50 protein-coding genes and 1 pseudogene (1 of these 51 running past the window's edge) are annotated in these 52,991 nt (G+C 60.1%); 20 read left to right on the forward strand and 31 right to left on the reverse strand.

Translation table 11 applies throughout. The features are described from left to right. Window positions 1-1,254, reverse strand: the 5' portion of a protein-coding gene (locus tag ACM6I5_RS19560; protein ID WP_017338178.1) for a pyridoxal-phosphate dependent enzyme. It extends 123 nt beyond the left edge of the window; 1,254 of the gene's 1,377 nt are visible here — the first part of the coding sequence; the start codon lies at window positions 1,252-1,254; its stop codon lies off the left edge, out of view. A 207-nt stretch (window positions 1,255-1,461) separates the two neighbouring features. Here ACM6I5_RS19560 and ACM6I5_RS19565 point away from each other — a divergent pair, with 207 nt between their 5' ends. Then, on the forward strand, window positions 1,462-1,848 hold the full coding sequence (locus ACM6I5_RS19565) for a DUF1801 domain-containing protein (RefSeq protein ID WP_414884455.1): 387 nt from the start codon (window positions 1,462-1,464) through the stop codon (window positions 1,846-1,848). A 137-nt stretch (window positions 1,849-1,985) separates the two neighbouring features. Continuing rightward, window positions 1,986-2,435, forward strand: coding sequence for a cupin domain-containing protein (locus ACM6I5_RS19570; protein ID WP_414884456.1), 450 nt, complete (start codon window positions 1,986-1,988; stop codon window positions 2,433-2,435). Window positions 2,436-2,494: 59 nt separating this feature from the next. Here the strand turns inward: ACM6I5_RS19570 and ACM6I5_RS19575 are convergent, their stop codons facing one another. Beyond that, window positions 2,495-3,940, reverse strand: a complete 1,446-nt coding sequence (locus ACM6I5_RS19575; RefSeq protein ID WP_414884457.1) for an MFS transporter — start codon at window positions 3,938-3,940, stop codon at window positions 2,495-2,497. Between the two features lie 134 nt (window positions 3,941-4,074). Between ACM6I5_RS19575 and ACM6I5_RS19580 the strand changes: the two genes are divergently transcribed. After that, complete coding sequence (locus tag ACM6I5_RS19580; RefSeq protein ID WP_414879027.1) at window positions 4,075-4,965, forward strand: LysR family transcriptional regulator; 891 nt, start codon at window positions 4,075-4,077, stop codon at window positions 4,963-4,965. Between the two features lie 126 nt (window positions 4,966-5,091). On the opposite strand, the gene ACM6I5_RS19585 is transcribed toward ACM6I5_RS19580, so the two are convergent. Continuing rightward, window positions 5,092-5,352: a hypothetical protein gene (locus ACM6I5_RS19585; protein WP_084322841.1), complete on the reverse strand. Its 261-nt coding sequence runs from the start codon at window positions 5,350-5,352 to the stop codon at window positions 5,092-5,094. Between the two features lie 366 nt (window positions 5,353-5,718). Between ACM6I5_RS19585 and ACM6I5_RS19590 the strand changes: the two genes are divergently transcribed. Beyond that, window positions 5,719-6,786 carry a hypothetical protein gene (locus ACM6I5_RS19590; protein ID WP_414879026.1) on the forward strand — a complete coding sequence of 356 codons (1,068 nt, stop codon included), beginning with the start codon at window positions 5,719-5,721 and terminating at the stop codon, window positions 6,784-6,786. 16 nt (window positions 6,787-6,802) lie between these two features. After that, window positions 6,803-7,156 (forward strand): DUF1428 domain-containing protein, encoded by a 354-nt coding sequence (locus ACM6I5_RS19595; protein WP_017338185.1) that lies wholly within the window; start codon window positions 6,803-6,805, stop codon window positions 7,154-7,156. 15 nt (window positions 7,157-7,171) lie between these two features. Here the strand turns inward: ACM6I5_RS19595 and ACM6I5_RS19600 are convergent, their stop codons facing one another. Next, window positions 7,172-7,366 carry a hypothetical protein gene (locus tag ACM6I5_RS19600; RefSeq protein WP_017338186.1) on the reverse strand — a complete coding sequence of 65 codons (195 nt, stop codon included), beginning with the start codon at window positions 7,364-7,366 and terminating at the stop codon, window positions 7,172-7,174. Window positions 7,367-7,426: 60 nt separating this feature from the next. Between ACM6I5_RS19600 and thpR the strand changes: the two genes are divergently transcribed. Further along, window positions 7,427-7,966: an RNA 2',3'-cyclic phosphodiesterase gene (thpR, locus tag ACM6I5_RS19605; RefSeq protein WP_414879025.1), complete on the forward strand. Its 540-nt coding sequence runs from the start codon at window positions 7,427-7,429 to the stop codon at window positions 7,964-7,966. 170 nt (window positions 7,967-8,136) lie between these two features. On the opposite strand, the gene ACM6I5_RS19610 is transcribed toward thpR, so the two are convergent. From ACM6I5_RS19610 to ACM6I5_RS19630, 5 genes are all read right to left on the reverse strand, one after another. Further along, complete coding sequence (locus tag ACM6I5_RS19610; RefSeq protein ID WP_017338188.1) at window positions 8,137-9,234, reverse strand: polyamine ABC transporter substrate-binding protein; 1,098 nt, start codon at window positions 9,232-9,234, stop codon at window positions 8,137-8,139. Between the two features lie 270 nt (window positions 9,235-9,504). Beyond that, a complete protein-coding gene (locus tag ACM6I5_RS19615) occupies window positions 9,505-10,389 on the reverse strand; it encodes an ABC transporter permease subunit (RefSeq protein WP_017338189.1) in 885 nt (294 codons plus the stop codon). Further along, window positions 10,386-11,267, reverse strand: coding sequence for an ABC transporter permease subunit (locus ACM6I5_RS19620; RefSeq protein WP_162491080.1), 882 nt, complete (start codon window positions 11,265-11,267; stop codon window positions 10,386-10,388). Before ACM6I5_RS19620 ends, ACM6I5_RS19615 begins: the two co-directional genes overlap by 4 nt. A 29-nt stretch (window positions 11,268-11,296) precedes the next feature. Then, window positions 11,297-12,439 carry an ABC transporter ATP-binding protein gene (locus ACM6I5_RS19625; protein WP_017338191.1) on the reverse strand — a complete coding sequence of 381 codons (1,143 nt, stop codon included), beginning with the start codon at window positions 12,437-12,439 and terminating at the stop codon, window positions 11,297-11,299. A gap of 209 nt (window positions 12,440-12,648) precedes the next feature. Next, entirely contained in the window at window positions 12,649-13,410 is a 762-nt protein-coding gene (locus tag ACM6I5_RS19630; RefSeq protein ID WP_414884458.1) for a gamma-glutamyl-gamma-aminobutyrate hydrolase family protein, read from the reverse strand. A 280-nt stretch (window positions 13,411-13,690) separates the two neighbouring features. On the opposite strand from ACM6I5_RS19630, the gene ACM6I5_RS19635 reads away from it, so the two are divergent. From ACM6I5_RS19635 to ACM6I5_RS19660, 6 genes are all read left to right on the forward strand, one after another. Continuing rightward, entirely contained in the window at window positions 13,691-15,067 is a 1,377-nt protein-coding gene (locus tag ACM6I5_RS19635) for a glutamine synthetase family protein (protein WP_017338193.1), read from the forward strand. A gap of 171 nt (window positions 15,068-15,238) precedes the next feature. Then, on the forward strand, window positions 15,239-16,729 hold the full coding sequence (locus ACM6I5_RS19640; RefSeq protein WP_414884459.1) for an aldehyde dehydrogenase: 1,491 nt from the start codon (window positions 15,239-15,241) through the stop codon (window positions 16,727-16,729). 52 nt (window positions 16,730-16,781) lie between these two features. After that, window positions 16,782-18,068, forward strand: a complete 1,287-nt coding sequence (locus ACM6I5_RS19645; RefSeq protein WP_017338195.1) for an NAD(P)/FAD-dependent oxidoreductase — start codon at window positions 16,782-16,784, stop codon at window positions 18,066-18,068. A 246-nt stretch (window positions 18,069-18,314) separates the two neighbouring features. Further along, entirely contained in the window at window positions 18,315-18,863 is a 549-nt protein-coding gene (locus ACM6I5_RS19650; RefSeq protein WP_095136571.1) for a cupin domain-containing protein, read from the forward strand. Window positions 18,864-18,908: 45 nt separating this feature from the next. After that, on the forward strand, window positions 18,909-19,334 hold the full coding sequence (locus tag ACM6I5_RS19655; protein ID WP_017338197.1) for a hypothetical protein: 426 nt from the start codon (window positions 18,909-18,911) through the stop codon (window positions 19,332-19,334). A 49-nt stretch (window positions 19,335-19,383) separates the two neighbouring features. Next, entirely contained in the window at window positions 19,384-19,830 is a 447-nt protein-coding gene (locus ACM6I5_RS19660; RefSeq protein ID WP_414884460.1) for an NUDIX hydrolase, read from the forward strand. Between the two features lie 16 nt (window positions 19,831-19,846). Here ACM6I5_RS19660 and ACM6I5_RS19665 read toward each other — a convergent pair whose 3' ends face one another. From ACM6I5_RS19665 to ACM6I5_RS19725, 13 genes are all read right to left on the reverse strand, one after another. Beyond that, entirely contained in the window at window positions 19,847-20,302 is a 456-nt protein-coding gene (locus ACM6I5_RS19665; protein WP_414884461.1) for an addiction module antidote protein, read from the reverse strand. 1 nt (window position 20,303) lies between these two features. Beyond that, window positions 20,304-20,618 carry a type II toxin-antitoxin system RelE/ParE family toxin gene (locus ACM6I5_RS19670; RefSeq protein ID WP_414884462.1) on the reverse strand — a complete coding sequence of 105 codons (315 nt, stop codon included), beginning with the start codon at window positions 20,616-20,618 and terminating at the stop codon, window positions 20,304-20,306. A 352-nt stretch (window positions 20,619-20,970) separates the two neighbouring features. Beyond that, window positions 20,971-21,264, reverse strand: coding sequence for a fructose-bisphosphate aldolase (locus ACM6I5_RS19675; RefSeq protein ID WP_414884463.1), 294 nt, complete (start codon window positions 21,262-21,264; stop codon window positions 20,971-20,973). A 452-nt stretch (window positions 21,265-21,716) separates the two neighbouring features. Further along, window positions 21,717-21,935, reverse strand: coding sequence for a PLD nuclease N-terminal domain-containing protein (locus ACM6I5_RS19680; protein ID WP_017338202.1), 219 nt, complete (start codon window positions 21,933-21,935; stop codon window positions 21,717-21,719). Between the two features lie 263 nt (window positions 21,936-22,198). Continuing rightward, window positions 22,199-23,620, reverse strand: coding sequence for a mannose-1-phosphate guanylyltransferase/mannose-6-phosphate isomerase (locus ACM6I5_RS19685; protein WP_414884464.1), 1,422 nt, complete (start codon window positions 23,618-23,620; stop codon window positions 22,199-22,201). 116 nt (window positions 23,621-23,736) lie between these two features. Continuing rightward, window positions 23,737-24,825 (reverse strand): mannuronate-specific alginate lyase, encoded by a 1,089-nt coding sequence (locus ACM6I5_RS19690; RefSeq protein ID WP_414884465.1) that lies wholly within the window; start codon window positions 24,823-24,825, stop codon window positions 23,737-23,739. Beyond that, entirely contained in the window at window positions 24,825-26,222 is a 1,398-nt protein-coding gene (locus ACM6I5_RS19695) for an alginate O-acetyltransferase AlgX-related protein (RefSeq protein WP_414884466.1), read from the reverse strand. The genes ACM6I5_RS19690 and ACM6I5_RS19695 overlap by 1 nt, the downstream gene beginning before the upstream one ends. Before the next feature lie 11 nt (window positions 26,223-26,233). Beyond that, entirely contained in the window at window positions 26,234-27,751 is a 1,518-nt protein-coding gene (gene algG / locus ACM6I5_RS19700) for a mannuronan 5-epimerase AlgG (RefSeq protein ID WP_414879010.1), read from the reverse strand. Window positions 27,752-27,836: 85 nt separating this feature from the next. Further along, on the reverse strand, window positions 27,837-29,225 hold the full coding sequence (locus ACM6I5_RS19705; RefSeq protein WP_414879065.1) for an alginate export family protein: 1,389 nt from the start codon (window positions 29,223-29,225) through the stop codon (window positions 27,837-27,839). Window positions 29,226-29,266: 41 nt separating this feature from the next. Further along, window positions 29,267-30,667 carry an alginate biosynthesis protein AlgK gene (locus tag ACM6I5_RS19710; protein ID WP_414884467.1) on the reverse strand — a complete coding sequence of 467 codons (1,401 nt, stop codon included), beginning with the start codon at window positions 30,665-30,667 and terminating at the stop codon, window positions 29,267-29,269. After that, a complete protein-coding gene (locus tag ACM6I5_RS19715; protein ID WP_414879008.1) occupies window positions 30,664-31,878 on the reverse strand; it encodes an HlyD family efflux transporter periplasmic adaptor subunit in 1,215 nt (404 codons plus the stop codon). Before ACM6I5_RS19715 ends, ACM6I5_RS19710 begins: the two co-directional genes overlap by 4 nt. A 65-nt stretch (window positions 31,879-31,943) precedes the next feature. Then, window positions 31,944-33,425 carry a glycosyltransferase family 2 protein gene (locus ACM6I5_RS19720; RefSeq protein ID WP_414884468.1) on the reverse strand — a complete coding sequence of 494 codons (1,482 nt, stop codon included), beginning with the start codon at window positions 33,423-33,425 and terminating at the stop codon, window positions 31,944-31,946. A 63-nt stretch (window positions 33,426-33,488) separates the two neighbouring features. Beyond that, complete coding sequence (locus tag ACM6I5_RS19725; RefSeq protein WP_414884469.1) at window positions 33,489-34,799, reverse strand: nucleotide sugar dehydrogenase; 1,311 nt, start codon at window positions 34,797-34,799, stop codon at window positions 33,489-33,491. Window positions 34,800-35,109: 310 nt separating this feature from the next. Between ACM6I5_RS19725 and ACM6I5_RS19730 the strand changes: the two genes are divergently transcribed. Continuing rightward, entirely contained in the window at window positions 35,110-35,397 is a 288-nt protein-coding gene (locus ACM6I5_RS19730; protein ID WP_414884470.1) for a hypothetical protein, read from the forward strand. On the opposite strand, the gene ACM6I5_RS19735 is transcribed toward ACM6I5_RS19730, so the two are convergent. The 5 genes from ACM6I5_RS19735 to ACM6I5_RS19755 form a co-directional block, all read right to left on the reverse strand. Continuing rightward, window positions 35,394-36,809, reverse strand: coding sequence for a purine-cytosine permease family protein (locus tag ACM6I5_RS19735; protein ID WP_017338212.1), 1,416 nt, complete (start codon window positions 36,807-36,809; stop codon window positions 35,394-35,396). The two genes, ACM6I5_RS19730 and ACM6I5_RS19735, sit on opposite strands and share 4 nt — an antisense overlap. A 286-nt stretch (window positions 36,810-37,095) precedes the next feature. Continuing rightward, entirely contained in the window at window positions 37,096-38,247 is a 1,152-nt protein-coding gene (argE, locus tag ACM6I5_RS19740) for an acetylornithine deacetylase (protein ID WP_414884471.1), read from the reverse strand. Then, window positions 38,244-38,921, reverse strand: a complete 678-nt coding sequence (locus tag ACM6I5_RS19745; RefSeq protein WP_017338214.1) for a DUF1028 domain-containing protein — start codon at window positions 38,919-38,921, stop codon at window positions 38,244-38,246. Before ACM6I5_RS19745 ends, argE begins: the two co-directional genes overlap by 4 nt. 93 nt (window positions 38,922-39,014) lie before the next feature. Continuing rightward, complete coding sequence (locus ACM6I5_RS19750) at window positions 39,015-39,431, reverse strand: RidA family protein (RefSeq protein WP_017338215.1); 417 nt, start codon at window positions 39,429-39,431, stop codon at window positions 39,015-39,017. A gap of 24 nt (window positions 39,432-39,455) precedes the next feature. After that, complete coding sequence (locus ACM6I5_RS19755) at window positions 39,456-40,766, reverse strand: flavin-containing monooxygenase (RefSeq protein WP_414884472.1); 1,311 nt, start codon at window positions 40,764-40,766, stop codon at window positions 39,456-39,458. A 192-nt stretch (window positions 40,767-40,958) separates the two neighbouring features. On the opposite strand from ACM6I5_RS19755, the gene ACM6I5_RS19760 reads away from it, so the two are divergent. After that, the gene (locus tag ACM6I5_RS19760) at window positions 40,959-41,339 is read left to right on the forward strand and encodes a RidA family protein (RefSeq protein ID WP_008027160.1); all 381 of its coding nucleotides are present in this window, start codon (window positions 40,959-40,961) and stop codon (window positions 41,337-41,339) included. Between the two features lie 140 nt (window positions 41,340-41,479). Here ACM6I5_RS19760 and ACM6I5_RS19765 read toward each other — a convergent pair whose 3' ends face one another. Further along, window positions 41,480-42,352: a LysR substrate-binding domain-containing protein gene (locus ACM6I5_RS19765; RefSeq protein ID WP_414884473.1), complete on the reverse strand. Its 873-nt coding sequence runs from the start codon at window positions 42,350-42,352 to the stop codon at window positions 41,480-41,482. 134 nt (window positions 42,353-42,486) lie between these two features. On the opposite strand from ACM6I5_RS19765, the gene ACM6I5_RS19770 reads away from it, so the two are divergent. From ACM6I5_RS19770 to ACM6I5_RS19790, 5 genes are read left to right on the forward strand one after another with little or no spacing between them, the layout of a single operon-like run. Next, entirely contained in the window at window positions 42,487-43,539 is a 1,053-nt protein-coding gene (locus tag ACM6I5_RS19770) for an agmatine deiminase family protein (protein WP_414884474.1), read from the forward strand. A gap of 4 nt (window positions 43,540-43,543) precedes the next feature. Beyond that, on the forward strand, window positions 43,544-44,452 hold the full coding sequence (aguB, locus tag ACM6I5_RS19775; protein ID WP_414879000.1) for an N-carbamoylputrescine amidase: 909 nt from the start codon (window positions 43,544-43,546) through the stop codon (window positions 44,450-44,452). A 1-nt stretch (window position 44,453) separates the two neighbouring features. After that, window positions 44,454-45,551 carry an extracellular solute-binding protein gene (locus ACM6I5_RS19780; RefSeq protein ID WP_414884475.1) on the forward strand — a complete coding sequence of 366 codons (1,098 nt, stop codon included), beginning with the start codon at window positions 44,454-44,456 and terminating at the stop codon, window positions 45,549-45,551. Between the two features lie 23 nt (window positions 45,552-45,574). Beyond that, complete coding sequence (locus tag ACM6I5_RS19785; protein ID WP_414884476.1) at window positions 45,575-46,699, forward strand: agmatine deiminase family protein; 1,125 nt, start codon at window positions 45,575-45,577, stop codon at window positions 46,697-46,699. A 40-nt stretch (window positions 46,700-46,739) separates the two neighbouring features. Beyond that, the gene (locus ACM6I5_RS19790) at window positions 46,740-47,198 is read left to right on the forward strand and encodes a metallophosphoesterase family protein (protein WP_017338224.1); all 459 of its coding nucleotides are present in this window, start codon (window positions 46,740-46,742) and stop codon (window positions 47,196-47,198) included. Between the two features lie 75 nt (window positions 47,199-47,273). On the opposite strand, the gene ACM6I5_RS19795 is transcribed toward ACM6I5_RS19790, so the two are convergent. Next, on the reverse strand, window positions 47,274-48,338 hold the full coding sequence (locus ACM6I5_RS19795; protein ID WP_414884477.1) for an alpha/beta fold hydrolase: 1,065 nt from the start codon (window positions 48,336-48,338) through the stop codon (window positions 47,274-47,276). Window positions 48,339-48,519: 181 nt separating this feature from the next. Then, window positions 48,520-49,404, reverse strand: a complete 885-nt coding sequence (locus tag ACM6I5_RS19800; RefSeq protein WP_414878996.1) for a LysR substrate-binding domain-containing protein — start codon at window positions 49,402-49,404, stop codon at window positions 48,520-48,522. A gap of 157 nt (window positions 49,405-49,561) precedes the next feature. Between ACM6I5_RS19800 and ACM6I5_RS19805 the strand changes: the two genes are divergently transcribed. Next, the gene (locus ACM6I5_RS19805) at window positions 49,562-52,585 is read left to right on the forward strand and encodes an FAD-binding and (Fe-S)-binding domain-containing protein (protein WP_414884478.1); all 3,024 of its coding nucleotides are present in this window, start codon (window positions 49,562-49,564) and stop codon (window positions 52,583-52,585) included. Window positions 52,586-52,611: 26 nt separating this feature from the next. Here ACM6I5_RS19805 and ACM6I5_RS19810 read toward each other — a convergent pair. Continuing rightward, window positions 52,612-52,752 (reverse strand): annotated as a pseudogene (locus ACM6I5_RS19810) (TetR/AcrR family transcriptional regulator); the annotation flags it as partial. Between the last annotated feature and the right edge of the window lie 239 nt (window positions 52,753-52,991).

A 52,991-nucleotide genomic window follows, 5' to 3' on the forward strand; every position in this document is an offset into this window, starting at 1 on the left:
GCTGGCGCTGGCTGGCAGGGTTTCCACTTTGTCGGTCATTGCGCTGGCCACGGTCAAGCGGAAGTGTGAAGGATCTTCCGCCATGCCCAGCAGAATGTCGGATTCGTCGATCACACCGACCAGTTGCTTGCCGTCCACCAGCACCGGCAGTTGCGACACATCCGCCAGGCGCATGCGCTGGAATGCCGTGAGCAAGGTGTCGTCCGGGCCGACGCTGATCACCCGGCCATCCTCGAACCGCCGCGCGATCACGTCGCGCAGATCGCCATAAGGTTTGCGTGCCAGCAGCCCTTGATCGTTCATCCACTGGTCGTTGTAGACCTTCGACAGGTAGCGGGTGCCGGTGTCGCAGACGAAACTGACCACGCGCTTCGGCTCGGTTTGCTCGCGGCAATAACGCAGCGCCGCGGCCAGCAAGGTGCCGGTCGAAGAACCGCCGAGAATGCCTTCGGCGCGCAATAACTGGCGGGCGTGGTCGAAGCTTTCCTCGTCGCTGATCGAATAGGCGTGGCGCACGCTGGACAGGTCGGCAATCGACGGAATGAAGTCTTCACCGATACCTTCCACGGCCCACGAACCGGGTGTGGTCATGGTGCCACTGCGGCTGTATTCGGCCATTACCGAACCGACCGGATCGGCCAGCACCATTTCCAGATCCGGCTGCACGCGCTTGAAGAATCGGGTCAACCCGGTCAGCGTGCCGGCCGAACCGACACCAACGACGATGGCATCCACGTCATGCTGGGTCTGCGCCCAGATCTCCGGCGCGGTGCTGCACTCATGGGCGAGCGGGTTGGCGGGGTTGTTGAACTGGTCGGCGAAGAATGCGTCGGGAATGTCCAGCGCCAGCCGCGCCGCGACGTCCTGGTAATAATCGGGATGGCCCTTGCCGACGTCGGAGCGGGTGATGTGCACCTCGGCGCCCATGGCCTTGAGGTGGAGGACTTTCTCGGTGGACATCTTGTCCGGCACCACCAACACCACTCGATAACCCTTGGCGCGGCCGACCAGCGCCAGGCCGAGCCCGGTGTTGCCGGCCGTGGCTTCGACGATCGTGCCACCGGGCTTGAGCCGACCATCGCGCTCGGCGGTGTCAATCATCGCCAGGCCGATGCGGTCCTTGATCGAGCCGCCGGGGTTCTGCGATTCGAGCTTGAGAAACAGCGTGCACGGGCCGGTATCAAAACGGCTGACGCGCACCAGCGGCGTGTTGCCAATCAGTTCAAGCACGGCAGGGCGGGAATCGTTCAGCATGTTGTCACCTCTTCGCGGGTATTCGCACTGAAGGACGGCAACCGGCAGCACGTCCTCGCGCCTCCGTTGCCAACAATGCATCGCTTGGACCATAGGCCGCGATTGCCTCACTCGCAACCTTGTGCGGCCAGCCGGTCACGTTGCGCCTGGAGAGATTGCGCAAGTCGGCAATACTGATTCGACCCTTGTTGCACAGGAGCGAGCACCATGAAGAAGGAAAGCAGCGGCGGCGAATCGGCCTCTGCGCTGATCGACACCCGAATCAAGGAATTGGATGACTGGCGGGGCGAGACGCTCGCGCGCATCCGGGCGATCATCAAGCAGGCAGACCCCGACGTGGTCGAGGAATGGAAGTGGCGAGGCGTGCCGGTGTGGTCGCATGCCGGGATCATCTGCACGGGAGAGACGTACAAGACCGCCGTGAAGATGACCTTCGCCAAGGGCGCCTCGCTGGACGATCCCTCGGGCCTCTTCAACGCCAGCCTTGAGGGAAACACCCGACGGGCGATTGATCTGCATGAGGGCGATGCGATTGATGAGCAGGCGCTCAAGGCGCTGATTCGTGCGGCAGTGGTGCTCAACACCTCCAGATGAGTTGGCCGTTTGTATCCCTAAGTATCCGCCGCGCCCACAGCTATCTTCGCTTACAAATCCATGGCGTCCACGACACGTACGGGATACACGGCGGCGGCCTAATGAGGGCACCACAACGGTATAACCGGAGAAACGCCATGTACCGCATCAATGCTCGTCACGCTGTCAAAATGCTCGGTGTCGCTGTTGTCACCACCGCCGCACTCGCTGCGTTCTCCGGCGTGTCTCAGGCCGAAGAAGTGAAAGCCCCTGCAAAAAGCTGGCAGACAGGGATTCATCGCACCGATCTTCTGAAAAAGGATCTCGACGTCGACGGTCGCGAAGTGATCCAGGTTCGGGTTGATATTGATCCGGGCGTCTCGTCACCCAACCACTCCCATCCAGGCGTGGAAGTGGCTTATGTCATCGACGGCACGTTCGAATATCAACTGGAAGGGCAGCCTCCGGTCACGCTGAAGGCCGGTGACTCGCTGTACATCCCGGCTGGCGTCGCGCATATCGCGAAGAACGTCGGGACAAAAACCGGCTCCGAACTGGCGACGTACATCGTGAAGAAAGGCGAACCGCTGGTTGTGATCAAACAGTAAGACCCGCTGAATCCGCAAGAGCCAACACATCCCTCTGTAGGAGCAGCCTGCGGCAGCTCCTACAGAGGTTTTGTGGTGGGTTGAGGAGGGCGGTCGATTGCTGGTGGTCGAGTCGGCGCTACACAAAGCGCAACCACGATCAGCCCCAGCGCTACCGCGAAGGTGACCCGCATTCCGTGGGCTACGGCTTCGGGTTGCGCGGTGGCGATGTCGGCTGCCTGCGAGACAAGGGCGAACACGGCGCCCAGCGCGGAGGCTCCGGTGATGAGTCCGAGATTGCGCGACAGGTTGAGCATGCCCGAGACAACACCGCGCTGGTCTGGCGCAACATCGGTCATGACCGTGGTGTTGTTGGCCGTCTGGAAGACCGCATAGCCGAGTGTGATGACCACCATAGGCACAACGTAACCGCCGATGCCGATTGTCCGTGGCAACACCGACAGTGCAAGGCAGCCGACGGCCATCGCGATCAGCCCGGCGACCGTCATCCGTTGTGCGCCGAAACGGTCGGCGATCCGGCCAGCGGGCACCCCCGTCAACGCCGCGACACACGGCCCGACCGCCAGCACCAGTCCCACCACAACCGCTTCCAGTCCAAGTCCATGGGCGAGGTAAAACGGCCCGACCACGAGCGTCGCCATCATCACCGTCGCCACCAGCGTGCTCATCGCCAGGCTGCCGCTCAGCACCGGGTTGCGAAACATCGCCAGTCGAATCAACGGCGAAGCGACTCGTGTCTCGACGAACGCGAAGAGCCCCACGCCGACCCCCGCGGCCAACAGCAAACCCATATTGAACAGCCCGAAATGGCCGCGGCCGAGGGTCATGGCCAGCGCATACGCCGCCAACGTCAGCGCCAACACCAGGGTGCCCCACATGTCGAAACGGGCACGCCCGGTGGCTGGCCTCTGGCTGTCGGCGGGTAGATAAAGACGTGCGAGCAGCAACGTCATCAGGCCCAAGGGCACGGTGACAAGGAAGAGCGCCCGCCAGCCGAAACCGGCAATCAGCAGACCGCCGAGCGACGGTCCCATCGCGGTGCCAATCGCCGACATCGTTCCGAGCAAACCCATGGCACTGCCGGTTTTGTCCTTCGCTACCGTTTCGCCGACGAAGGCCATGGTCAGCGCCATCATGATCGCCGCGCTGAGCCCTTGCAGGGCCCTGGCGCCAATCAACATGCCCAGTGTCGGAGCACAAGCGCACAGTGCCGAGGCCAGGGTGAACACGCCGATGCCGCCGAGCAGCAAGCGTCGACGCCCGATCAGGTCACCGAGCCGACCGACGCTGACGATCAGCGTGGTGATCGCCAGCAGATAAGCAATGACGATCCACTGCACTTCCTGGAACGTCGCGTTGAACACCTGCGCCAGCGTCGGCAACCCCACATTGGCGATGCTGGTGCCGAGCGACGACAGCAGCATCGACAGCGACAGGCTGATCAGCGCCCAACGCACGGAGGGTGTCTGTGGTGCGTTGTCTACGAGGGCAATAGTCGGCTTCATTCTGTCTCTCTTGATCTGGCACTCCCAAAGCGGAGCTGTCAGAAATCTACGCCAGCACCTAACATGGCGGAAGGCGCATGCTTTGCACTTTATTCGTGCGTTCAACGCCATCTCACTTTGTCGCGGGGCGAGCCATGTCCAATCCTGATTTCAATCTGCTGATCACCCTTGATGTGCTGCTCGCCGAGGGCAGCGTGGCGCGTGCGGCGAAACGCTTGCGGTTGAGCCCTTCGGCGATGAGTCGGGCGTTGGCGCGCTTGCGTGAAACCACGGGCGATCCGTTGCTGGTCAGGGCCGGGCGAGGGCTCGTCGCCACGCCGCGGGCGCTGGAACTGCGCGAGCGGGTCAGCCAGCTAGTGCAGGACGCCGAGGCGGTGTTGCGTCCGGCGCAGCAGCCTGACTTGAAACAACTGGTGCGCACTTTCACGTTGCGCACCAGCGAGGGGTTTGTGGAGAACTTCGGCGCGCCGCTCATTGAACGCCTCGTCGAACAAGCGCCTGGCGTGCGTCTGTGCTTCATGCACAAACCTGACAAGGACAGCACGTCGCTGCGTGACGGGAGCGTTGATCTGGAAACCGGTGTGGTGGGGAGGGCCGCCGGGCCCGAGCTGCGTACGCAGGGTTTGTTTCGCGACCGTTTTATCGCCGTGGTGCGTACGGGGCACCCGCTAAGCCAGGGCGAGATCACCCCGGAACGCTACGCGGCGGGCGGCCACATCAGTGTTTCGCGGCGTGGGCTCGACAAGGGGCCGGTCGATGAAGCGCTGGTGACGTTGCAACTGGAGCGGCAGATCGTGACCATCGTTGCCGGTTTCTCCACTGCGTTGGCGCTCGCCCGCGCCACTGACTTGATCGCTACCGTTCCTGAGCGGCACACCGAAAACCTGCGGGCGGGCATGCACAGCTTTGCGCTGCCGTTTTCCTTGGCGGAATTCACCGTCGCCATGCTTTGGCACCCCCGGCTGGATGCCGATCCGGTGCACCGATGGTTACGCGGGTGTGTTCGTGAGGTTTGTGCGCAATAGCGCGTTCTTCAAATGGAAAATGGACTCAAGTGGCGCTGATGAGGAAGCCATGTGTTCCCTATGGAGCCTGAACTTCCCTCAGGCCGACGTGCCGGCCGATGCACGGATGGCACTGATGGGCCGTACTCAAAAAGTGAACGAACGGGAGGAATGTTGGGCCAGTTCGGCATCCAGCAGGTGCTCGGCCAGCACATCATTCAAAAAGCGGAACTGATCGTTGAGCCCGACTACTTCGTTGCTGAAGTGGTTGGCGGCGGCCGGCATCAGCAGCGCTTCGAAATTCTTGTCGAACACCAGCGACAGCACTTTGCGCGAAACGACCTGCTGCGAGTAGTAGTTGTTGCCGAACACCGGAAAGCTCACGGCGAGGGTGACGGTGTGGATCATGATGTGCGCTCCTCGGTCAGGACGTACCACGAAAAAACGGTCAGCGTGAAGGCTGTCAGGGCCAGGCAGGTCAGCAGATGGATCAACATGATTTTGCCCCTCCGGTTCGGGGTTCTGTGTCGGGTTGAGGTTGATCCTACGCTGACGGTTCACGAGCGGAAGGCATTCGCGGCGATGGTGAATATCGACGGAAGTGATGGTCGGTTTTTGTGGTGTTCTTGAGTGCCTCATGGCGGACTTGCCAGCGATGAGGCACTCAGCAACACCATCAACCGCAGAGCAGGCCCTCACCGACGCCTATACTCAAATCAGGGTGCCTTAACCCCCGAATAACCTGTTCACGGGAAGACTGTAGGACATGCGATCTTGAACCTGCGTTCGCTGATCGTCGCCGTGCTGCTGGTGTTGGCGGGATGCGCCATGCCTGCGCGCGCCCCGGCACCAGCGCCGCCGGTGATCATTTCCCAGAGCACCTGGCAGCAGGTAGATCGGGACATCATCGCCGCGTCCCGGTCCGCCACCGAACAGGCAAGAATCTACTCCCGTGGCGCCATGGATTACTGGCGCACCCGCGTCTATCAACTCACCGAAGAAAATTTCATTCCCTGGTTCAGCAGCTACTGGACCCAGGAATGGCTGTCGATGAAGGTCAGCTGGTACTCCCTCAGCGCAAAGGGCGAGCAGGATGCTTCGTCCAAGCGCCTGGCAGCCTATCTGCTGGAGCAATACCAGAAACGTGTGCTGGCCCCGGTCGCGGTCGAGATTGATCCCGACCAGATCCTCGGCCTGGCCACGGTGTTCTACGTGGATATTCTTCAGGAAGAACTGCAAAAAATCTCCCAGCGCCACGGCGTCCCCATGGCCCAGCTCAATGGCCGTATCCAGAAAATCCCGGCCATCGCCCTGGGTCCGCCGCCCGCACGGGATGCGACGCTGTACCAGGTCGTGCACACCCAGCCGCTGAACACGTTGCCGGCTTACGCGGCGCTGATCGACAAGATCCACAAGGCCGGCGGTAGCAAGGGCGTTGATTCGACCGACACCGCCATGGCACCCGTGGCCAAGCGCGCGAGCCAGCGGATGGAAGCCGAAATGGCCCCGCGCGGTGCCGCCAGCGCGGTGTCCGCAGCGGCGGGCAAGCTCGCAGGAGGCTTGATTACTCTGGGCGTGGCGGGGATTCGCGCGTTGATTCAGGCCAGCGACCGGCCGGACAGCGAGGCGCTGATTCGCAGCAGTCTGGGCAATACGTTCGACAAAGCCTGGATAAAAATGGTGCAGAACCCGACCACTGGTGTGATGGCGGGGACGTTGTACATGGCCAGTCAGATCGAGGGCAATCTGGCGGGGAGTGCCGAAGTACCGTCGGTCGGTTCGGACGGCGACACGGTCGATTGGAGTCCGCCCCAACCGACTAACCCGCAGAACGACCCATAACCCAAGGAGAACGACCATGTCCTACGTTGATGGCTTCCTCGCCGCCGTACCCACCGCCAACCGCGAAAAATTCAAGAAACACGCCGAAACCGCTGCGGCCATTTTCAAGGAAAGCGGCGCGCTGAGCCTCGCCGAATGCTGGGGTGACGATGTGCCCGACGGCAAGGTGACGTCGTTTCCGCTGGCGGTGAAACTCAAGGAAGACGAAACCGTCGTGTTTTCCTGGATCATCTGGCCGGACAAGGCAACCCGAGACGCCGGGATGGAAAAACTCATGAACGATCCGCGCATGCAGCCGGACGTCAATCCGATGCCGTTCGATGGGCAGCGCCTGGTGTTCGGTGGTTTTGAAATGATCGTGAAGGCTTGAGCATCAATCACGGGATCACTCCGACGCGGGGGTGATCCTGCAACTTTTTCGATTTTGGATCTCGCTGTCCGTCGGTCGCTCCCTGACGAATTCGAAACGCGGTTCACCTTCGCTATAGTGAACCAGCCAGCCCCATTCCAGTTCTGACTCATCCTGACCCGGTTGCGGTGGCATGGCCCACCATGGCTCTTTGCTGATGATTTCTCGCATGGCCCCGTCCCGTAGATTCGGTTGGTTCAACTATAACGTGCATGTCAGGAGGTGCCAGGTGTGAGCGACGAAACCCCGGAGCCGGTCAAACGGCTGTTTTTCGCGTTGAGCTGCCCGCCCGAGCAACGCAAGGCCATCGCCCAGTGGCGCAGTGCGCTGCAATTGCGCCTTGGGCGCCCGGTGCCGGCGGAAAACTTTCACCTGACGTTGCTGTTTCTGGGCGCGGTTGGCGTAGCGCAGATTGCCGAGATCTGCGTGGCGGCGGCGAAGGTGCGTGTTCCCGGTGTGGCGTTGCGAGTGGCGCTGGATCGGCTGGATGTCTGGCGCAGGGCAGGGGTGCTGGTTCTCGCGCCGGAGCAAGCGCCGCCGGAGTTGTTGCGGCTGGTGTATGCGCTGGAGCAGGCGATGTTGCCGTTCGGTTTTGAGGAGACGCCGAAGGAGTTCCGGCCACACCTGACGTTGATGCGCGACTATCGGGCGCCGGTGCCTGAATCGGCTACGCCGCCGGAGTTTTTTCTGCGGGCGGACCGGTTCGTCTTGTTTGAATCCCACAAGGGCCGCTATCGGGCGCTGGCCGAATGGCCGTTGGTTCCGGCATAAAAAAGGCGCCCGAGGAGGGCGCCAAATTCACCTGAACCGAGGAAGCCAGGTGAGGCCGTTCGTCAGAGAGGAGTGCAGCGGTGGTAAGGCGCTGCGTGAACGGAAAACGAGTGATCATCCCGGATCAAACTGTGGGAGCGGGCTTGCTCCGGGGTGATCACAAATATTTTTTACTTCCCGAGCTTCACCCGCGTCCAGCCCCGGGTCATCACCCGCTGAACCCCGATCGGCATGTCAGGAATCGCATACAACGTCGCCATCACGGCCAGCGGTGGATACGAGCCCGGATCATTGCGAATCGCTTCATCCACCAACGGCGTCGCCGCTGCGTTGGCGTTGCTGTAGCCGATGTTGTTGGTGATCTCGGCGATGATGTCCGGGCGCATCAGGAAGTTCATGAACAGGTAGGCGTTCTCGACGTTCGCCGCATCCCGCGGGATCGCGACCATGTCGTAGAAACTGCCGGCGCCTTCTTTCGGAATGCTGTAGTCGATCTTCACCTTGTCGCCCGCTTCCTGCGCGCGGGCCTTGGCTTGCAACACGTCGCCGGAGTAACCGACCGCCACGCAAATGTTGCCGTTGGCCAGGTCGGAGATGTACTTCGACGAATGGAAGTACGCCACCGACGGCCGGATCTTCATGAACAGCGCTTCCGCTTCGGCGATCTGCGCCTTGTCCTGCGAGTTCACCGGGTAACCCAGATAGTGCAAAGCCGCGGGCAGCATCTCGGTCGGCGAATCGAGGAAACTGATGCCGCAGGCTTTCAGTTTTTCCGCGTTTTCCGGTTTGAACAGCAAGTCCCAGGAGTTGGTCGGGGCGTTGGCGCCGAGCACTTCCTTGACCTTCTGCGGGTTGAAACCAATGCCGATCGAGCCCCACATGTACGGGAAGGCGTGAGCGTTATCCGGGTCGCTGGCAGATGCGTTTTTCAGCAGGACCGGGTTGAGGTTTTTCCAGTTCGGCAGCTTCGACTTGTCCAGTTCCTGATAGACGCCGGCCTTGACCTGCTTGGCCAGGAAGCTGTTGGACGGCACGACGATGTCGTAGCCGGATTTGCCCGCGAGCAGGCGTGCCTCAAGGGTTTCATTGCTGTCGAATACATCGTAGGTCACGCGGATGCCGGTCTCGTCTTCGAATTTCTTGACGGTGTCCGGGGCGATGTAATCGGACCAGTTGTAGACGCGCAGAACCTTGTCATTGGCCTGGGCGCCAGTGGCCATTGCGCCCATTAAGGACAGTGTCAGCAGAGTCCTGCCAAACATTTTCATCGGTACAACTCCAATTCTCTTTTTATTCAAAATCACACAGCAAAAATGCAGTGAACATAAAACCTTTGCAGCAAACCCAAAACCCGTGGAGTCAACACAAAACCTGTGGAGTAAACAAAACTCCTGTGCGAGGGAGCTTGCTCCCGCTTGAGTGCGTAGCACTCACAAAATTGGCAGGGTTTCCGGATTTTTCGGGGTCGCTTTGCAACCCAGCGCGAGCAAGCTCGCTCGCCACAGGTTTGGTGTTCACTGACCGCTTCAGCAACGGCACTAAACCGTCGCTTCTACCATTTGCTTTTTCGGTTGCTGCCACGATTCGTTGGCGGTCTGGTCCATCGCTTCCTGGATCGCCCGTTTACGGCTGGCTTCGGCGCGGCGGCTGAAGTACCAGACCATGAACGTCACGATCGAAACGGCGAGCAGAATCAGGCTGGCCACGGCGTTGATCTCAGGCTTCACACCCAGGCGCACCGCCGAGAACACTTCCATTGGCAGGGTCGTCGACCCCGGCCCCGACACGAAGCTCGCCAACACCAAATCGTCGAGCGACAGGGCAAACGACATCATGCCGCCGGCCGCCAGTGACGGCGCGATCATGGGGATGGTGATCAGGAAAAACACCTTGAACGGCTTCGCCCCGAGGTCCATGGCGGCTTCTTCGATGGACAGGTCCAGCTCGCGAAGGCGGGCGGACACGACCACCGCGACGTAGGCGGCACAGAAGGTGGTGTGGGCGATCCAGATAGTGACGATGCCGCGTTCCTGTGGCCAGCCGATCAGCTGCGCCATGGCCACGAACAGCAGCAACAGCGACAGACCGGTGATCACTTCCGGCATCACCAACGGCGCGGTGACCAGGCCACCAAACAACGTCCTGCCCTTGAAGCGCGTCACGCGAGTCAGCACAAACGCCGCCAACGTCCCCAGTGCCACTGCGGCAATCGCGGTGTAGCAGGCGATTTCCAGCGAGCGCACCACCGAGCCCATCAATTGGGTGTTGTCGAGCAGGCCGGCATACCACTTGAACGACCAGCCGCCCCACACCGTCACCAGTTTCGAAGCGTTGAACGAGTAGATGACCAGGATCAGCATCGGCAGGTAGATAAACGACAGGCCGAAAATCAGCATGAACTTTGAAAATCCGAAGCGTTTCATCCCCGTGCCTCCATCTCTTTGGCCTGGCTGCGGTTGAACAGCAGAATCGGCACAATCAGGATCAACAGCATCACCACCGCCAGGGCAGACGCCACCGGCCAGTCGCGGTTGTTGAAGAACTCTTGCCACAGCACGCGACCGATCATCAGGGTTTCCGGGCCGCCCAGCAGTTCCGGAATCACGAACTCACCGACCACCGGAATGAACACCAGCATGCAACCGGCGATGATTCCGTTCTTGGCCAGCGGCACGGTGATTTTCCAGAAGTTGTTGAAGTTGCTCGAACCCAGGTCGGAACCCGCTTCCAGCAAGCTCTGATCGTGCTTGACCAGGTTGGCGTACAGCGGCAACACCATGAACGGCAAGTAGGCATACACCACCCCGATGTACACGGCCGTGTTGGTGTTGAGGATCTCGATCGGGTGATCGGTCAGCCCGGTCCACATCAGAAACGCGTTGAGCAAACCGTTGTTGCTGAGGATGCCCATCCACGCGTAAACGCGGATCAGGATCGCGGTCCAGGTCGGCATCATGATCAACAGCAGCAAGACGTTCTGCGCTTCCTTGCTCGCTTTAGTGATCGCGTAGGCCATCGGGAAGCCGATCACCAGGCACATCAGCGTGCTGAAAAACGCGACCTTCAATGAGCCGAAGTAAGCCGAGATGTACAACTCATCCTCGGTCAGCAGCAAGTAGTTGCCGACGTTGAGGAACAGCTGGAATTTCTGTTCGGCGAAGGTGTAGATCTCGGAGTAAGGAGGAATGGCCAGCGCCGCTTCCGAGAAGCTGATCTTCATCACCAGGAAGAACGGCAACAGGAAAAACAGGCACAGCCACAGGAAAGGAATCCCGATGACGAGCTTTCGACCACTCGGCATCAGCCGCATGAACTGCTGATTGAGTGTTTTCATGAGCGCAGTACCACGCCGCTGTCGTCTTCCCACCACACGTAGACCTTGTCGTCCCAGGTCGGACGCGCGCCACGGCGTTCGGCGTTGGCCATGAACGACTGCACGACTTTGCCGCCGGGCAATTCGACGTAGAACACCGAGTGACCGCCGAGGTAGGCGATGTCATGCACCTTGCCCTGGGACCAGTTGTAGCGGCTTTCGGGCTGGGTGGTGCTGACCAGCATTTTCTCCGGACGGATCGCATAGGTGATCGATTTGTCCTGCACCGACGTGCTGACGCCGTGACCGACGTAGATCTTCTGTTCCAGATCCTTGCTGTGAATGATCGCGTGCCCTTCAAGGTCTTCCACGACCGTGCCTTCGAAGGCGTTCACGTTGCCGATGAACTCGCAGACCATTCGGCTGACCGGGGCTTCATAGATGTCGACCGGGCTGCCGATCTGGGCGATCCAGCCCAGGTGCATGATCGCGATGCGCTGGGCCATGGTCATGGCCTCTTCCTGATCGTGAGTCACCATCACGCAGGTCACGCCGACGCGCTCGATGATTTCCACCAGCTCGAGCTGCATTTGCGAACGCAGTTTTTTATCCAGTGCGCCCATCGGCTCATCGAGCAGCAACAACTTTGGACGCTTGGCCAGGGAGCGGGCGAGGGCCACACGTTGACGCTGGCCGCCGGACAGTTGATGCGGCTTGCGTTTGGCGTATTGGGTCATGTGCACCAGGCGCAGCATTTCTTCCACGCGGGCGTCGATTTCACTGGCGGGCAAACGGTCCTGCTTCAGGCCGAAGGCGATGTTTTGCGCCACAGTCATGTGCGGGAACAGGGCGTACGACTGGAACATCATATTGATCGGCCGTTCGTACGGCGGCATGTCGGTGATGTCCACGCCATCGAGCAGAATCCGCCCTTCGGTCGGGCGCTCGAAGCCGGCGAGCATGCGCAGCAGCGTCGATTTGCCGGAACCGGAACCGCCGAGCAGGGCGAAGATTTCCCCTTGATGAATCTCAAGCGAGACATCGTCCACTGCGGTGGTTTCGTCGAATTTCTTGGTGACGCGGTCGACTTTCACCAGCACCTTTTTCGGTGACGGGTGACCTTCAAGAGCCTTCCTGTAAATGCTGGAGGCGTTTGCCATGTGAAACTCCCAACAGGTTTCAGTCGTCGGGCCAACGCGGCCTGACTTAATAGTTGATTGCAAGCCAGCACTGGGCGGGCTTATTCGGCGCCGCCGTCCTGGCTGCCTGGGTCGTACTTGTTGTTATTGCAGTGTGTTGTTTTCGCGAGTCACGGACGTGCAAAGGCACGCCCGCCAAACTCGCGGGGGCAGTAAATGGGTTTTTTGGGTCAGCGGGTTTTACGCAGCGCGGCCCGTCGCCGGCATGCATCGCCGAACGCCTGGAAAATACTCAAATAGGGCGGATTCGAAAGTACCTGCCATTCCGGGTGCCATTGCACGCCGACGGCGAAGGCCGGGCTGTGGTCCACCGAAATCGCCTCGATCAGGCCGTCCGGCGCAATCGCTTCGGCGCGCAGGCCGGGCGCGAGGCGGTCGATGCCCTGGCTGTGAATCGAATTGACCATGAACTCGGCCGGCAACTCCAGCGCTTGGAACACGCCACCCGGTTGCACTGTCACCGCATGTGCCGGAGCGTATTGCACCGCCAGCTCGGGGCTGTCCGCTTCTCGGTGATCGAGCATGCCCGGCAGTTCATGCACCTTCTGATGCAGGCTGCCGCCAAACGCCACGTTCATTTCCTGGAAGCCGCGGCAGATGCCGAGCACCGGAACGCCCGCCGCAATGGCTGCACGCAATAAGGGAAGGGTGGTGGCGTCCCGCGCTGGATCGTGATCCGTGCCGGGAGCGCTGGCCTGGCCTTGATAGTGGAAGGGTTCCACATTCGACGGCGAGCCGGTGAGCAACAGGCCGTCGAGCTGCGATAGCAGGTCATCGATTTCGGTCAGTTCGCCCAAGGAAGGAATGACGACGGGCAGCCCCAAAGCCGCGACGCTGACAGCACGCAAGTACTTGTCGCCGCTGACATGGTAGGGGTGCAGGCCACTCTGTTTGACGCACGCTGTAACGCCGATCAATGGCTTGAATGCCATTTTTATCACCTCGAAGTTTCACACTTGAACGAGCTTTTCCGGAGCTTAGCCTTGTTGATTTTAATTAACAACTCTCATGTAAAAAATTCTAAACGCCGCACGTCCGATCGCTAGTCTTTGCGCGGCGTTCAAGGTTCATCTGGCACTCTCGTGCCCGAAAAAGGCCCGAAAATAACGGATGAGAGGCCGGGTGTTCGCTATTGACTTCACTTTGCCGTTCGGGTTGACTGGGCTCGCAACAAGGTAGTGAACATAATAATTAACAGCTAATAGGTGCATCATGTCGGTCCCTCTGCGTACCGTTCAACTCAACGAAGCAAACGCATTCCTTAAGAAATATCCTGAGGTTTTGTACGTCGACCTTCTGATTGCGGATATGAACGGTGTGGTGCGCGGCAAGCGCATCGAACGCACCAGTCTTCATAAGGTTTACGAAAAAGGCATCAACCTCCCGGCGTCGCTGTTTGCCCTGGACATCAACGGTTCTACGGTGGAAAGCACCGGCCTGGGTCTGGACATCGGTGACTCGGATCGGATCTGCTACCCCATCCCTGGCACCCTGAGCATCGAGCCATGGCAGAAGCGCCCGACCGCTCAGTTGCTGATGACCATGCACGAACTGGAGGGCGAGGCGTTCTTCGCTGACCCGCGTGAAGTGCTGGCCAATGTGGTGCGCAAGTTCGACGAACTTGGCCTGACCATCTGCGCCGCGTTCGAACTCGAGTTCTACCTGATCGACCAGGACAACGTGAACGGTCGTCCGCAGTCGCCGCGTTCGCCGGTATCGGGCAAGCGTCCGGTGTCGACTCAGGTGTACCTGATCGACGACCTCGACGAATACGTCGATTGCCTGCAAGACATCCTCGAAGGCGCGAAAGAGCAGGGCATTCCTGCCGACGCCATCGTCAAGGAAAGCGCCCCGGCGCAATTCGAAGTGAACCTGCATCACGTCAATGACCCGATCAAGGCCTGCGACTACGCGGTGTTGCTCAAGCGTCTGGTGAAGAACATCGCCTACGACCACGAGATGGACACCACGTTTATGGCCAAGCCGTACCCGGGCCAGGCGGGCAACGGTTTGCACGTGCACATTTCGATTCTCGACAAAGAAGGCAACAACATCTTCGCCAGCGAGGATCCCGAGCAGAACGCCGCGCTGCGACACGCGATCGGCGGTGTGCTCGAGACCCTGCCGGCGCAGATGGCGTTCCTCTGCCCGAACGTCAACTCGTACCGCCGTTTCGGCGCGCAGTTCTACGTGCCGAACTCGCCGAGCTGGGGCATCGACAACCGCACCGTCGCGGTCCGTGTGCCGACCGGTTCGCCGGACTCGGTGCGCATCGAACACCGCGTTGCCGGTGCGGATGCCAACCCGTACTTGCTGATGGCCTCGGTGCTGGCCGGTATTCACCACGGCCTGACCAACCAGATCGAGCCGGGTGCTCCGGTGGAAGGCAACAGTTACGAGCAAAACGAACAAAGCCTGCCGAACAACCTGCGCGATGCGCTGCGCGAACTGGACGACAGCGAAGTCATGGCCAAATACATCGACCCGCTGTACATCGACGTATTCGTGGCGTGCAAGGAAAGCGAGCTGGCCGAGTTCGAGAACTCCATCTCGGACCTTGAGTACAACTGGTATCTGCACACCGTTTGATGGGCTGACATTCAACCTGTGGCGAGGGAGCTTGCTCCCGCTGGAGGCCGAAGGACTCCCTTTTGGGGTCGCTTCGCAACCCAGCGGGAGCAAGCTCCCTCGCCACAGGGTACTTATCGCTCATCCCATCGGTTAACACGACCCCCTATTCCTCTGCGTCGAGTCACAACAATGACAAACACTCGCAGCGACTGGGAACAACGCTTCCAGTCCCTGACCATCGAAAGCCGCGCCTTCATCGATGGCCAATACCGCGCCGCCCTCAGCGGTGACACCTTCGAATGCATCAGCCCGGTCGACGGCCGTTTCCTGGCCAACGTTGCCAGCACCGACGAAACCGACGCCAACGAAGCCGTGGCCGTCGCGCGCCGCACCTTCGAATCCGGCATCTGGGCGCGTTTGGCGCCCGCAGAGCGAAAGCGCATTTTGATTCGCTTCGCGGATTTGATCCTGGCCAACCAGGAAGAACTCGCCCTGCTCGAAACCCTCGACATGGGCAAACCGATCAACGATTCGATGAACATCGACATCCCGGCGACCGCCAACGCGATCCGCTGGAGCGCCGAAGCCATCGACAAGATCTACGACGAAGTCGCCGCCACGCCGCACGATCAACTCGGCCTCATCACCCGCGAACCCGCCGGTGTGGTCGCCGCCATCGTGCCGTGGAACTTCCCGTTGATCATGGCCAGCTGGAAGTTCGCCCCGGCCCTGGCGGCGGGCAACTCGTTTATCTTGAAGCCTTCGGAAAAGTCGCCACTGACCGCGATCCGCATCGCTCAGCTGGCGCTGGACGCCGGCATTCCGAAAGGGGTGTTCAACGTCTTGCCGGGCTACGGCCACACCGTCGGCAAGGCGCTGGCGTTGCACATGGACGTCGACGTACTGGCCTTCACCGGCTCGACCGCGATTGCCAAGCAACTGCTGATCTACGCCGGCCAAAGCAACATGAAACGCGTCTGGCTCGAAGCCGGGGGGAAGAGCCCGAACGTGGTGTTCGCCGACGCGCCGGACCTGCGCGCGGCAGCACAAGCAGCGGCCAGCGGGATCGCCTTCAACCAGGGCGAAGTCTGCACCGCCGGTTCGCGGTTGCTGGTCGAGCGTTCGATTCGCGAGCAGTTCATTCCGCTACTGGTGGAAGCGCTGCAAGCCTGGAAACCGGGGCATGCTCTCGATCCGCAAACCACCGTCGGCGCGGTCGTCGATCAGCGTCAACTGGAAAACGTGCTGCGCTATATCCAGGTCGGCAAAGACCAGGGCGCGCAACTGATCGCGGGCGGCAGCCGCACCCTTGAGGCCACCGGTGGCCTGTACGTGGAACCGGCGATTTTCGACGGCGTGACCAACGCCATGACCATCGCCCGTGAAGAAATCTTCGGTCCGGTGCTGTCGCTGATCACCTTCGACACCGAGGAAGAAGCCTTGGCCATCGCCAACGACAGCATCTTCGGCCTGGCTGCAGGCGTCTGGACCAGCAACTTGAGCAAGGCCCACACCTTCGCCCGCGGCTTGCGCGCCGGCAGCGTCTGGGTCAACCAATACGACGGCGGCGACATGACCGCGCCGTTCGGCGGGTACAAGCAGTCGGGTAACGGTCGGGACAAATCGCTGCACGCGTTCGACAAATACACCGAACTCAAAGCGACCTGGATCAAGCTTTAACACTTCTACAACGGCGGTCGCCGGCACATGACGGTGGCCATCGGAGAAACCTATGAAACAAACAACACATGTAAACAGCTACTACGCCGCCACCCGCAACTTCACCGGCGACTTCCCGGTGCTGGAGCAAGCGGTGGACTGCGACGTCTGCATCATCGGCGCCGGCTACACCGGTTTGTCCTCGGCGCTGTTCCTTGCCGAAGCCGGCTACAGCGTGACCGTGCTCGAAGCCGCCAAAGTCGGGTTCGGTGCCAGCGGTCGCAACGGCGGCCAACTGGTCAATTCCTACAGCCGCGACGTCGATGTCATCGAAGAACGCTATGGTGACAAGACCGCCGAAGTGCTCGGCAGCATGATCTTCGAAGGCGCCGACATCATCCGTCAGCGCATACAGCACTACGACATCCAGTGCGACTACAAGCCGGGTGGCATCTTCGCCGCGCTGAACAAAAAGCAGCTCAAAGGCCTGGCCGAACAAAAAAGCAGCTGGGAACGCTACGGCAACAAGAACCTGAAAATGCTCGACGCGGCTGACATCAAGCGCGAAGTCGGTTGCGACAACTACGTCGGCGGCCTGCTCGACATGCAGGGCGGCCACATCCACCCGCTGAACCTGGCCCTCGGCGAAGCCTCGGCCATCATCGGCCTGGGCGGCAAAATCTACGAACAATCGGCGGCGGTGGAAATCACCTACGGCGAACCGATCACCGTGCGCACCGCCAAAGGCCTGGTCCGTGCCAAATACCTGTTGATCGCCGGTAACGCCTACCTGCCGCAGGGTCTCGACAATCGTGTGACCAGCAAAAGCATGCCGTGCGGCTCGCAAATTGTCGTCACCGAACCGTTGTCGGAAAAGGTTGCGCGCAGCCTGATCAAAAACAACTACTGCGTTGAAGACTGCAATTACCTGCTCGACTACTACCGCCTCACCGCCGACAACCGCCTGCTGTACGGCGGCGGCGTGGTCTACGGCGCCCGTGAACCGGACGACATCGAGCAACTGATCAAACCGAAAATCCTCAAGACCTTCCCGCAACTGAAGGACGTGAAGATCGATTACCGCTGGACCGGCAACTTCCTGCTGACCATGTCGCGCATGCCGCAATTCGGCCGCATCGAGAAAAACGCCTACTACATGCAAGGCTACAGCGGCCACGGCGTCACCTGCTCGCACTTGGCCGGCAAACTGATCTCGGAAATGATCCGCGGCGACGCCGAACGCTTCGACGCCTTCGCATCCTTGCCGCATATGCCGATGATCGGCGGCCGCACCTTCCAGGCCCCGCTCACCGCCATGGGCGCCGCTTATTACGCGCTGCGCGATCGGTTCGGCATCTAAGCCTGGCTCCCTCGCCACACGATCTAAATGTCCCTGTGGCGAGGGAGCTTGCTCACGCTGGGGCGCGAAGTGTCCCGCGCTTTGGCTTTTTATTCGGCCATTCATCGAACCTGCTGAGCAACACCAGCAAACGTGATTTAATACCCGCCTTTCACAATCCTGGGACAGGGAAGCGGTACTTTCGCGGCCAAAAGTCGCCCGCCATCCACCCCCATAACCCTTAAGTTTTCCTCGCATAAGGCTGTCATGGACACGGGCTCACGACTCAAATTAGTACGCGAAAGCTACAAACTCTCCCAGCGCGAGCTGGCCCGGCGTAGCGGCGTCACCAATGCCACCATCTCCCTGATCGAACAGAATCGCGTCAGTCCCTCCGTCAGCTCCCTGAAAAAACTGCTCGAAGGCATACCGATGTCTTTGGCGGATTTCTTTACCTTCGATCAGCCGCCGCGTGAGCACCAATACGTGTTCCGCGCCAATGAACAACCGGATCTTGGGCGTCATGGGCTGCGGTTGTTGCTGATTGGCGCTTCGGTGCCGAGTCGGCAGATGCGGCTTTTGCGGGAGCAGTACGCGCCGGGGGCGAGTTCGGGGGAAGAGCCGATTGTGCACTCGGAAGGGGAGGAGTGTGGGTTGGTTACGAGGGGCACTGTCGAGCTGACAGTTGATGGGCAGGTCAGTGTGCTCAACGCGGGTGACGGCTACTACTTTCCGACGACGTTGCCGCACAAGTTTCGCAATATTGGGGCGGACGAAGCGGAAATCATTAGCGCGAATACACCGGCTAACTTCTGATTTCACCAGGGCTTGATTGCTGTACCCCTAATGGATCGTGTGCGTATGGATGCTCGAACGTTGCGCTACTACCTCCGGGCATGGCCGATGGTCTTTGCCAGTTCAGGTTTTTACTCTGTGATATTGGTGGCGGGGCTGAAGCAAATTTTTGGTGTGGGTGACGCGTATCTCAAGACGGTGGGACTTGCCTCTTTCGTGGTCTTTTGCATTTTCGGCGTGTATTACCTTGCGCCGAGGTTGAAACGGATTGAGTTCGGCGAAGAGGAGCGGTACACGAGTGTGTGGGGGGCGAGGGTAGGGGTTATCGTCGGGGCTTCGATTGGGACCGTTCTCAGTGTTCCGTTCATTGATAAAATCGGGTTTTTGAGTGAGCTGCCGCGGTGGCTTGCGGTAAGTATGCTGTTTGTTGTCTTCGCAATGGCGGTCTTTGTTTTTAGCCACTATGTCTGGAAACCCGGTCGCAGACATTGATTAGCATCGTGACCGTTACACACTCTGCCAGATAAAAGGACTTAACCTCGTGACCACGCCACGCATCCGCGCCCTCGCACTTTGCGTCTTCCACCACGATGGCAAGATACTCGTCAACGAAAGTCGCGACCCCATCACTGAAAAGCCATTTTTCCGTCCGATCGGTGGCGGAATCGAATTCGGTGAAACCAGTGCACAAGCCATTGTGCGAGAAGTTCAGGAAGAACTCGGTTTTCCCATCACCGATGTTCACTTGCTTGGCACTCTTGAAAGCCTCTTTACGTATAACGGCATACCAGGGCACGAAATCGTGCAGGTCTACGATGCGAAGTTCGTGGATGCCAGCGTCTATGCGTTGCCGCACTTGGACGCTCAAGAAAGCGATGGCGCAGTTTTCGTCGCGAAGTGGCTCCCGTGGGCAAGTTTTACTGAGGACGGGCCGCTGGTTCCTGATGGGCTTTATGAGCTGCTGAAGAAAGTCGCACTGTCGAATTGAGCCACAACCAGCCGCTTTAGGCTGGAACAGGCTTGCTCACATCTTTGGCTGCCGCAACGTTGGACTTCGGTTTACCGGCAGCAGGCCGAGCAGCGGATTTTCCGGGCACAGGTCTGGGCTTGCTGGGGGCTACGGCTGGCGCCGCTATCGGGCGTACGGTGAGTTCCAGACCAATCGCTGTCATCAGCTTCCTGATTGTCTCAAAGCGCATTTTCGTTCCGCCTTTAAGCACCTTATAAAGGCTTTCGCGGTTGACCCCTGCTTCCTGAGCGACTTTGTTTACGCCAATAGCTTTTGCAACTTCACTCAGCGCATGAACCAGCGCCGTGTCACCCGCCTTCATGCTTTCAGCAATGTAAGCAGCCATTACTTCCGGGCTGTCGAGGAAGCGGGAAGCTTCGTGACGACTTGTGCCAGAAGTATCGAGATTGAGGATGGGCATATCCTCGGGATTGAATGTCGTTTCGCTCATGTCATTTACCTTTCATGGCATCGAGTATCTGTTTAGCTCGTTTGATGCCTCGCGCCTGATCCGTTTTATCGCTTCCAGTAAGCATCGTGTAGTCGGTCATCCCGGTGCGCACAAAGTAGATTCTGTAGCCAGGACCCACAAAAACACGCATTTCGCTCATACCGCCGCCCACCGCTTCGCAATCTCCAAAATGGCCGTCTTTGGCGCGGTCCAAGCGGCTCAAGATAGCCGCCTTTCCGAGGGCGTCCGTCACATCACCCAGCCATTTATCAAATTCGGGCGTGTTGTGAATGTTGATTTCTCTCTTTTCGATCATAGTCCTGGTTGTAGCCTGCTGGCTACTCCTTGCTGATGAAAAGCTCTGTGCAGGTCGAAATGACCTCTTGCACAACGCCCAGTTGAGGATTTATGAGGCAAGAAAAACCCGCCTTAACGCGCAATGTTGTTCACTTAAGAGTGTCTTGAATCAAAGGAAACTTGTGGCGAGGGAGCTTGCTCCCGCTTGAGTGCGTAGCACTCACAAAACTCGGCAATAGTTGTCAGATTTTTGGGGCCGCTACGCAGCCCAGCGCGAGCAAGCTCGCTCGCCACAGAGGTATGCACGATCCAAGAGCGCGCTTAAGTGAACAGCATTGCGCCTTAACGCGGGTTTTTTGTATGAAATTCGTTCATTGATCTTTGGATGCTTCAAACCCACGCTGCTCAATCACCCGAAACACATCACCGACATCCCGGAGCAGGATCAAAGCGATGTTGGTGACGGTGTTGATGTCGTTTTCGGCGTAGTCCGGCAGGCTGGTGCAGGCCATGAGGTTGAGGTATTTGAGGACGGCGTTGAGGCGTTCGCTGACGCAGTTGTGCAGTTCGCGGATGGGGGCGTCGCTGTCGATGAGGAGGACGGGGTAGTCGGTGGCGAATTGGGACATGGGGCTGAAGCGGTGCGGCGGATGCTGAGTGTTCATGGATGTAGTCCGGAAAAGATGAATCAAAATTGCCATTACTGGTTAACCGACGGAGGTCGGCTACGCGGGCCTGGCGGTCTTTGGTGTCTCCTCTTTTGGGCTGCGAATCCCGGTCACCGACAATGGCGGCGACGAAGGAAACTATAAGCTGCGATTTTGGCGCTCTCAACCGGGCTGTAGGACGCTTTCGCGTTTGTTGTGACAAGGCTGAATGCCACTTTTTAGGGCTTGTCGTGGTGATTCGGGCTGTGTGGAGTGTCGTGGGAAATGGGGTGCAGGGTTTGGGGCCGCTTCGCAGCCCAACGGGGATAAATCCCCTCACCACAAAGGGTGAATTCCTACGAGATTTTCGGACTTCCGTTTTGAAGTTGAGTGGCCAGAAATGACAAAGCCCCAATCATTGGGGCTTTGTCATTTCAAACTGTGGCATCGCTATTGCGGATCCCCCGACATCATTGTCTAGCCTGCGGCGAATGCGGATTGGGATTGGTGTGTTTCGGGCCGGCCAATGCCCACGCGATCAGCCCGAACAGCGGTACAAACACAATCACCACCATCCATACGAGTTTGTTGCTCGATTTGCCTTCGGCTTTGCGCACTTTGTTGATTGCCCAAAGCTCGACCAGCACAAGAACGGCGGCGAGTACGATCCAGATGGTTTCGGTTTGCATAAGTTGCCCTCCTGATGGTCTTTCAGTTAGGTGGGCAGGGGGCAGTGGGGTTCATTAAATTTTGAGGTTTTGTGGGGGAGGGAGGTGGGCGCACTTTTGCGCCCGCCTGCGATTCCTCTATACCGCGTCGCCAATCATTTCGATGATCCGCGTCCGGGTAGCGTTTGAGGTTGCTCGCGTAGTCCAGGAACAGGTCGAGCTGGATGTCCTTGTTGCCCGGACGCTCCATTAGTGGAGATCTTCGGTGTGGTTGCTAAGCGGGCTCAACTCTTGACCTCCTGGTTCCTGCCGTAGACATCTTCCAGACGCTTGATATCGTCCTCGCCCAGGTAGCTGCCGGTCTGCACTTCGATCACTTCCAACGGGATTTTTCCGGGGTTGGCCAGGCGATGTACCGATGCGATCGGGAGGTAGGTGGACTGGTTTTCAGTGAGCAGGAAGACCTTGTCGTTGCACGTTACCTGGGCGGTGCCGGAGACCACGATCCAGTGTTCGGCACGGTGGTGATGCATTTGCAGGGACAGTTGCGCGCCAGGTTTGACGGTGATGTGCTTGACCTGGTGGCGGATGCCGTTGTCCACCGAGTGGTAACTGCCCCAGGGGCGATACACCGCGCAGTTGTTCTGGGTTTCCGAGCGGTGTTGGGCGTCGAGCGCATTCACCAGTTTTTTCACGTCTTGCACGGTGTCGCGGTGCGCGACCATCAGTGCGTCCTCGGTTTCTATCACGACCAGATTTTCCACCCCGAGCAGGGTTACCAGCTTGCTGTTGCCATGCACATAGCAACTGCGGCTGTTGTAGCTGACGACATCGCCCTTGAGCACATTTCCATCGGCGTCCTTGTCGTGCACATCCCATAGCGAGGACCAGCAACCGACATCACTCCAGCCAGCGCTGAGCGGGACAACCCAGGCACGATTGGTGCGTTCCATCACCGCGTAGTCGATGGAGTTGTCCGGGCAGCATTCGAAGGTGGCCCGATCGATGCTGGTCACGCCTTCGCTGCTCGGGCTGCGCTCCAGGGCGAGCACGCAGTTCTCGTAAATGTCCGGTTCGTGAGTGCGCAGTTCGTCGAGGTAGCGGCTGGCACGGAACAGGAACATGCCGCTGTTCCAGAAGTATTCGCCGGAGCGAACAAATTCGGCGGCGGTCTGCGCGTCGGGTTTCTCGATAAATTGCTCGACCTTGAAAGCACTGGCGCCGGCATCACTGCAGTCGGCCTTGATATAGCCGAAGCCGGTCTCCGGGCGCGTCGCCGGAATGCCGAAAAGCACGAGGTTGCCTTTGAGCGCTTCTTCCTGTGCGTTTGCCAGTGTGGCGCGCAGGGCGGGGACGTCGCTGATCACATGGTCGGCAGGCAGTACCAGCATGAGCTCGTCGCGGCCTTCGGCAATCAGCTTGAGGGCCGCCAGCGCCACCGCCGGTGCAGTGTTGCGGCCGAAGGGCTCGAGCAGGATCGCTTGCGGCGTGCAGCCGATGGCGGCGAGTTGTTCATTGACGATAAAGCGGTGTTCCACATTGCAGACCACGATCGGCTTGCCGATGCCATCGAACGACAGGCGCTGCAAGGTTTGCTGAAACAGTGATCCTTCGCCGGCCAGGCTCAGGAATTGTTTGGGGTACAACTTGCGCGACAGTGGCCACAACCGCGAACCACTGCCGCCGGACAGAATGACTGGAATCATTTTTTTACCTCCCGCACCTTCATCACTCGGTATGAAGGCGCTTCGCAGAGCGAAGGACTGCCTTCCATTATTTGAAACACAAGCTCAATTCAGAGTGGCCGCATCGGCAGATGCCTTTATTCTTTCTGGTCGGCAAACAGCTGGGTGATGTCGCCACCCAGGCGGTAGTTTTTCATCGGTTCGACCGATTGGCGCCAGCGGTTGGTTGCCGCCGAGCAGGCGTACAGCGCGCAGTAGGGTTCCAGCCAGGCAAACTTGCCATCCTCGTTAAGGTCTTCAAGTTCCTGTTTGTGGCCGGTCTTGCGTTCAAACACGCCTGGATCCTTGATGCCTTCTTCCACCCGCGCCGCCAGACGCCGCATGGCGCCTTGGTTTTCTTCGCGCAGGTCGACGCCGTTGGCTTGGGCGAAGGAGGCGATCATCATCAGCGGTCCCATCGCGTAGTTGTGGTAAGCCAGTGCGCGGGTGTCGCGGCCCAGTTCGTTGGGCAGATAGCCGTCTGCATCAACCTGGGAAGCGCCGATGCGAAATTGCGCAACCGACCAGTCGAACAGATCGCGTCGATCGACCACCACCGAGGCCGCCATGACGGACCATGCCGCCCAATACTGGTGGTTGTTGAGCCGGTCCAGCGGCTGGTCGCGCCAGTCGCGCACCACCTGTTCGGCAACCTTGCCGATCCAGGCTTCGATCGGCCGGGTCTGCGCTTCGCGGCCTCTCAGTGGCTGGGAGCGCGAGTATTTGAGCCGCAGATAAGCCGAGGAAACACTGCCCACCGCCCATTTGCGCATCGACTTGCCGGTGTGGGTGTAAGTGGTGCTCAGCAGCGCCTGCGCCTTGGCCCAGTCGCCGAGCCAGCTCAGGGTGCAGTCCACATGGCCGGCGCGGCCTTGCCGCAAATAGGCGGCGACCTGTTTGTTGACGCCTTTTTCCAGATCGTTGATATCGCCCGACATCTCTTTGTAGCGTTTGTTGGATTCGGCGTTGAGCTGATCCCGTGCCTTGCCCGAGCCTTCGTATTTGCTGGGGATCAACAGGTCACCGGTATAGGGTTTGGGCGTCGCCGGACAGTCCGGCGCGTCGCCTTTTTTTTCTATGGCCTGCGCGTAATAGCCCTGCGGCGGGCGTAGTTGCGCGCACGCCTGCACGATCGGCCCCATCAGAATGAGGGCCATGCCAACGGCGGCCCAGCGTGCCTGACGCATCAGTTTTCCTCCCTCTGCGCGGTGCGCAGGGACGGTGCCGCGGTGATGGCGGGTTTGACACACAGGCGGGTCGACAGCGACGTGGCGTTCATTCCCGGCGGTGGCTGTACGTCCATGGACAGAAACGTCTGGTCGTCCCAGTCGCCGTCGCCACGCAGCTCGAAGGCGAAGCGGCCCTGGGTATTGACCGTCGGCGAGCGGCTCAAGCTGATGTTTTCCTGGCGACCGTTCATGTAGGTCAGGGTCGCGTTCATCATGTGCACGCCGGGATCGGCGAACCTGAGGTCGACCTGATAACGATTGCCCTTGATCGGATACACATTGCCGCCACCGCCGTTGAACAACACCTGATTGCGCCCGCTGTGCAGGTTCGCCTGGCTTCTGAGCAGCGGCGTCTGGTTTTCGCAGCCATCGCTCAGCGCCGCCATCGCCTGCCGGTAGAAGCTGGGTTTGCCGAGGCTGTCGAGGTTGTCGGTTTCCCATACCAGCACCGCCGGCGGGTCTTTCTGGAAGTCGTCGCCGAGCAGGTAGGCGATCAACGAATCATCGTAGCCACCGCCCGGGACGCTGAAGTTGCGGACTGGTGTCTCCAGGTACTGTTCGAGGAAACCGGCGAAGTTGAACAGCTCGCCGCTGGCGCTGGTGCCGATCAAGGCGACCTTGGCGGGGCCTTTGGCGGTGCCTTCGGCCCGGGTTTGATAACGGGTGACATACTGCGCCGCATAGCCGTTGCCGCAGATTTGCGCGGCGGCTTTTTGCAACGTACCCGAGCGCCCCAGAAGCCCCGCCGTCTGGCTGGTGAAGGTCTGGTGCGGCAGCGCCTTGAGCACATCGTTGCCCTTGAGCGTCTGGGCCACCAACCGGGCACTGCGTTCGGCGCCATAGGGCGTCCAGTTGTGGTCGCCCTTGAAGTAGAAGGGCTGACCGGCTGGCTGGGGCGCACCCAGCAGGTTGCTGAAGTCGGCGACCTGAATGCCCAGCTCGCGCACGCGGTCCAGCGTCAGCACGTAGTTCTGCCGGGCCCGTGCCTGATCGAAGCTGGCCAGTTCCAGCGGCGTCAGGCGGTCGGCGTGCAGCAAGCCGCGGCTGGGTGGCATCACCAGCACCAGTTCGACTCCGCGTTGGGCGAGCCCGTCGCGCAGGCGCTTGAGGGCTCTGTAACCATTTTCATCGAGGCCGAAGTCAGTGCGGAAATCGCTACGGGTGCGAAAGAGCCATTGGTCCTTGGCCTCCACCAGGGTCGCGTAGTTTTTCAGCTCCGGTTGCTCGTAAAAGGTCGCCTGTGCCGCTTGCGGGCACAGCTGGCAGCAAGCCTCGGCCGTGTACTGCGGCTGCGCCTGTGCCCCCATCGACATGGACAGCAAGGTCACAGCGGCAAATCCATGAAGGGTGTTCATCGGCAGGCTCCTCACAGGGTGGCGGGCAGAATCAGTGCGGCGGCATGGCGGCGCAGGAGGATGTCCATCAGGTCGCCCTGGACCTCTCCCAGCAAACCGGTGAAGGCCAGGCCGTCCTGTTTCTGTGGCGCCAGAAAGGTCAAGTCATAGAGTTCCAGGCGCGAGGGTGAAAACACGGCGATGGGGCTGGAACCGTTGCCGATCAGCTTGCCGCCGACCACGGTGAGCGACAGCTTTTCTTCGTAGGGGTCTTCCTTCAGGTCGCGGTCGCTGCCACGCAAATCCTTGATGTGGCCGTAGATCCCGGTCAGGGCATTGGCCATCAGCTCGTTTTCATAAAGCCGCACGCCGGTGCTGTTGCGCACCCGAATGCCGTGCCGGTCATTGTCAGCCGCGCGGTTACGCCACATCAGGTTATTGCCGCTCTCATACACGGTGATGCCGTCGGAGCGATTTTTGTAGGTCTCGTTGTAGGCCAGCAGGTTATTGACGCTGGAACGGTCCAGGACAATGCCGGACAGCTGATTGTTGTAGGTGCGGTTGTAGATGATCCAGCTATCGTTGACCTCGCGCGAGAGGATGATGCCGTGCTTCTTGTGGGTATCGAAGACATCGTTATGGGCAATGATCAGCCGACGCGAACGGTCGTGCGGGTCGATGCCATACACGATGTTTGCGCGATAGGTGTTGCGCAGAATCACCACGTCGTCGGCTTCGTAGCAGTAGAAGCCGAAATAGTTGTCGACGAACTGTGAATTGATCAGCCAGCCGGTCGGCTTTTTGCGCTTCATCTTCGGCGCCATGCTCGGGCTGTACTGGGAAATACTCACCCCATAGCTCTTGCTTTCGGTGTAGCCGAAGCTGGTGATGGTGCTGTTGACGATGTAGGTCTCGGTGCCGCCCCAAGAGATGAGAAACGGCCGAAACGCGTCGTCTTTTTTGAACCAGGCCGGGCTGTCGTCTTTCTCGCTCCAGGCGCTGACCTTGGTATCGGTAATAAACAGCTTGCCGTCATTGACCAGGAAGGAACCGCCGTCCTGGGACAAGCGCAGCTCCTTGACCGACTTGTCGATATGCAGTGTTGCGCCGGGACGAATGACGATCGGCAGGCGCGCCAGAAACACCCCCGGCGCGGTTTCGCGCAAGGCGGTCTGTGGCAGGCTGCGCGCCAGTTGCGTCAGGCTCATGTAGCCACGGTCGATGAAGATTGCCACGGGCATTTGCTTCTGGCGCACCACCCATTCCTTGAAGCGATCTTCTCCGCCGATGAACTCGTCGAGCGCGTTTTCCTTGAGCATTGGCTGGATCAAGGCGCGGCCGGCGGGCTTGTAAGCAATCTTCGCCGCGACGGCCTCGGCCGTGTAACCGGACAGGTCGGGCATTTTCGGCTCCTTGATCAGCAACGACGTTCCAGGCGCCTCGCTGATGGTGTAGCGCGGTATCAGGATGTCACCCGCCGCGTTGGCGCCTGCCGTCTGCATCAACAGCATGGCGGCGAGCAACAGTCCTATCTTGACGACACGGTCCATAAGTCTCACTCATCAAAAAGCGCAACCGGGTGTGATTCAGTGCGTGGTTGCCCACGGTGGCATCACCGTGGGCAACGACCTGTTCCTAGATTTTCCAGACAAAATCAATGAACGCCCGATGCATGCTCGAATCGGTGTCATTGGCGTAGGCGTCACCGGGGAAGAACACGCCCAGGCGCAAGCGGATCAGTGCCGACGGCTCGTCGACCCAATCCACCATGCTCGCGGGCAACAGGCCTTGCTTGAAGTACTTGGTCATGACCAGATCGACTTCCTGGCCCAGGTCCTTCTCGCCGTCCACCAGCGCTGCATTGACGATCCCGTCGTCGCCGGTTTGCTGTTCGTCGTCGACCCGCCAGAAGCGGTGGTAGACGAGGCTGGCGTCGTAGTCCTCGCGCATCTGCCAGGAGCCGAACAGCGTCGCCGTCTGAAGGTTGCTCAGTTCACCGCGAAAGGCTTCACCGAAGCGGTGTACGCGCGAACGCGTGCCGGTGAAGTTCGAGCGGTTGCTCTGCAGGCCGGTTTGCTGGTACTGGTTTTCCTGATCGTTGCCACCGCCGTCGCCGCGAGCGGCGGCAGCACCGACACGCCAGCTTTCATCGATGTTCCAGCGCAGGCCCAGGTCCGCCGCCCAGGCGTTGACATCGCCACTGGTGTGCCCCGTCGCGATTCGATCGCCGACGGGGTCGATCACGCTGGTGAGGTTGTCGCGATCACCGGTCAGCCAGGTCGCGGAGGCCCAGTAATTGAGCGGCATCGTCGAGCGGTAGTTGTAGCCGTCACCGTTCGCCTCGAGACCGACCCAGGTCAGGCTGCCGGTGTTGGTCTTGTCGAGCGTATCGACCTGCTCGCCGGGATCGGGCAGGCTGCCGCTGTCCTCTGAGTGATGGACACGCAGGCCTACCCAGTTATTGGGCGTCCATTGTGTGGAGATGTCGGCGAAGACGTGGGAACGGTCTTCATCTTCGGGCGCCAGGTCGTCGAAATCGGTGCGATAGTCGGAAAAGCGTTGGGCGGCGCCGATGTGGGTACGCAGCAGTGTGGTTTCGAAGGTCCAGTTGAGCGCTTCGATGTTGGTGTCCATCCACTGGCCACTTTCCTCACGCAGACGCTGGCGGCCCAAGCGCAGATGCTCGCCCGGATAGGCAGTGATGCCCGAATAATCAACCCAGAATTCGCGCAGCGCCAGATAGCTGTCATCCGCCTCACGGGTGTTGTTCTGGTCGGCGCCGTTGTTCACCGTATCGGTGTCGATGGTATCCGTCGCGGCCACCGCCTGCGCCATCGTATAGGCACTCCAGTTACCCCATTGGCCAAAGGCCCAGGGGCGCAAATCGATGCCTATATCGTTGAGGGTGCCACCGGATGCCGTGCCAAGGTCCCGGTCGTCTTGCGACTCACCGGTAATCTTCACATCCAGGCCGAAATTCTTCGGCGCCACTTCCGCCGCCAGCACCAGACCGGCGCTGCACATCAGCGAAACTCCCAGACCATAACTAGCCAACAATGCTTGCTTCATAGTAAGTCCTGTCCATTTTCCGGAGTTTGCAGCCTGGCTAAAGCCGCGCCCGTCAAACGGGCCTGGGCTTCTTCCTCAAGCAAGGGCTGCGCGATTTTCTTTTCTGCCGGGGTCATACCCGACTGCAGGGCCGATAGCACAGGTCCTGCGTTGACCACGCCCTGGCGTTGCGCAAGCTGCGCAAAGACAAAAGCGTTAATCCGATTGACCTTGACCCCGCGGGAGTCGGAAAACATGTGGGCCAGGGCCAGATCGGCGTTGGGCGAACCATTGCGGGCCGCCAGCAACAAATGTAGCAGCGCTTTCTGTGGGTCAACCTGGCCGAGATAACCACGACGGTACAATTGGCCCAGGTAGTAGTTCGCCCCGACTTCACCGGCTGCGGCCGCCTTGAGCAAGTGCTGTTCAGCCAGGCGCGGATCCTGAGGTAACCATTTGCCGAGGTAATACAGCCGTCCGGTCAGCAGTTCCGCCCGCGGGTCGCCCGCTTCGCGCCCGCGCTGCAGCGCCGAGAGCAATTGCGGCGCGTCGCCTTGGGCGGGGTAGTCGTCGATCAACCGTGCCAGGCTGGTCCAGGCCGGCGGATAGACCGGTGCCAGTTCTTCGAGCAGGCGCTGGGCGCTTTGCGGATCGGCCGGGCCTTCGAGGGCGGGCGAAGACAGCACGCGCGCCACTGACTCGACCCGCAAGGGCGCGACGCGGCCCTCGCGCAAACTCTGGCGCAGCTGCGCCAGCAAGTCCGCTTGCGCCTTGGGCTGGGCACGCATCCGGTTGATGGTCGCCAGCTCCACGTAACAGGCATCGAGTACCGCCAGCCGAGCCCGGCACAACTGTTCGATCTGCGGCAGGTGGGCGTTATAGGTGCCCTGATTGCGGTAGATCAGAATCTGCGCCAGGTCGGCTTCGGCAATGCCCTGGGCCCGCCAGCTGTCGACTTTCTGCTGCGGATCCACCACCGGCGCCATTCGCGGGTAGCCCAGGTACAGCAACGTCAGCGGCACCACCGCACTGAACTCGCCTTTATCCAGCGCGCCTTCCAGCAGTTGTCGGGCTTCGTGCACTTTCTGGGGATCATTCGGGCTCTGGCGCAGTAACAAACGGCCCAGGCGTGACTGCGCCTTGACCGATCCCGGCGCAGCCTGGCGGTACAAGGCTTCCGCCTCTTTCAGGCTCTGCGGGTCGCCCGCCGAGGCCGTCAAGTCGCCCATCCCGGCCTGGGCGTCGGCATAGCCGTCCTCGGCCAGCGCTGCGTAGTTCTTGCGTGCCGTTTCAAAATCGCCGCGCTCCATGGCCTCGCGCGCCAACCCTTGGTCGGGCAGGGTGCCGCAGCCGTGGATCATCGTCAGCGCAGCGGCCAGCGCAGAAAACCGCAGCCCCGATCGCCATGCGCCGTTCATTTTCCGGCCGCCATGACTTTATTCTCCCACGTGTTTTTCACCCAGGTATTGGCTGCCGAGGCACTCTGCACCCAGGCATTGCCCTGCAGCTCTTCGATACTGACTTCCACCGGACGCCCGGCCTGATCGGTTTGCAACGGGCTGTCAGGCTCGATGGTGACCCGCAGGTCGGAGGCGAGGCCGCCGTTGTCCAGCGCCACCGCGGTGATTTTGCCCGTGCGCGGCTGTTCTTCACCGATCAGTTGGAAGTTCACCACCTTGCCGGGCTGGATCTTGGCGAAATTCTTGTAGGGGAAGCGCGCCTCGATGGTTGCCACCCCGTCAATCGGCATCAACTCGTACACCGTGGTGCCCTTGCCGACGACCTGGCCGTCCGGCACCAGTTGCGACACCACCCGGCAATCGCAGGGGCTGGTCAGCGAACCTTGCAGGGTTCGGCTGAACAGGCGCTCGAGATTTTCCGGGGTCGCCTGCCCGGGCGGCAGGTTGCCTTTCATCACATCCAGCAGCGAGGCGGAAAAGGTCGCCAGCGGGGCGCCCTTGGACACCACCGCCCCGACCTTGACCAAAGAGTTGACGCTGCCGTCGCGCGGCAGGCCGATCAACTGGCCGGGCACATTGACCCGCGCCGATTCGGCATGAGTGACGTAGTAAATGCCATACAACTGGTGCACCACATAACCAAAGGCCGCGAGGCCCACGAGAAACATCAGCAGGCTTATCGTGGTCGCCCGCAAGCGCCCGAAAACGCCCATGCCGTGGCCGCTTTCATGTTTTCGCGGCTTGGTGAAGTTGTCGCGTTGCTGGGTCACGAGCATGTCGCCCAGGCTGATCACCCCTCCCGAGAGGTAAGAGGTGATCACATAACGCAAGGCGGAAATCGCACGAGGGCGCAGGTTGTGAAACTCGCAACCTATCCGCCGCCCATCGTCGTTAATCGAGCGCACGACAAACTCCACATCGATGGCAAACCCGAGCGCATCGACCTGGAACACCAGTTTGCCTTTGTGTTGCCGGCCCACGATCAGCGATGTGCCCGGCTGACTCAGGCTGAATCCCCCGGCCGACAAGTCGAGCAGCTCGCAATCGAGCGCCTCCCGGTCGGGTCCGTGAAACTTGATTCTCGCCGGCAGGGTCAGCCGCGCATGCTGACGCTGTACCTCCGACTCATGCACGACACTGTCATCGACAGCAACAAAAGCTGTGTTCATAACGCGTTCCTTCCCATCGATTGAGTCTGATCCGGCACGGCCTGCCGATTGCCCTGACACCTGTGCTACACAATCCACATCAGCAGTGCGCAAAACACACTGCCAGCCGAAAACGTCATGGCCCGTGACGACCAGGTATTGAACCAGCGCTGATAGTTGGCCAGTCCGCGGTCGAGTTTGGTTTTCTGGCGCGTCCACGATTGCTGGTCGAGGCGGAAGAACACATAGATTTTCACCATGGCGCCGACCAGCTGGTTGTAATAGAGAATCAGTGGATAAGCCGGCCCGACCGGGTGCCCCGAAGCCAGCAACAGAAGACTCAGGATCAAGCGCGTCACGCCGATCCACAGCACATAGATCAGCAGGTAGGCGAAGCTGTATTTGAGGCTGGCAATGATCGCCACTGAAGGCCCGAGCAGGCTGGCCCACATCGATACGCGTTGGTCCAGCAGCACCAGCGAGGTGAACCAGCCCAACCGCCGCACGCCCAGGTGCAGGGCTCGCGAGTTCTGCCGCAGGTTATTGCCATACCAGCGGAACATCAGCTTGCGGCTGGCCTTCAAGAAACTCTTTTCCGGGGGATGCTCGACGGTGTTGATTGCCGCATCGGGCACATAAAAGGTGTCGTAGCCAAGGCGCATCAGGCTGTACCAACTGGACTTGTCATCGCCGGTCAGGAAGCGGAAACGGCCCAGACGCCAATGCTGCAGATAATCGCGTTCAACGTCCTGGATAAACCCCGGGTCGGTCACCACCTGGGCGCGGAATACCGACATCCGCCCGGTCATTGTCAGCACTCGCTTGCCCAGTGCCATCGAACACATATTGATGTGCCGCTGGGCGAAACGCAGCTTGTGCCATTCGCTCATCAGGTAGCTGCCGCGCACCTCGCAGAACTCATTGGTGGTCAGCCCGCCGACGTTCGGAAACAGCTTGAACCAGGGCACGGTCTTGCGCACCAGTCCGGGTGAAAGCACGGTGTCGCCATCGACCACCGCCACCACCGCGTCGGCATCCGGCACATGCCGGGAGATGGCCCGAAAACCGTGAGCCAGGCCATCGCGCTTCCCCGTGCCGGGAATCCGTACAAAGCTCAGCTTGACCCGTTCCGGTGGGGTATAGCTGTCCCAGAGTGCTTTGATCAGCAGTTCATCGGCCAGCTCGACGATGGAGCAGACCACCGTGGTCGGGTAGCCACAACCGATGGCCTCTTCGATCACCGAGCGGTAAACCTGCGCCGTGGTCAACGCTTCGATGCGAAAACTGGTGACCAGCAAAAACACATGGGACGGATCGGCACTGCTGCCGAGCCGGGTGACTTTGCGTCTGTAGTAAGGGAACACCAGATAAAGGAACAGTAACCCCCGAAGGTAGTGGATAGCGCCCATCGAATAACGCCAGATACCGACCGCCCCCAGCAACAGGAGAAAGTCCCTGGATTGGGGATCGAAAACCGAGCGCGGCAGCATCAGTGCAAGCCACAACAGCGCGGTGACGTAGAACAGCCAGCCCGTCGCTTCGCGCAAATAATTCCTGGAATCAGCCATGCCTGTGACTCCTGTTCGATAAACCCGTATTGCCCGGGGTGCAGTTCGGCGATTCTCTAGCCCTTACCAGCAGATACCTTCGACCCGATCGTCACTGACGTTTGGCATGAAACCCACCAGGTCGACCACCTGCTTGCCTTCGGGCGCCTCAAGCGCAAAGGCTTTGAAGGACTCGTCACCGTTACCCAGAACAATGACCTCTGCCTCCTCGATCACTTTTGTCAGGTCTGCGCGCAACAGCGAAGCCAGGTGTGGAATCTTCGACTCGATGTAGTCCTTGTTGGCCCCGTAGATACGCGCGTATTCCACGTTGCGGTCGAAGATATGCAGGTCGTAGCCCTTGCCGATCAACATTTCGGCCAACTCGACCAGTGGACTTTCGCGCAGGTCATCGGTGCCCGCCTTGAAGCTCAGGCCGAGCAGGGCGATACGCCGTTTGCCGTAACTGGTGATGATGTCGAAGGCTCTTTGTACCTGCGCCGCATTGCTGCGCATGATCGAGGCCAGTAGCGGGTGCTCGACATCCAGTTGCCCGGCGCGATAGTTCAACGCACGCACATCCTTGGGCAGGCAGGAACCGCCGAACGCGAAACCGGGGCGCATGTAATAACGCGACAGGTTGAGTTTGGTGTCCTGGCAGACCACGTCCATCACATCGCGACCGTCCACGCCGACGGCCTTCGCGATATTGCCGATCTCATTGGCGAAGGTCACTTTTGTCGCGTGCCAGACATTGCAGGTGTACTTGATCATCTCCGCCACTTCGATGCTCCTGCGCAGGAGCGGCGCGTCCAGCTCCTGGTAGAGTGCGACGAGCATGTCACCGCTGCGCTGGTCGAATTCACCGATCACGGTCATGGGCGGGCAGTTGTAATCCTTGATTGCAGTACTTTCGCGCAGGAACTCCGGGTTGATCGCCACGCCGAAGTCGACCCCGGCCTTCTTGCCGGAACAGTCTTCAAGAATCGGGATGACCACGTTCTTCACGGTGCCCGGCAGCACTGTGCTGCGCACCACCACCGTATGCCAACTGTCCTTGGTATGCAGGGCTTCGCCGATCTCGCGGCAGACCGACTCGATGTAGACCAGATCCAGATCGCCGTTCTTCTTGCAGGGCGTAGCGACGGCGATGAACGACATATCCGTGTCCATCACGGACGCTTTTACATTACTGGTACCCCGCAGCCGCCCAAACTGCACCCCCTGCTCGAGCAGAGCCTCCAGGCCTGGCTCAACGATGGGCGACTTGCCCTGATTGATCAGGTCGATTTTCACCTGAGAGATATCCACCCCGATTACGTCATGACCGCGAGCACAGAGACAGCCCGCGCATACAGCGCCCACATACCCCAAACCAAATATGCTGATACGCATCGGTGAGTTCCCCATATACCCTGATTCCGAAATGCCATCGACATGCCGCGGACACCGACAGTAACTCTGTCGGACCAACTAATCGGCTGTTTTGTATGGCGTTATACGCGACCCGCACTTGCAGAAATGAGAGTGTAGACAAACATATCAAAAGCACTGTCATTTTTTTTAACAGAAATTTCGAACACTTTTTGTGAACACAATAATTATTAGGATCCCAAAAGAGCGTGCCAAAGCAACAGCCATTTATCGAAAAATTAATTTCAATTAAAACAGGTAGATAGATGATTTATGGCGATTAGTCATAAGAATGGAAGGTGAATTTTTGCACCAAAATCAAGCGGTCAATTACATTGGTTTTCCGATGGGCACTGACGCGGTGCAACGCCAACGTTACAACTTTTTTATCATGCCTTTTGAATTTTTCTTATTGTGTAAAGTTGCTGAGACATGTCAATTTTTGAATGTCTGTTTTATTGGCGCTTATGTAAGGCGTCATAGTAAAAACATTGGAGCTACAGAAAATGATCACGCAACAAAAAACCGCATCAGTGCGGTTTTTTGTTTACTCGCTTTGACAATCCGAAGCGGCGCTTAAAGGCTGTTGGCGAGTTTTCCGGTCGAGAGGCGGCGCTTGTAAGCGGTGTCGCGATTGGCCAGCCAATAGTAGAGCGGCGAGGTGATGATCAGGCCCACCAACCAGGACAAGTCGGCCCCATTGATGTGCTCTGAAATCGGCCCGACATACAGCGGCGTGTTCATGAACGGAATCTGCACTGCAATCCCGATTGCATACGCCAACAACGCCTGCGGGTTGTACCGGCCATAGATCCCGCCATCGACCTTGAAGATCGAATGGATGTCGTACTGACCTTTGTGAATCGCGTAGAAGTCGATCAGGTTGATCGCGGTCCACGGCACCAGCACCACGAGCAGCACCAGCACCATGTCGACGAAATGGCCGATGAAGTTGGCGGAAGCGCCGACGGCGGCGAAGCAGCAGGCGGCGAGGATGATGATCGAGAGGACGGCACGGCTTTTGGCGGTGGGGATCCAGCGGTAGGCGAAGGTCTGGACCAGGGTGATCAGCGACAGCACGGCGCCGTAGAGGTTGAGGGCATTGTGGCTGATGACGCTGAGCAGGAACAGCACGAGCATCAGCGGGCCGATGGAGCCGGTGGCGAGTTTGACGGCGTCCATGGTGTCCATGCCGACGGGGGTGGCGAGCACGGCGACGGCGCCGAAGATGAATGAAAGGCTGGAGCCGAGCACGGTGCCCAGATAAGTCGTCCAGAACGTTGCGGCCACGGGCACGTTGGCCGGCAAGTAACGTGAGTAGTCGGAGACGTACGGCGCGAAGGCGATCTGCCAGAGCGCAGCGAGCGAGACCGTGGCCAGCCAGCCGGAAATGTTGAAGCTGCCACGGGTGAGGAAGTCGGCGGTCTGCACGTGGGTGAAGATGTAGCCGAAGCCGAGCACGATACCGGCGCCGAGCACCCAGGTGCCGATGCGGTTGAGCACGTGGATGAAGCGGTAGCCGATGATGCCGATGATGCCGGAACCCAGGGCGCCGATGACGATGCCCACCGGCACCGGCACGCTGTCGACCACGCCGTGCAGGGACTTGCCGGCGAGGACGATGTTGGAGGCGAAGAAGCCGATGTACATGATGCCGGCGATCAGCACCACCAGCAGGGCGCCGAGGGAGCCGAACTGGGCGCGGCTCTGGATCATTTGTGGAATGCCCATCTGCGGGCCCTGGGCCGAGTGCAGCGCCATGAGCACGCCGCCGACCAGGTGGCCGACGAGGATGGCGACGATTCCCCACACCAGGTTCAGGTGGAACATCTGCACGCCAAGGGCGCCGGTGACGATGGGCAGCGGGGCGATGTTGCCGCCGAACCAGAGAGTGAACAGGTCACGGGTTTTGCCGTGGCGATCTTCGGGCGGCACATAGCCGATGGTGTGTTTTTCGATGAGCGGGGCGGAGGTTGTTGCTGCGGTAACCATGACGGACTCCAAGGCAATTTTGAGTACGTGGACGTACTTCGGTAAGCGCCGCGCGGGGGCGACGCTTTTCTTGTTGGAGTTGATGATGTGCGGTGGATGGGGATAGATAAATTACAAAGATTGTTGGTATAGACGTTAAAAAATGTAGGTCGCAGGGCAGCCGAAAACCCTGTGGGAGCTAGCCTGCCAGCGATAGCGATCTGTCAGCCAAATCAGTGTTGACTGTCAAATCGCTATCGCTAGCAGGCTAGCTCCCACAGGGATTATGGGGTGTTCAGAATCTGTGTTATTCGCTGATTGATAGCAGCATCCGTTGCAGCATGGCGTCACAACCGTCCAATTGTTCGAGGCTGACGAATTCGTCCGGTTTGTGCCCTTGATCCATGCTGCCAGGGCCGCACACAACGGTGGGAATGCCAGCGGCGTCGAACAGGCCGCCCTCGGTGCCGAAGGCCACTGTGCCGAACGCTCGGGAGCCGCAGAATGCAGCGATCAACTCAGCCGCCTCGCTGTGTGCATCGGTCACTAATCCGGGGTATGCCGAGAGTTCACTGAAGCGAATCTCACTCTGTTCACTCACCGCACGCATTCGCGGCAGCACCTGCTGCTCGGCATAGGTTTTCAGTTCCCGGGCGACGTCGCTTGGATCATGCGAGGGCAGGGCACGGATCTCGAAATCGAAACGGCAATCGGCGGGGACGATGTTCAAGGCTTTGCCGCCGCCAATCACACCGGTTTGCACGGTGGAAAATGGCGGATCGAAACGCGCGTCGCGGTGCTCGGGCGCTTTGAGCCTGTTGCCGATCCGTCCCAGTTCACCGATCAGTTCGGCGGCATACTCAATGGCATTGACCCCAAGCGGCGCGTACGCCGAATGGCACGCGTGACCCTGGATATCGCAGCGCATCGCCAGTTTGCCCTTATGCCCGAGCACCGGTTTCAGCTCGGTCGGCTCGCCGATGATGCACAGCATCGGTTTGACTGGCCGTTGTTCCAGCGCCGCCAGCAACGAGCGCACGCCGAGGCAGCCGATTTCTTCATCATACGAGAGCGCAATGTGCACCGGCCGTCGCAACGGGGCGTTCACCAACGAAGGAACGAGGGCGAGCACGCAGGCAATGTAGCCTTTCATGTCCGCGGTACCGCGACCGAACAACTTGCCGTCGTGCTCGGTGAGTTCGAACGGCGCGACGGTCCACGGCTGGCCATCGACGGGCACCACGTCGGTGTGCCCCGACAGCACGATGCCCGGCGTGTCTGCCGGGCCGATGGTGGCGAACAGGTTGGCCTTGCTGCGCTGCTCGTTGTAGATCAGCTCGCATGGCACGTCGAAGCTCGCGAGGTAGTCGCGGACAAATTCGATGAGCAGCAGGTTTGATTCGCGGCTCGTGGTGTCGAATGCCACTAACGTCGCCAGCAAATCGTGGCTGGCGCTCATCGGTCGTCTCCGGCGACACCGTACCCTGGGGATTTGTCCGGGGCGAGGGCGCGGTCGATGTAGTCCTGGACTTGCGGGCAGTAGGCAACCCAGAGCTTTTCCAACTGGCCGATGGGATCATCGTCCGCCCAATCGACCCGCAGGTTGATGATCGGCCAGGTCAGTTCGCCGACCACCACCATCGCCGCCGAATGCACCGGCCCGGCTTCGCCACCGGCGGCGATGGCGGCTTTCATCGCGGCGAGCAAGCGGTCGGCCAGTTGCCCTTCGCCGTGTTCGAAGGCTTCAACCATGGCTTCGATCACCGAGCGGTCCGCGAGCATGTTGCCGGCGGCGACGCATTGTTCGCCGGACACGGCGTTGTGGTTGCCCAAGGTTTGCGCGCCACTGAAATGAGCGGTCTGGCCAAGGTGGTCAATCGCCGTGATCTGCCGGTATTGGCTGTAGCCATTGCGCGTGAGGACTTTGTCCAGCGCTTCCGCCGGGGCGAGGCCTTGCTCCATCAGGGCGAGGACGTCCGGCCCGAGGGACGGGAGGGTGATGTTCTGTGTGGAGACGGCACCGACACCCGGCAGCAGCCAGGGGCAGCGGGCGCCGACGGCGATGCTGGAGGAACTGATCGCAATGCCGAACTGACCGGTTTCCGGGCAACGGGCGGCGATGGAGAAGGTCATGGGGTTTGCTCCTTGGTTTGCCTTGGCGAATGTGGTGTCTTGGCTGGCCTCTTCGCGGGCAAGCCAGCGATGGCCGCGACGCGGTGTCCCTGCTTACTCGGGAATCACCGCAATCACATCAATCTCCATCAACCACTGCGGTTGCCCCAACGCCGACACCACCAACCCGGTCGAAATCGGAAACACGCCTTTGAGCCACTTGCCGACTTCCTGATACACCGGCTCGCGATACCGCGGATCGATCAGGTACGTGGTGGTTTTGACGATGTGGCTCAGGTCGCTGCCAGCTTCTTCCAGCAATTGCTTGACGTTGCGCATGGCCTGTTCGGCCTGGGCTCGCGGGTCACCGAGACCAACCAGTCTGCCTTCGAAATCCGTCCCGACCTGGCCACGAACATAAACCGTGTTGCCCGCGCGGACGGCTTGGCACAGGTCGTTGTCCAGGCTCTGGTTCGGATAGGTTTCCTTGGTGTTGAACATGCGGATACGGGTATGGGTTGGCGTGGACATTTGTCGCTCCTGGCAGAAAAAGGTTTAAGCACTGACCGTGGTTTTATGGGCGAGCGGGGCTTGGTCAGCCTCGCGTTGCGCCGCGTCGTGGTAGTCGAGATAGGAACGTTGAATGGCGATGTGATCCGCCACGTATTTGGCATCGTGCCAAACGCCCCAGATGAACGAAGACCCGCGACGCGACTGCCATGGCAGTCCGAGGAAATACACACCCGGTTCGCTCGACACGCCGCGCTGATGCCGTGGTTTGCCATTGTCGTCGAAGGCGTCAACGTCGAGCCAGCTGTAATCCGTGGCAAAACCGGTGGCCCAGATGATCGAGGTCACGCCGGCCTTGGCCAGGTCGAGTTCAAGAATCGGCTGGGTCACGCATTCCGGGTCGGGGAAGGTGATGCGCGCTTCAGGTTCTTCCGGCAAGTCCAGGCCATTGCGTTCGATGTAAGCGTCGGCGGCGTTGAGCAACGCCAGATAATTCTCGTCGCCGCGTGCCAGGTTCTCCGCCAGGTTCGGTTGGAAAGTCGCCACGCCGCCATTGAATGATTGAGTCAGACCGACCAGCGTCATTCCGCGATGGGCGAGGCCTCGGAAGTCCACGGTGCGGCCGCCATGCGCGCCACTCACCGCGATGGTGACGTGTTCCCGCCCCGGCTTCATCGCCGCCTGGTCCCACTCGCCGAGCACGCCCAGCCACCAGCAGAAATCCCGGTTGCGATAGGCGCGAGGAGGGCGGTCGTGGGCGCCGACGGAGAGGTAAACCTGCTTGCCGGCACGTTGCAGTTCATCGGCGATCTGCACGCCCGACGAGCCGGCGCCGACCACCAGAACAGCGCCCTCAGGCAATTGCTGCGGATTGCGGTAATCGGCGGAATGAATCTGCAGGAACGGCTGATCCTGCGGCGCAATCGGCGGAATGACCGGACGCTGGAACGGCCCGGTGGCGGCGACCACGCGGTTGGCCTCGATCACACCTTCAGAGGTTTCAATGGTGAAGCCTGGCCGACCGACGTTGCGTTCAACCTTCAGCACATCCACACCGGTGCGGATCGGCGCGTTGAATTTCTTCGCATAGGCTTCGAAGTAATCGGCGACACGCTCTTTCGGCGCAAACGCATCGGGGCTGAGGTCGTCAAAATCAAGACCCGGAAAGCGGTCATGCCACGCCGGACCATTGGCCACCAGCGAATCCCAGCGCCCGGTGCGCCAGCGCTCGGCAATGCGGTTGCGCTCCAGCACCAGGTGCGGCACGCCCAGTTTGCTCAGGTGTTCACTCATGGCCACGCCAGCCTGACCGGCGCCAACAATCAGCGTATCTGTTTTTGTTTTTTCAGTGGTCATCTCAATACCCTTCGACGTTGGAGTCAGGTCGCGAGCGGCCTGCCATTTCTTGGGCTCAAGACTAGGGATGACCCTGGTATCGGTAAAATATTATTAAGCTGGCATTTGAGTATAAATAACTGAGGCAGAGCGTTTGATTCAGCAGGGCGGTAAACTGGCCGCCACCTTTTTTCCCTCGAACAAGAGATCCCCATGGCGAACCAAGACATCACCTTCACCCCCGATCCCGATGCGGATTCCATCTCCTCCGATGTGGCCGGCTTCAACGGTATCCTGGTCTCCACGCAGATCCCGACCCGCGCCGACGGCAGCCTGGAACTGGGCGACATCACCCTGCAGAGCGAGTGCACGTTGCAGGCATTGAAGGTGGCGCTGGAGCGCGCCGGCAGTTCCATGGACCGGGTCATGCACCTGACCATCTACCTCACCGACATGGCCGACCGCGCCGCGTTCAATGAGGTTTACAAGCGTTTCTTCGCCAAGCCGTGGCCGGTTCGCGCCGCGGTAGGCGTGGCGTCGCTGGCGGTGGAAGGCATGCGTGTGGAAGTGACCGCGATGGCGGCCAAGGGCTGAGTTCGCGAGCGTGATACACGACCTGTAGGAGCCGGCTTGCTGGTGATCGAGTACGCCTCGGTTTTTCAGGAACACCGCGGTGACGTGAGCGCCAGCAAGCCGGCTCCTGCAACGACGGCGCTTTTTCGGAACGCTGTTCGTTACATCGTCTCGCTGGCGGGGGCCAGGTTACCCAGCAACCACTCGATAAAACTCCGCGCCAGGGGATTGTTCTCGCTGTCCCGGTGAGTCAGCAACGCCCAGTTCGGCCCGCGAATGGTTTCCTCTACCAACGGTTGCAGCAACCCGCTGTCACGTGCTTGTCGACTCAATAGCTGACTGACCAGCGCGATCCCAAGCCCTGCGCACGCCGCATCCAGCAGCAACCCGGGGTCGGAAAAATTCAAGCCCTGGTCCTTCTGTCCCACATCGATATCAGCCTCCACGGCCCAATGACTCCAGTCCATTTCCCGCTCGCCGTGAAGGGTCGTGCGTTGTTCGATAGGCACCGCCAGCACATCGGGGTGGCAGGCCGGATAGAGGCGGTCGGCGTGCAGCACCTTGAAACTGCATTCAGCCTGGGAGCTGATGTCATCGCGCACCGCGAGGTCGATGGTCTGGGTGGTCATGTCCGGGACTTCGTCGGTGCTGAAAATCCACAGATCGACTTCCGGATGCTGACGCCGAAAATCTCCCAGCCGTGGCAGCAACCAGTGCCGGGCGAATGTCGGCGTGGTGTTGAGCACCAGTTGGTTGGGTTTCTGGTATTGCCCCAGACGCCGAATGCCAACCGCCAGTTGCTGCAATAACGCCTGGGTAGTGCTGAGCAAATCGTGACCGGCATCGGTCAGGCTGACGCTGCGTCCGCTGCGGAAAAACAGCGGCTGCTCAAGGTACGCCTCAAGGGTTCGAATCTGCTGACTGATCGCCGATTGGGTCAGGTGCAGTTCGTCGGCAGCCTTGTGGAAACTGCCCAGCCGGGCGGCTGCTTCAAAGCCGCGAAGGGTGCTGAGCGGGGGCCAGTGCTTGAGCATATCGATAAGTTCCTCTAATCACTTTTCTGCAAAATCCATCGTTTGCTAGCCCGTTTTTACGGCCGTAGCATGCATGCAAAGACCGCCAAGGTCATTTTCATTGAACACAATGACTTAACTCAAGGGTGCTTGTCATGCAGCAGAACGAACATCAACACACGGGCTGGTGGATGCCGGCAGAATGGGTAAAACACGCCGCGACCTGGATGGTCTGGCCGCACAACCAGGCACTCTGGGAGTCGGGGTGGCGCGTGACCCTGGCGCAAGTGCAAAAGGATTTTGCCGGGGTCGCCAATGCCATCGCCCGGTTCGAGCCGGTGAAAATGGTGGTCGATCCGTCGGCTGTGGCGAGTGCCCATGCGTTGTGCGGACCCAACATCGAGCTGATCGAATTGGCGGTGAACGACAGTTGGTGCCGCGACTCCGGCCCAAGCTTCGTCTGCCACGCGCAACAAGGCCTCGCCGGGGTGAGCTGGCGCTTCAATGCGTGGGGCGGCAAGTCGGCGCACGATCTGGACGAAGGCCTGGCGCGTCGTGCACTCAATCACCTTGGCTTGCCGTGCTTTGGCACACCGCTGAGCAACGAAGGCGGGGCGATTCATGTGGACGGCGAGGGCACGCTGATCACCACCGAGTCGGTGTTGCTCAATCCCAACCGCAATCCCGGGATGAACAAGGCAGAGATGGAGGAGATTTTCACCCGCCTGCTGGGCGTGAAAAAAACCATCTGGCTGCCGGGCGATCCGGACTACGTGACCGGCGACATGACCGACGGCCATGTCGATGGCGTCTGTGCGTTCGCACGCCCCGGCGTATTGCTGGTGGATGCCACTCACGACAAGCAGTCGGTGTATGCCGAAGTGGCCCGAGAAAACCGCCGCGCACTGGAGCTGGCCACCGATGCCCAAGGCCGGAAGTTCGAGCTGATCGAGCTCTATGAAGCCACCGATGCGGTGGACACCGAAGCCGAAGTGTTCTGCGCTTCCTACACCAACTTCTACATCGCCAACGGCGCAATCATCATGCCGGCCTATGGCATCGATGCCGACCAGGTAGCCGCCGAAGTACTGGCACAGGCATTCCCAGGACGCGAAGTGGTGCCGGTGCGGATCAATCACCTGGCCCATGGCGGCGGCGGGGTGCATTGCATCACCCAGCAGCAGCCTGCCTGGCCAGTGAAGGGGTGATGCCATGACCTTTATGACGATTGCCACCACCCAAATGCCCTGCACCTGGGACTTGCCCTACAACCTTGATCTTGCCGAACAACTGGTCCGTGAGGCGGCCTCGAAGGGCGCTCAGGTCATCCTGTTGCAGGAGCTCTTTGCCACGCCGTATTTCTGCATCGAGCAAAGCCACAAACACTTGGCGCTGGCCGAAGAATACCGCTACAGCCGCGTACTCAAACGCTTTGCCGCATTGGCCAAGGAGTTGGGCGTGGTGCTGCCGCTGAGCTGGTTCGAGAAAGCCGGCAACGCCTACTTCAATTCCTTGAGCGTGGCCGATGCCGACGGGCGTCTGCTGGGGGTGTACCGCAAGACCCACATCCCCAACGCCATCGGTTATCAGGAGAAGGAATACTTCAGCCCCGGCGATACCGGCTTCCGGGTCTGGGACACCGCGTTCGGGCGCATCGGCGTGGGGATCTGCTGGGACCAGTGGTTTCCCGAGACCGCACGCTGCCTGGCATTGATGGGCGCCGAGGTGTTGCTGTTTCCGACGGCGATCGGCTCTGAACCTGGCTGCGCAGCGCTGGATTCACGGGATCACTGGCAGATGACGATGCGTGGTCACGCGGCGGCGAACATCTTGCCGGTGGTGGCGGCCAATCGCGTCGGTCGAGAAGTGGCGACCACCGATCCGACCCTGCAAATGAGCTTCTACGGCTCGTCCTTCATCTGCAACCACAAGGGCAAATTGCTCGCCGAGGCCGACCGCGACAGCACCGGCGTGCTGGTGCACAGCCTCGACCTGGCCGCCATGCGCGAAGAACGCCTGAGCTGGGGCATCTACCGAGACCGGCGCCCGGACATGTACGGCGCGTTGTTGAGTCAGGACGGTCGTCACCTTCATGCACGCTGGAACACTCAAGGAGTTTGATATGCGCATTCCGCACACGCTGTTGCTCGGCGCCTTGGGCCTGGCACTGGCCTCGTCATCGCTGCACGCCGAAGAGAAAACCCTCAGGTTGTACAACTGGGCCGATTATTTTGCCGAAGACACCCTGACGCGATTCACCGCCGAGACCGGCATCCAGGTGATTTACGACGTCATGGATGGCAGCGAAACACTGGAGGCCAAGATGCTCGCCGGCGGCAGCGGTTATGACCTGATCTTTCCCGGCGATACGGTGGCGGAACGCTTGATGCGCGCCGGGAGCCTGCTGCCGCTGGACCGATCAAAGCTCACCTCCCTGGATGACATCGAGCCCGGTTTGCAGAAGCTGCGCCGCCAATATGAAACCTCGAGCGGGGCCACCGTGCCTTACACCTGGGGCACCATCGGCCTGACCTACAATGATGAGCAGATCAAACAGCGCGTGCCGAATGCGCCGGTCAACAGCCTCGACATGTTGTTCAAACCGGAACTGGCCGGCCAGTTGGCCGACTGCGGTATCTCGATGATCGACTCGCCGGATGAAGTGCTCGCCGTCGTGCTCAATTATCTGGGCCGTGAGCCGCGCAGCGCCAAACCCGAAGACCTCGCGGCGGCGAGTGAACTGCTGATGAAACTGCGCCCGCACATTCGCAAGTTCCAGTCGCAACCGGTAACCGATCTGGTGAACGGCAACCTGTGCGTGTCGCTCGGTTACAGCGGCGACATGACCCAGGCGCAGAGGACGTCAGACAGTGCCGGCAAGCACACGAAGTTCGAGTACCGCATTCCCCGCGAAGGCACCACGGTGTGGATGGACACCATGGCCATTCCGGTCGACGCCAAACATCCGGAATACGCCTACGCGTTCATCAACTTCGTCATGCGTCCGGAGAACATGGCGGCCATCAGTAACTTCACCGGCTACCCGACATCCAACGCCAAGGCACGCCCGAGCGTCGATGCGACGATGCGCAACAACCCGGACATCTATCTTGATGAAGCCACTTATGCGCGGCTGATACCGGGCAAGGACATTCCGCAGTCCGACATGCGCGCGCGGATGCGCACCTGGACCAAATTCAAGACGGCCACGGCGAAATGAGCCAATTTTCAAAGGATCACTGCATGTCGACGCGTCGTGAGTTCATCAAACAGGTATCGGTATTGGCGGGTGTGGGGGCTGCAGCGTCTTTCGGATTGGGTCTGACGCCCCTGCAAGTGCACGCGGCGGCGCAGGGCAGTTGGCGGATGCCCGATGAGGGTGACCGGCACGCACAAGCGTTCATCGCCTTTGGCGCACAAGAGGCCATCTGGGAAGATTTCACGGGTGATGTGCAAGCGGCGCTTGGCGGGATTGCGCGGACCATCGCCCGCTATGAGCCGGTGACCGTTTTCTGCCGCCCGCTCGAGCGCAGCCTGGCGCAGGAACATTGCGGTACTGCCAATATTACTTATGTCACCACCGAACTTGACGACATCTGGATGCGCGACACCGGCGCCAACTTCGTCATCGACGGGCAGGGTGGACTCGGCGCCGTGGATTTCAATTTCAACGGCTGGGGCGACAAACAGCAGCATGCCCACGATGCGCATCTGGCGGCTCAAGTGGCCGACACGGCGGATGCCCATTATCTGCGCAGCGAATTGGTGGGCGAGGGTGGCGGCATCGAAGTGGATGGCCACGGTACCGGGATCATGACCGAGAGCAGCTGGATCAACCGCAATCGTAACCCTGACTGGAGCAAGGCCGACGTCGAGCAAGAACTGAAAGACCGGCTCGGCCTGCGCAAGATCATTTGGCTGCCAGGTATAAAAGGAAAAGACATCACCGATGCCCATGTGGATTTCTACGCCCGCTTCGTGAAACCCGGCGTTGTGATCGCCAATCTCGACAACGACCCTGAGTCCTACGACTACAACGTCACGCGGGCCCATCTGGATATTCTGAAAAATGCCACGGATGCCGAGGGTCGAAAACTGCAGGTCCATACCGTGTCGCCACCGCTCAATCCGCGAAAGAGTCAATTCAGTCGCAACAACCCGGATTTTGCGGCCGGCTACATCAACTACTTCGTGATCAACGGCGCGGTCATTGCGCCGGAGTTTGGTGACAAGGTGGCAGATGCCAAGGCGTTTGCACTGTTATCCGGGCTCTATCCGGATCGTGAGGTGGTGCAACTGAACATCGACGCCATTTCCGCCGGGGGTGGCGGTATACATTGTGTGACCAGTCATCAGCCGTTGGTTTAGTCTGGAGGTTCCACTGCTTGAATCTGGTCTGGAGCGTTGCATGAAGGTTGGCGTGATTTCCGATACCCATGGTTTGCTCCGCCCTGAGGCGCTTGCCGCGCTGGAGGGGTGTGAGCGGATCATTCATGCGGGCGATATCGGCAGCGTCGATATTCTCGATCAACTGGCGTTGATCGCTCCCCTGCATGTCGTGCGCGGGAACAATGACCTGGACGCTCCTTGGGCCGAACATATCGCAGATAATTTGCGCTTCGATCTCAACGGGTGGGGGACGTTGCTGGTGCACGACATCGCCGATGTCCCGGTCGTACTCGATGCGGCCATCAAGCTGATAGTCACCGGCCATTCGCACAAGCCACTCGTGGAATGGCGTGGCGAACGGCTCTACCTCAATCCCGGCAGTGCGGGACGCAGACGCTTCAAATTGCCGGTGACGCTGGCGCTACTGGAGGTATTGGAGACGGCAATAGCACCACGTCTGGTCTCGCTGCTGGAGTGATTCTCGCAAAAACAAACGGCTCGTAAAACGAGCCGTCGTTGTGAGGAGGCTTAGCGGGGAAAGGTCAGATCAACCTCACAGGTGATCCGCATCAATCACGGCCTTGGCGAACGCCTTCGCATCTTCCTGCGGCAGGTTGTGACCGATGCCACCGTTGATCAGCCGGAACTCGTATTTACCGGTGAAGCGCTTGGCGTAGTCCTCGGGATTAGGGTGCGGTGCGCCGTTGGCATCGCCTTCAAGCGTGATGGTCGGCACGCTGATGGACGGCGCCTTGGCCAGTTTCTGCTCCAGCGCTTCGTATTGAGGCTCGCCCTGCACCATGCCCAGACGCCAGCGGTAGTTGAACACGGTGATCTCGACGTGGTCCGGGTTCTCCAGCGCCTTGGCGCTGCGGTCGAACGTCGCGTCATCGAACGCCCATTTCGGCGAAGCCAGCTGCCAGATCAACTTGGCGAAGTCGTGGGTGTTTTTCTCGTACCCGGCACGACCGCGGTCGGTGGCGAAGTAGAACTGATACCACCACTGCAATTCAGCCTTGGGTGGCAGCGGGTTTTTACCGGCCGCCTGGTTGCCGATCAGGTAACCGCTGACCGAGACCAGCGCCTTGACCCGTTCTGGCCACAACGCCGAGACGATGTCGGCGGAACGTGCGCCCCAGTCATAGCCACCGAGCACGGCTTGTTTGATCTTCAGCGCATCCATGAAGTCGATGACGTCGCTGGCCAGCGCAGCCGGTTGGCCGTTGCGCACGGTTTTCTCGGACAGGAAATGGGTATCGCCATAACCACGCGCATACGGCATCAGCACTCGATAGCCCTTCGCGGCCAGCAACGGTGCGACCTCGTCATAACTGTGAATGTCGTAAGGCCAGCCGTGCAGAAGAATCACCACCGGTCCGTCGGCCGGGCCGGTTTCGGCGTAAGCCACATCCAGCAGTCCGGCCTTGATGTGCTTCAGTGGGCCGAATGGGGAGGGGGTTGTGTAAGTGACGTCAGCCTTGATCGCGGCGGGTTGTGCAACGGTGGTCGATTGGGCGTTGGCTGCACCGATAGCGCCAAACAGGGCGAGCGCGAGAATCGATGAGCCGACCAGACGGCGGTGGGTTTTAGCGTTTTTGTTTTGCAGTGCCATCTTCATCCTGATGTCTCCGTTGCAAGCCATTGGCCAGGGGGTCTGGCTGATCCCCTTGAAACCGTGTGTGCATTTGAACGCGATGACGTATCTGGGCTGTGTCGAATCGGCGGCCGGGTGAAAACTTATGTATCAGAAAGATAGACAGATACACAGTGATACAAAGAGGCGAATCAGCCTGCGTTGGTCAGATCTGTTCCAGCAACCAGCTGCGGAACGCGATCAGCGACGGCAGCCTTTCGTTGCGCGGTGGATAGGTCAGGTAGTAACTGCGTTGACTGGCGAAGGGCAGGCCGAGGCTGATCAGCTCGGCGTTGGCCAGCTCGTCGGTCACCAGGATGCGCGGCACCAGACCGATGCCGATGCCGGCCCTGACGGCCTGGATCAAGTGCGAGGTGAGTTCGAAACTCGGTCCCAGGCGCATCATTCGATGGGGCAGGCCATGGTGGCTGAACCACTCGCCCCAGACGTTGGCATTGTTCGCGACGTTGAGCAGCGTCTGTCCGCCAATGCGTTCCGGGGTCCAGGTGTCATGGGCCTCGGCCGCTTGCGGCGACATGATCACCATCAACTCTTCCGTGTGCAGACGATGGCTGATCAGGCCTGGCAGGTCGGCATTGCCGACGACGATCGCGGCATCGATGCCGCTGGTTTCGAAGTCGATCGCATCGATCCGGGAACTGATGTGCACCAGCATGCCGGGATGGGTTTTGTAGAAATCGTGAAGACGCGGCAGTAGCCACTTCGAGCCGAACGTTGGCAGGGTGGCCAGGCGCAAGGTTCCGCTGCCCGATTGATACGCCATCGCCTGTAACGTGGCGCTGCGGATGCGTCCGAGCGCGTCACTCATTTCCCGCTGATAGAGGCGGCCGACATCGGTCAACTGCACTTGCCGGCCTTCACGGCGAAACAGCGTCAGGCCCAATTGCTGCTCCAGCGCCTGGACTTGCCGGCTGACGGCGCTTTGGGTCAGTGAGAGCTCCATCGCGGCGCGGGTGTAGCTTTCATGCCGGGCGGCGGCTTCAAAGGCCAGCAGCAACGACATGGAGGGAGTGAGGTGGCGGTAATTCATTCGTAAAAGTCATCGATAGCGGCAGGATTATCCGTTTGTCCGGCGCCACAGCCTGCAGGATCATTGGCGCAGCCGACGACCTGAGGCTGACCGATTAATGCTCAGGCGACAAGTGTTTTGATTTTTCCGTGTTAGACCTACAAGAGAACATTTTGCGATGATCGCCCAGCTGCCTACGGATGCCCTCGCTGCACAGTACCCGGAATTTCTTCAAGCCCTGCGTGCCAGCGGCTTCCGCGGTCAGCTCAGTGCCGACTACGCCACCCGTACCGTGCTGGCAACGGACAACTCGATTTATCAGCGCCTGCCGCAAGCGGCGGTATTCCCGCTGGACGCCGACGACATCGTGCGCATCGCTGCATTGATGGCCGAACCGCGCTTTCGCCAGATCAAGCTGACCCCGCGTGGCGGCGGCACCGGCACCAACGGCCAGTCGTTGACCGATGGCATCGTGGTCGACTTGTCGCGGCACATGAACACAATTCTTGAAATCAACGTCGCCGAGCGTTGGGTGCGAGTGCAGGCCGGCGTGGTCAAGGATCAGCTCAATGCCGCGCTCAAGCCCCATGGCCTGTTCTTCGCACCGGAGCTGTCAACGTCCAACCGTGCCACCGTGGGCGGCATGATCAACACTGATGCCAGTGGCCAGGGCAGTTGCACCTACGGCAAGACCCGCGATCATGTGCTGGAACTGCACAGCGTACTGCTCGGTGGTGAGCGTCTGCACAGCCATCCGCTGTCCGTCTCTGAGTTGGAGGCAGCCTGCGCACAGCCCGGCCGCATCGGCGAGGTGTACCGCACCGCGCGCCAGATACAGGAAACCCAGGCCGACCTGATCGAGTCGATATTCCCCAAACTCAATCGCTGCCTGACCGGTTACGACCTGGCGCACCTGCGCGACGAGCGCGGGCGTTTCAACCTCAATAGCGTGCTGTGCGGCGCGGAAGGGTCGTTGGGCTACATCGTCGAGGCCAAGCTCAACGTGCTGCCGATTCCCAGGTATTCGGTGTTGGTGAATGTGCGCTACAGCAGCTTCATGGATGCGCTGCGCGACGCCAACGCGTTACTGGCGCACAAGCCGCTGTCCATCGAGACGGTGGACTCCAAAGTATTGATGCTGGCGATGAAAGACATCGTCTGGCACAGCGTCGCCGAGTATTTTCCGGCGGACGCCGAGTGCCCGACGCTGGGCATCAATCTGGTCGAGTTCAGCGGGGAAGACCTGACGGACGTGAACGCTCGAGTGGCGTCGTTCGTCGAGCATCTGCAGGCCGACACGACCATCGAGCGGCTGGGCCACACGCTGGCCGAGGGTGCCGAGGCGGTGACCCGTGTCTACGCCATGCGTAAACGTTCCGTCGGGCTGTTGGGCAACGTCGAAGGTGAGGTTCGGCCGCAGCCTTTCGTTGAAGACACCGCCGTGCCGCCGGAGAAACTGGCCGACTACATCACTGAGTTTCGTGCGTTGCTCGACAGCTATGGCCTGACTTACGGCATGTTCGGTCACGTCGATGCCGGCGTGTTGCATGTGCGCCCGGCGCTGGACATGAAAGATCCGGCCCAGGCCGCGCTGGTCAAACCGATTTCCGATGCCGTGGCCGAGCTGACGCGACGTTATGGCGGACTGCTGTGGGGTGAGCACGGCAAGGGCTTGCGCTCGGAATATGTCCCCGAGTTTTTTGGCGAACTGTACCCGGCGCTGCAATCGCTCAAGGGCGCGTTCGACCCGCACAATCAGCTCAACCCCGGCAAAATCTGCACACCACCGGATGCTGCCCAAGTTTTGCTCAAGGTCAACGAAGTCACGCTGCGCGGTGATCTGGATCGGCAAATCGACGAGCGCGTGTGGCAAAGTTTCGGCACCGCCATGCACTGCAACGGTAACGGCGCCTGCTACAACTACGATCCCAACGATGCGATGTGCCCGTCGTGGAAAGCCACCCGTGAACGCCAGCATTCACCGAAAGGCAGGGCGTCATTGATTCGCGAATGGTTGCGCCTGCAGGGTGCGGCCAATATTGATGTACTGGAAGCGGCCCGGGGCAAGTTGTCGTGGTTGAGCGGGTTGCCAGCGCGGTTGCGTAACAACATGGCGCGTTCGCGGGGTGAGGCGGATTTCTCCCACGAGGTGTACGACGCGATGGCGGGCTGTCTGGCCTGTAAATCCTGTGCAGGGCAATGCCCGGTCAAGGTCAACGTCCCGGAATTCAGATCGCGTTTTCTGGAGCTGTATCACGGTCGCTATCAACGTCCGCTTCGTGACTACCTGATCGGTTCGCTGGAGTTCACCATTCCCTATATGGCCTACGCTCCGGGCCTGTACAACGCAGTGATGGGTGCGAAATGGATGAGCCGCCTGCTTGAGCGACGCGTCGGCATGCTCGACAGTCCGTTGATCAGCCGTTACGACTTGCAGGCGACGTTGACCCGCTGCAACGTCGTTGTCGCCAGCGTGTCGGCCCTGCGCGAACTGACCGCTGCGCAACGTCAGCGTAGCGTGGTGTTGGTGCAAGATGCCTTCACCCGTTACTTCGAAACCCCATTGCTGGCGAGCTTTATCGAGTTGGCGCACCAGCTGGGTTATCGGATTTTCTTGGCGCCCTACAGCGCCAACGGCAAGCCTTTGCACGTACAGGGCTTCCTCGGCGCATTCGCCAGGGCAGCGATCCGCAACGCCAGTCAGCTCAAGGCGCTGGCTGACTGTGAAGTACCGCTGGTGGGGTTGGACCCGGCGATGACGCTGGTCTATCGCCAGGAATATCAGAAAGTGCCGGGGCTCAACGGGTGCCCGAAGGTTCTGCTGCCTCAGGAGTGGCTCTTTGATGTGCTGCCTGAAAAGTCTCATCCCGCCCCACAGACATTCCGTTTGCTGGCGCACTGCACCGAGAAGACCAACGTCCCGGCCAGTACTTCGCAATGGGAAGCGGTGTTTGCCCGGCTCGGGCTCAAGCTGGTGACCGAGGCGACGGGCTGTTGCGGGATGTCCGGGACCTACGGCCATGAAGCGCGAAACCAGGACACTTCGCGGACCATTTTCGAACAGTCATGGGCGGGCAAGCTGGACAAGGCGGGCGAAGCCCTGGCGACGGGGTACTCGTGCCGAAGCCAGGTCAAGCGCCTGGCCAGCAAGCAACTGCGCCATCCGCTGGAAGTGGTGTTGGAGCATGCGCGCCTTAAATGAAAGGACTTGAGTCGTCCTTTGGGCCGTCAAGTGGCTGTCGAAACGCTGGCCTGCTCCTCTTTCTCGGGAGCAGCAGGCCATGCATTGATGACCGACTGCAGGAACTGCTCGGACAACTCAGGGTTGTCCAGCGCCCTGGCAATCAGCATCGCTCCCGCGATCGACGACGAGGGTGGGACAGTGGAGGCAAAAAAAGGTGTAGCAACGAACGGATGCTGACTTGGTCTGGTTCCTTGATAAGGAAAAGAATTTTGAGGAGGGGGGTTGACCACGTATTTTAATCCTGTACTATTCGCCTCCCGCTAGCGAGCAGCTCAATGTTTGCCTGGCTTAAGTAGTTGATTTCATTAGTGAAATTAGAAACTTTTAAGGTTGCTACATGAGGTCGCTTGCTGTAGGATGCGCA

The organism is Pseudomonas sp. IT-P171 (genome assembly GCF_949767765.1).
Classification (GTDB): domain Bacteria; phylum Pseudomonadota; class Gammaproteobacteria; order Pseudomonadales; family Pseudomonadaceae; genus Aquipseudomonas; species Aquipseudomonas fluorescens_B.

Excerpts from the sequence above, each read along its gene's own strand:
- ACM6I5_RS19665 (WP_414884461.1), bottom strand. The coding sequence starts at position 20,302 with ATGAGCGAAACGACATTCAATCCCGAGGATATGCCCATCCTCAATCTC.
- ACM6I5_RS19610 (WP_017338188.1), bottom strand. The coding sequence starts at position 9,234 with ATGAAAATGTTTGGCAGGACTCTGCTGACACTGTCCTTAATGGGCGCA.
- argE (WP_414884471.1), bottom strand. The coding sequence starts at position 38,247 with ATGAGCGCCAGCCACGATTTGCTGGCGACGTTAGTGGCATTCGACACC.
- ACM6I5_RS19645 (WP_017338195.1), top strand. The coding sequence starts at position 16,782 with ATGAAACAAACAACACATGTAAACAGCTACTACGCCGCCACCCGCAAC.
- ACM6I5_RS19710 (WP_414884467.1), bottom strand. The coding sequence starts at position 30,667 with ATGAACGGCGCATGGCGATCGGGGCTGCGGTTTTCTGCGCTGGCCGCT.
- ACM6I5_RS19625 (WP_017338191.1), bottom strand. The coding sequence starts at position 12,439 with ATGGCAAACGCCTCCAGCATTTACAGGAAGGCTCTTGAAGGTCACCCG.
- ACM6I5_RS19800 (WP_414878996.1), bottom strand. The coding sequence starts at position 49,404 with ATGAATTACCGCCACCTCACTCCCTCCATGTCGTTGCTGCTGGCCTTT.
- ACM6I5_RS19620 (WP_162491080.1), bottom strand. The coding sequence starts at position 11,267 with ATGCCGAGTGGTCGAAAGCTCGTCATCGGGATTCCTTTCCTGTGGCTG.
- ACM6I5_RS19595 (WP_017338185.1), top strand. The coding sequence starts at position 6,803 with ATGTCCTACGTTGATGGCTTCCTCGCCGCCGTACCCACCGCCAACCGC.
- ACM6I5_RS19705 (WP_414879065.1), bottom strand. The coding sequence starts at position 29,225 with ATGTGCAGCGCCGGTCTGGTGCTGGCGGCGGAAGTGGCGCCGAAGAAT.
- ACM6I5_RS19690 (WP_414884465.1), bottom strand. The coding sequence starts at position 24,825 with ATGCGTCAGGCACGCTGGGCCGCCGTTGGCATGGCCCTCATTCTGATG.
- ACM6I5_RS19720 (WP_414884468.1), bottom strand. The coding sequence starts at position 33,425 with ATGGCTGATTCCAGGAATTATTTGCGCGAAGCGACGGGCTGGCTGTTC.
- ACM6I5_RS19755 (WP_414884472.1), bottom strand. The coding sequence starts at position 40,766 with ATGACCACTGAAAAAACAAAAACAGATACGCTGATTGTTGGCGCCGGT.
- ACM6I5_RS19795 (WP_414884477.1), bottom strand. The coding sequence starts at position 48,338 with ATGAAGATGGCACTGCAAAACAAAAACGCTAAAACCCACCGCCGTCTG.
- ACM6I5_RS19630 (WP_414884458.1), bottom strand. The coding sequence starts at position 13,410 with ATGGCATTCAAGCCATTGATCGGCGTTACAGCGTGCGTCAAACAGAGT.
- ACM6I5_RS19640 (WP_414884459.1), top strand. The coding sequence starts at position 15,239 with ATGACAAACACTCGCAGCGACTGGGAACAACGCTTCCAGTCCCTGACC.
- ACM6I5_RS19770 (WP_414884474.1), top strand. The coding sequence starts at position 42,487 with ATGCAGCAGAACGAACATCAACACACGGGCTGGTGGATGCCGGCAGAA.
- ACM6I5_RS19695 (WP_414884466.1), bottom strand. The coding sequence starts at position 26,222 with ATGAACACCCTTCATGGATTTGCCGCTGTGACCTTGCTGTCCATGTCG.
- ACM6I5_RS19730 (WP_414884470.1), top strand. The coding sequence starts at position 35,110 with ATGGAAGGTGAATTTTTGCACCAAAATCAAGCGGTCAATTACATTGGT.
- ACM6I5_RS19670 (WP_414884462.1), bottom strand. The coding sequence starts at position 20,618 with ATGATCGAAAAGAGAGAAATCAACATTCACAACACGCCCGAATTTGAT.
- ACM6I5_RS19655 (WP_017338197.1), top strand. The coding sequence starts at position 18,909 with ATGGATGCTCGAACGTTGCGCTACTACCTCCGGGCATGGCCGATGGTC.
- ACM6I5_RS19750 (WP_017338215.1), bottom strand. The coding sequence starts at position 39,431 with ATGTCCACGCCAACCCATACCCGTATCCGCATGTTCAACACCAAGGAA.
- ACM6I5_RS19580 (WP_414879027.1), top strand. The coding sequence starts at position 4,075 with ATGTCCAATCCTGATTTCAATCTGCTGATCACCCTTGATGTGCTGCTC.
- ACM6I5_RS19780 (WP_414884475.1), top strand. The coding sequence starts at position 44,454 with ATGCGCATTCCGCACACGCTGTTGCTCGGCGCCTTGGGCCTGGCACTG.
- ACM6I5_RS19650 (WP_095136571.1), top strand. The coding sequence starts at position 18,315 with ATGGACACGGGCTCACGACTCAAATTAGTACGCGAAAGCTACAAACTC.
- ACM6I5_RS19570 (WP_414884456.1), top strand. The coding sequence starts at position 1,986 with ATGTACCGCATCAATGCTCGTCACGCTGTCAAAATGCTCGGTGTCGCT.
- ACM6I5_RS19785 (WP_414884476.1), top strand. The coding sequence starts at position 45,575 with ATGTCGACGCGTCGTGAGTTCATCAAACAGGTATCGGTATTGGCGGGT.
- ACM6I5_RS19805 (WP_414884478.1), top strand. The coding sequence starts at position 49,562 with ATGATCGCCCAGCTGCCTACGGATGCCCTCGCTGCACAGTACCCGGAA.
- ACM6I5_RS19635 (WP_017338193.1), top strand. The coding sequence starts at position 13,691 with ATGTCGGTCCCTCTGCGTACCGTTCAACTCAACGAAGCAAACGCATTC.
- algG (WP_414879010.1), bottom strand. The coding sequence starts at position 27,751 with ATGGACCGTGTCGTCAAGATAGGACTGTTGCTCGCCGCCATGCTGTTG.
- ACM6I5_RS19585 (WP_084322841.1), bottom strand. The coding sequence starts at position 5,352 with ATGATCCACACCGTCACCCTCGCCGTGAGCTTTCCGGTGTTCGGCAAC.
- ACM6I5_RS19745 (WP_017338214.1), bottom strand. The coding sequence starts at position 38,921 with ATGACCTTCTCCATCGCCGCCCGTTGCCCGGAAACCGGTCAGTTCGGC.
- ACM6I5_RS19675 (WP_414884463.1), bottom strand. The coding sequence starts at position 21,264 with ATGAACACTCAGCATCCGCCGCACCGCTTCAGCCCCATGTCCCAATTC.
- ACM6I5_RS19715 (WP_414879008.1), bottom strand. The coding sequence starts at position 31,878 with ATGAACACAGCTTTTGTTGCTGTCGATGACAGTGTCGTGCATGAGTCG.
- ACM6I5_RS19565 (WP_414884455.1), top strand. The coding sequence starts at position 1,462 with ATGAAGAAGGAAAGCAGCGGCGGCGAATCGGCCTCTGCGCTGATCGAC.
- ACM6I5_RS19725 (WP_414884469.1), bottom strand. The coding sequence starts at position 34,799 with ATGCGTATCAGCATATTTGGTTTGGGGTATGTGGGCGCTGTATGCGCG.
- ACM6I5_RS19575 (WP_414884457.1), bottom strand. The coding sequence starts at position 3,940 with ATGAAGCCGACTATTGCCCTCGTAGACAACGCACCACAGACACCCTCC.
- ACM6I5_RS19680 (WP_017338202.1), bottom strand. The coding sequence starts at position 21,935 with ATGCAAACCGAAACCATCTGGATCGTACTCGCCGCCGTTCTTGTGCTG.
- ACM6I5_RS19765 (WP_414884473.1), bottom strand. The coding sequence starts at position 42,352 with ATGCTCAAGCACTGGCCCCCGCTCAGCACCCTTCGCGGCTTTGAAGCA.
- ACM6I5_RS19790 (WP_017338224.1), top strand. The coding sequence starts at position 46,740 with ATGAAGGTTGGCGTGATTTCCGATACCCATGGTTTGCTCCGCCCTGAG.
- ACM6I5_RS19685 (WP_414884464.1), bottom strand. The coding sequence starts at position 23,620 with ATGATTCCAGTCATTCTGTCCGGCGGCAGTGGTTCGCGGTTGTGGCCA.
- ACM6I5_RS19735 (WP_017338212.1), bottom strand. The coding sequence starts at position 36,809 with ATGGTTACCGCAGCAACAACCTCCGCCCCGCTCATCGAAAAACACACC.
- aguB (WP_414879000.1), top strand. The coding sequence starts at position 43,544 with ATGACCTTTATGACGATTGCCACCACCCAAATGCCCTGCACCTGGGAC.
- ACM6I5_RS19615 (WP_017338189.1), bottom strand. The coding sequence starts at position 10,389 with ATGAAACGCTTCGGATTTTCAAAGTTCATGCTGATTTTCGGCCTGTCG.
- ACM6I5_RS19600 (WP_017338186.1), bottom strand. The coding sequence starts at position 7,366 with ATGCGAGAAATCATCAGCAAAGAGCCATGGTGGGCCATGCCACCGCAA.
- ACM6I5_RS19760 (WP_008027160.1), top strand. The coding sequence starts at position 40,959 with ATGGCGAACCAAGACATCACCTTCACCCCCGATCCCGATGCGGATTCC.